Genomic DNA, 57,671 nt, shown 5'->3' with positions numbered 1-57,671 from the left:
CAGCGCAGATCAGCGAGCTGATGCACCTGTCCGACAAACTTGCCGGCCTCAATGCCGCGCGTTTCGGTTGCTGGAACCCGGCGTTCACCCCAGAAAACGCCAAGCAGGCGCTGCTGGCCTTCAAAGGTGACGTATACACAGGGCTCGACGCCCAAAGCCTGAGCGAAGACGACTTCAGCTATGCCCAGGACCACCTGCGCATGCTCTCCGGGCTGTACGGCCTGCTGCGCCCGTTGGACCTGATGCAACCCTATCGCCTGGAAATGGGCACCAAGCTGGCCAACGCCCGCGGCAAGGACCTGTATGCCTTCTGGGGCACGCGCATCAGCGAATGGTTGAACCAGGCCCTGGCCGAACAAGGCGACGACCTGTTGCTCAACCTGGCCAGCAACGAGTACTTCAGCGCGGTCAAGCGCACGGCCCTCAAGGCGCGGATCATCAACACCGAGTTTCGCGACTTCAAGAACGGCCAGTACAAAATCATCAGCTTCTACGCCAAGAAAGCCCGAGGCATGATGAGCCGCTTCGTGATCCAGGAACGCATCAACGATCCACAGCTGCTCAAGCAGTTCGACGTGCAAGGCTACTACTACAGTGCCGAGCAATCGAAGCCGGATAACCTGGTGTTCCTGCGCGATCATCCGGGCGAGTAAAACCCGCTACAGGCATAGCAAGCTTTTGCACGCGCCCTCACAGCAATTGTGGGGGCGCACCCCCTCAGAAAAGCCATTAAATTGGCGCCGACAAATTGACGAGCATCCGCGATCGCCAATCCAGCTCATACCATTCGTAATTTTTTGACGTTTTGCGAAAATTATTTTTCAGTGCTGGCATAAAAACATCCCCACGCAACTTCATCCTTTATATATAGGGATGAAACTGCCGCGTGCCATCAATATGAAAGTACTGACACTTGAAGAATTATTTAAAAATCTTTCACCTCCGCTGAACCCCTCCCGGAACTTATACGTTCGCATACTGCTCATACCACCCGTAACGATTTTCCATCCTGTTGTGAGAAATGACCTACACCGCTGTTGGGGAAAACCCCAACAACTACCTTGAGTTTCAGTCAGGAGATCCGCGCCCGATAAATTCGTCCTAGTGGTTGATTTCAAAGGATTTATCCACTTGAAAGAGCAAGCACTGCAGTATCTGAACACAGAACTGCAATAAAGACGGCTGCATTAAAGGGCACGTCCACAACTATTGGCTATTGGCTACTAACTTCGAGTACAGGAACATTTTGTACTCCCTATTTATGTGCCTGCGATCGGTGAAGTGACATCTTTTTGCCACAACTCCGTTCGCCCGGAAAACTGTTGGTTAATCAACCCGGTCTGGCTCTGAAAGTTGAGCCGGCAAGATAAACACATGAGGTGATAGCGATGCGTATCAGCATCTTTGGTTTAGGTTATGTAGGTGCAGTCTGTGCTGGCTGCCTGTCCGCACGGGGTCATGAAGTGATTGGCGTGGATGTTTCCAAGACCAAGATCGACCTGATCAACCAGGGCAAATCGCCAATTGTCGAACCCGGGCTGGAAACACTCTTGCAACAAGGCATCGACAAGGGCCGCCTGCGCGGCACCACCGATTTTGCCGCGGCCATCCGCGACAGCGAACTGTCGATGATCTGCGTCGGTACGCCAAGCAAGAAAAACGGCGATCTGGGCCTGGAATACATCGAGTCAGTGTGCCGCGAAATCGGCTATGTGCTACGCGAAAAAGCCACCCGCCACACCATCGTGGTGCGCAGTACCGTACTGCCGGGCACGGTTAAAAACGTGGTAATCCCGATTCTCGAATATTGCTCCGGCAAAAAAGCCGGGGTCGATTTCGGTGTCGCGGTAAACCCTGAGTTCCTGCGTGAAAGTACCGCGATCAAAGACTACGACCAGCCGCCCATGACTGTAATCGGTGAACTGGACAAGGCCAGCGGCGACGTTCTGCAGTCGCTGTACGAAGAACTCGATGCGCCGATCATCCGCAAGGACATCGAAGTGGCCGAGATGATCAAGTACACCTGCAATGTCTGGCACGCCGCGAAGGTGACCTTCGCCAACGAGATTGGCAACATCGCCAAGGCCGTGGGTGTCGATGGTCGCGAAGTGATGGACGTGGTCTGCCAGGACAAGTCGCTGAACCTGTCGCAGTACTACATGCGCCCAGGTTTTGCCTTCGGTGGTTCGTGCCTGCCCAAGGACGTACGCGCCCTCACCTACCGGGCCAGCAGCCTGGACATCAAGGCGCCGCTGCTCAACTCGCTGATGACCAGCAACGACTCACAGGTGCAGAACGCCTTCGACATCATCGAAAGCCACGACAAGCGCAAAGTCGCCCTGCTCGGCCTGAGCTTCAAGGCCGGCACCGATGACCTGCGCGAAAGCCCGCTGGTGGAACTGGCCGAGCGCCTGATCGGCAAGGGCTACGAGTTGAACATCTACGACAGCAACGTCGAGTACGCCCGCGTTCACGGGGCGAACAAGGAGTACATCGAATCGAAGATTCCGCATGTTTCCTCGCTGCTCAATGCCGACTTCGACCAGGTCATCCAGCACGCCGACGTTATCGTGCTGGGCAACCGCGACGAGAAGTTCCGCGCCCTCGCCCAGCAAGCGCCTGAAGGCAAACAGGTCATCGATCTGGTTGGCTTCATGAGCAAGGCCACCTCCCCGGCCACTCGCACCGAAGGTATCTGCTGGTAAACCCGGCAGGCTGCGCAGGGCCTGCGGGCCCTGCACATCACCCTACTCATCTCTGGATACGGATGCAGAACATGCAAAGGCTCAAGCACGGCCTGCTACAGGTCGCCGGTTGGCTGTTCTACGTGAGCTTGCTCATGTTGATCGCCCTGGCCTTGCCCAAGTCCATTTTCGACCCCGACTCGAAGGACTTCATTTTCCTCGTCGGCGCCGTCGGTATCTGGCGTTACTCCATGGGTGCCATTCACTTCGTGCGCGGCATGCTGTTTCTCTATGTGGTCTACCCATTGCTGCGCCGCAAGGTACGCAAGCTGGGCAGCGCCGCCGATCCATCCCATGTCTACCTGATGGTAACCAGCTTTCGCATCGATGCCCTGACCACGGCCCAGGTCTACAGCTCGGTGATCCGCGAGGCCATCGCCTGCGGCTACCCGACCACTGTGGTCTGCTCGCTGGTGGAAATGTCCGACGAACTGCTGGTGAAAAGCCTCTGGGAAAAATTCAATCCGCCCGATCGCGTCACCCTCGATTTCGTGCGCATCGCCGGTACTGGCAAGCGCGACGGCCTGGCCTACGGCTTTCGCGCCATCTCTCGCCACCTGCCGGACGACAACGCGGTGGTTGCGGTGATCGATGGCGACACCGTGCTCGAAGAGGGTGTGGTACGCAAGACCGTGCCCTGGTTCAAGCTGTTCGGCAATGTTGGTGGCCTGACCACCAACGAATTCTGCGAGGTGCGTGGCGGTTACATCATGAGCGAATGGCACAAGCTGCGCTTCGCCCAACGCCATATCAACATGTGCTCGATGGCCCTGTCCAAACGCGTGCTGACCATGACCGGGCGTATGTCGGTGTTCCGCGCCGCCGTGGTCACCAACCCCGAGTTCATCGCCGACGTCGAGAACGACTCCTTGCAGCACTGGCGACTGGGCCGCTTCAAGTTTCTGACCGGTGACGACAAGTCCAGCTGGTTCAGCCTCATGCGCCTGGGCTACGACACGTTCTACGTGCCGGATGCAGCGATCAACACGGTCGAGCACCCACCGGAAAAAAGCTTCATCAAGGCCAGCCGCAAACTCATGTACCGCTGGTACGGCAACAATTTGCGCCAGAACTCGCGGGCCCTGGGCCTGGGCATTCGCCGCCTGGGGCTGTTCACCAGCGTGGTGCTGTTCGACCAGCGTGTATCGATGTGGACCAGCCTGCTCGGCCTGACCGTGGCGGTCATTGCCAGCCTCAAGTTTGGTCCGGCGTTCCTGCTGGTGTACCTGCTGTGGATCGGTATTACGCGCTTGATCCTGACCCTGATGCTGCTGTGCTCTGGCCATTCCATCGGCCCGGCCTACCCGCTGATTCTTTATTACAACCAGATCGTCGGCGCGATCATGAAGATCTACGTGTTCTTCCGCCTCGACAAGCAGTCCTGGACCCGCCAGCCCACTGCACTCAAACGCGACCTCGCCAGCTTTCAACAATGGTTCAACACCTGGTCCTCCCGGACCATGACCTTCTCGGCGGCCAGCATCTTCGTTGCTGTGCTGTTCATGGTCGTGTGAGCCGGAACCCGATTGGATTAAACAGGAACAAATTGCCATGAATACCGCCGTGAACGTCAATGTCGTGCATGAGTCCGAAGCCCAGCGCCAACACGCCCGGGTGCGCATCCCCGCCAAGTTGCGATACCTGGGGAGCAACCGCGAAACCCTGGAGGTGAAGGTCGATGACCTGTCCGCAGGGGGCCTGAGCTTCCATGCCAAACACCCGCTGAAAGTGGGTGAGGTACTGCGCGGCCGCTTGCAGTTCACCGTCGATAAACTCGGCCTGGCGATGGACATCGAGTTCCAGGTGCGCTCCTTTGATTCCTCCAGCGGCCGCACCGGTGTGCAGTTCCAGAACCTGGAACCGCGCGATATCGCCACCTTGCGCCACATCATCACCTCGCACCTGTCGGGCGAGCTGATCACCATGGGCGACGTGCTCAGCACCCTGCAGCGCGACAACTTCACCAAGGCGCGCAAACACAAAGACACCAGCGGCGGCATGAGCGCCTTTGGTCGCCTGCGGGCCGTCACGTTCAGCCTCGGTGTGTTCGTGGTCGGGGTCGCCGCCTTCGGCTTTATCGCCAAGTCTGTGTATGGCCTGTATTTCGTCAGCCACGCCCAGGCCGGCGTGGTCAGCGTGCCGACCACCAACGTCACCATGCCTCGCGACGGCACCGTGCAAAGCCTGATCGAAAGTGGTGGCAATGCAGTCAAAGGCGCCCCGCTCGCCTCGTTCAGCACCAGCATGCTGGACATGCTCAAAGGCCACCTGGACGACCAGCAATTGGAGCCGAGCAAAGTCGAAGAGCTGTTCGGCAAGCAAATGAGCGGCACCCTTACCAGCCCTTGCGACTGTGTGGTCGCCCGCCAACTGGTGGATGACGGCCAGTACGCGAGCAAAGGCCAGGTGATTTTCCAACTGATCCCGCGCACGGCCAATCCAACCATCGAGGCGCGCTTCAGCTATCGCCAGTTCGACGACGTCAAGCCAGGCACCCGAGTCAACTTCCAGATTGCAGGCGACGATCAATGGCGCAGCGGCGAGATCGTCAGCAGCTCCAGCCTGAACAGCGAAGACTTGTCTTCGGACATTCGTGTGCAAATCAAGCCAGAAGGCGCACTGCCTAGCGAACTGGCCGGGCGTCCGGTTGCGGTCGACAGCGACAGCGGTCCATCGCTGGACTGGTTGATCGACAAAGCCGTGGCCCGTGGGCTCTAAGAGGATCCGCCCATGACTCTGACTCACTCCTACCCTTGTGCTGCGTTGGGCCTGGCACTGGCCATCAGCCTGGCCGGTTGTGCAGGGTTGCCCGACCAGCGCCTGGCCAACGAAGCACTCAAGCGCGGCGACACGGCCCTGGCGGAGCAGAACTACCGGCAACTGGCCGACCTCGGTTACAGCGAAGCCCAGGTTGGCCTGGCCGATATTCAGGTAGAAACCCGCGACCCGGCCAAGCTCAAGGAAGCCGAAGCAACCTACCGCGCTGCCGCCGACATTTCGCCCCGCGCCCAGGCGCGCCTGGGGCGGCTGCTGGCCGCCAAGCCAGACGCCTCTGCAGCCGAGCGCCAGGAAGCCGAAACCCTGCTAAAGAAGGCCTTCGCCAACGGTGAGGGCAATACCCTGATTCCGCTGGCGATGCTCTACCTGCAATATCCACAGAGCTTCCCGAGCACTAACGCCCAGCAACAGATCGATCAATGGCGCGCCGCCGGCTACCCGGAAGCGGGCCTCGCGCAGATCCTGCTGTACCGCACCCAGAACACCTACGACCAGCATTTGGATGAAGTTGAGCGGATCTGCAAAGCCGCGCTGACGGCAACCGATATCTGCTATGTCGAATTGGCCACCGTCTACCAGAAACGCGGTCAGGCCGATCAACAGGCTGCGCTGATTGAAAATGTAAAAAGCGCCTACCAGCGCGGCACGATTCCCGCCACGCGGGTCGACAGCGTGGCCCGTGTGCTGGCCGATCGCAGCCTGGGACAGACCGACGAGAAAACCGCCCAGGCGCTGCTCGAACACGTGGCACCGGTAAACCCTGCTTCCTGGGTCAGCCTGGCGCAGTTGCTCTACGACTTTCCCGAACTTGGCGACACTGACAAGTTGATGGAGTACATCGACAAGGGCCGTGCCGCCGAGCAGCCACGGGCAGAGCTTTTGCTTGGTCGCCTGTACTACGAAGGCAAGACCGTGCCGGCCGATGCACACAAAGCCGAAAGCCATTTGCTCAGTGCCGCCAATGCCGGTGAAATCAGCGCCCATTACTACCTGGGCCAACTATATCGCCGCGGCTACCTGGGCAATGTCGACCCACAGAAAGCGGTCGACCACCTGCTCACCGCCGCCCGCGGTGGCCAGCTCAGCGCCGACTACGCCCTGGCCCAGCTGTTCAGTGAAGGCCACGGCATCCGCAAGGACCTGGTCAACGCCTGGGTGTTCAGCCAGTTGGCGCAAGCCAATCCCAGCGAGCAGTCGCAAGCGTTGAGCGCCGAACTCGACCCGCAACTCTCCCCAACGCAAAAAGCCCAGGCCGAGCGCCTGTTGCAGCAAGAGCGCCAGTCCCGTGGCGCCATCGGCCCAGGCGCTGGCGCCTTGGCCCTGCACGCTGTGCAAGCACCTGAACAAGGCGAGGATTCCCTATGACACTCAATCCGTGGATGAAAGCCGGCCTGGGCCTTGGCTTCGCCGTGCTCTGGTCATGCCCGACCCTGGCCGCAATGACTGCCGAAAAGAACTTTGGCCTGGACGTGAAAATCACCGGCCAGTCCGAAGACGACCGTGACCTGGGCACCCGCTCCGGTGGTGACGTCAACGGTCTGGGCCTGGACCTGCGCCCTTGGGTCTACGGCGAACGTGGCAACTGGAGTGCCTTTGCCATGGGCCAGGCGGTAGCGGCCACCGACATTATCGAGACCGATACCCTGCGCCAGTCAGGCGATGAAGCCGAAACCGATACCGGCCGCGCCGATGGTCGCGAGGCAGACAAAAGCTACCTGGCAATGCGCGAGTTTTGGGTCGGCTACAGCGGCCTGACCGCCTACCCCGGCGAGCAACTGCGCTTCGGCCGCCAGCGCCTGCGCAACGACGACGGCATGTGGCGTGACACCAACATCGAAGCGCTGAACTGGACCTTCGACACCACCTTGTTGCGGGCCAACCTCGGCGTGGCCGAACGCTTCAGTGAGTACCGCACCGACCTCACCGAACTGGCCCCTGAAGACAAGGATCGCTTGCACGTCTACGGCGACATTGCCACGCAATGGACACCGGGACACTGGGTTGGCCTGCGTGCTCACCACACCCACGACGACGGCAACCTGAAGAGCCCGGGCGAAACGGTCGATGCGCTGGACAAGACGCGCACCGGCGACCTCACCTGGCTGGGCCTTGAAGCCAACAGCGACGCCTACAACTGGCGCAATCAGAATCGCGTCAACTACTGGGGCAGCGTGACCTGGTTGAGCGGTGATCGCGACAGCCTCAACACCACCACCGTCAACGGCGAGCAAGTGGCCAGCGGCAAGCAGAGTGGCGACGTCAACGCCTGGGCTACCGACCTCGGTATCCGCCTGCGCCTTGATCCCAACTGGCAAGTCGGTGCTGCCTATGCCCGCGGCAGCGGCGGCGGTGGCAGCGACGGTTCAAGCAATTACGAGCAAACCGGCCTGGAAAGCAACCGCTCCAACTTCACCGGCACCCGCTCGCGGGTACACCGCTTCGGCGAAGCGTTTCGCGGTGAACTGGGCAACCTCCAGGCGGCCACCTTGTTCACCTCTTGGCAGTTGCGCGACGACTACGACGCCAGCTTGATCTACCACAAGTTCTGGCGTGTGGACGGCAACCAGAACATCGGCAGCAGCGGTATCAACGCGGTTGTCGAAGACAACGGCATCAACCGTCCGCTGGTCCAGGGTGAGAAAGACCTTGGTCAAGAAATGGACGTAGTGGTCACCAAGTACTTCAAGCAGGGCTTGTTGCCAGCCGCCCTGAGCCAGTCCATCGACGAACCTTCGGCGCTGGTGCGCTTGCGTGCTGGTGTATTCAAGCCGGGCGACGCCTATGGCAAGGAAGCGGACTCCTACATGCACCGCGCCTTCGTCGACGTTATCTGGCGCTTCTGATGCCTGGAGTGCACTGATATGAGCCTTCAATCGAACACCTTCCAGTGCGTGCTGGCCGGCACCTTGCTGCTGGCCAGCAGCATCGCCCTGGCCAACAGCCAGGCACCGACCACGGTGGCCAAGGAACTGCAGCAGGCCAAAACCTACACCGTGAGCAGCGCGCCGATCGAGCCGTTGCAGATTCCCGCGCCGACCCTGCCCGACCTCTCCGGCTACACCGCCGAAGCCGTGCAGAAAAAGATCCAGCGCACCCACAAGGGCAAGGTCACGGTGCGGCGCATGCTGCAGGAAGACGCGCTCAAGGAGTTCATCGGTGGCGACAACAAGATGGCCGAATGGGTAGCGCGTCAACACGGCATCCCCCAGGTAATCTTTGTCGATGACGGTCATGTCGACTTCACCGAGCTGAGCAAGCACGTACCCAAGCAGTACCTGAGTGAAACCGCACCCGGCGTTTACCTGGCGCGCCTGCCCATCGTGGTCGGCGCCAAAGGTGTGCTGGAGATCGATGCCAAGGTCAAGGAACTTCGCCTGTCCCAGGAAGGCGGATCATTCCTGGTCAACGACGGCAAACTGTTCGTCACCGACAGCAAGGTCACCGGCTGGCGCGAGAAGGACAATGGCCCGGCCACGTTCCGCTCCGCCAACGAATTCCGCCCGTTCCTGTTGTCGTGGGGCGGCACCGAAACCTACATCGTCAACACCCAGATGGCCAGCTTCGGCTACGCCAAAAGTAAGTCCTACGGGGTGAGCATTTCCCAGTACACGCCGAACATGGCCAAGCAGATGGGCCGCGCCGAACCCACCGGCTGGATCATCGGCTCGGAATTCAGTGACATGTGGTACGGCTTCTACTGCTACGAAACCAGCGACTTTGTGGTCAAGGACAGCACCTACCGCGACAACATCGTCTATGGCATCGACCCCCACGACCGCTCGCACCGACTGATCATCGCTGGCAACACCGTGCATGGCACCAAGAAGAAGCACGGCATCATCGTTTCCCGTGAGGTCAACGACAGCTGGATCATCAACAACAAGAGCTATGACAACAAGCTTTCGGGCGTGGTGATCGACCGTAACAGCGTCAACAACCTGATCGCCTACAACGAGATCTACCGCAACCATACCGACGGCATCACCCTGTACGAGAGTGGCGACAATCTGATCTGGGGTAACAAGCTGATCAACAACCGCCGCCACGGTATTCGCGTACGCAACAGCGTGAACATCCGCCTGTATGAAAACGTGGCCATGGCCAACGGCCTGGTTGGCGTCTACGGGCACATCAAAGACCTCTCCGACACGGACCGCGACATTGACCTGGACCCCTTCGACACCAAGGTCTCGCTGATCGTCGTCGGTGGCGAACTGGCGGCCAACGGCAGCGGCCCACTGTCTATCGACTCGCCGTTGAGCGTGGAACTGTACCGGGTTTCGATGCTGGCCCCGAGCAAGGCCAGCGGTATCAGTTTTTCCGGTGTGCTGGGTGAACGCCAGGACGAGATCCTCGACCTGATGGTGCGTCAGCAGAAAGCCGTATTGATCGACCCGGTCGAACGCCAGACCGAAATGGCGGATTGAGGAAGCCACGACATGACCCCACATTTGATCAAACTGCTTGGACTCAGTGCTGCGCTCATGGCGATCAGCAATGGCGCCCATGCAGACACCGTAACGGCCCCCACCTTCAGCGCCGAGCCGTGCTGTCAGCTGTGCCCTGAAGCACACGATGCGAGCCGCTACACCACCCGCTACCAGCAGAACTTCACCACCCTGGTACAGGCTCAGGGCGACTGGTTGTTCCGTACTCGCGAAGATCTGCGCACCGAGTTCCAGACCACCCCTGCCGGCTACAAACGCCTGCAGCAAGTGCACGATGCGTTCAAGGCACGCGGTATTGAGCTGGTCGTGGTTTACCAGCCGACCCGCGGCCTGGTGAACCGCAACATGCTCAAGCCAGCGGAAAAAGCCGCGTTCAACTACGAGAAAGCCCTGGGCAATTACCAGGCGATGCTCGCCCGCTTCAGCAAGATGGGCTACAACGTGCCCGACTTGTCGCCGCTGACCAACGAGCAACTGGCCGCGGCCGACCAGGGCAAGGACTTCTACTTCCGTGGCGACCAGCACTGGACGCCGTATGGCGCCGAGCGCGCCGCCAGGATCGTGGCCCAGACCGTGCACAAGATGCCGGCCTTTGCCGATGTGCCAAAGCGCGAATTCGAGAGCCACAAGTCCGGGCGCATGGGCAAGACCGGAACCCTGCACAACGTGGCTGGGCAACTGTGCGGCACCAGCTACGCCGTGCAGTACATGGACCAGTTCAGCACCGAGCCCAAGGGGGAAAGTGGCGGCGACGACCTGTTCGGCGACTCCGGCAACCCGCAGATCACCTTGGTGGGTACCAGCCACAGTGGCAAGAACTACAACTTTTCCGGTTTCCTAGAACAATACATCGGCGCCGACGTACTCAACGTCGCCTTCCCTGGCGGTGGCCTGGAAGGCTCGATGATTCAGTACCTGGGCAGCGACGACTTCAAGAACAACCCACCGAAGATTCTTGTCTGGGAGTTCTCGCCACTGTATCGCCTGGACCAGGAAACCATCTGGCGGCAGATGCTCGCCCTGCTCGACAACGGTTGCGAAGGTAAGCCGGCGCTGATGCACGCCAATGCCACGCTCAAACCGGGCAACAACGAACTGATGGTCAACGGCAAGGGTGGCGTGATCAAGGATCTGGACAACGGCCGCCACCAGTTGGACATCAAGTTTGCAGACACCTCGGTCAAGGTCTTGCAGGCCAAGCTCTGGTACCTCAATGGCCGCCACGAAAACGTGAAAATCGAAAAGCCGGAGACGTCCGATACCGATGGCCGTTTTGCCTTCCAATTGCGCGAGGATGAAGACTGGGCCAGCCAGACCTTGCTTGCAGTGGAGGTCCAGGGCCCGGAAAACGGGACGCAGAAGGTTGAAGCCACACTCTGCAAACGGAGCCGCTCATGAACACACACGCCACACTCAGCCACTCCCACAAGGGCCGGCTCAAGATGCTTGCATTAGCACTGATGCTGGTCGGCCCAGCGGTGCAGGCCGCCGGCCTGGTACCGCCCCAGGGTTACTACGCGGGTATCGAAAAACTCAAGACCGGGCCCAGCGACTACAGGTGCGAAGCCATCCCCAAGCCTTACACCGAAAAGCTGCAGTTTCGCAGCAAGTACGAAGGCTCGGACAAGGCCCGGGCGACCTTGAACAAAGCTTCGGAAAAAGCCTTCCGCGACTCCACCGCGAGCATCACCACGCTTGAGCGCGGGGTCAGCAAGCAGGTGATGCAATACATGCGCGACGGCCGCCCGCAGCAACTCGATTGCACGCTGGACTGGCTGAGCACCTGGGCACGTGCCGACGCGCTGATGTCTACCGACTACAACCACACCGGCAAGTCCATGCGCAAATGGGCGCTGGGCAGCTTGAGTTCGTCCTGGTTGCAACTGAAGTTCTCCAACTCCCAGCCCCTGGCCGCCCACCAGCAGCAAGCCGAGCTGATCGAAAAGTGGTTCGCGCGCCTGGCCGATCAAGTGGTCAAGGACTGGAGCGACTTGCCGCTTGAGAAGATCAACAACCACTCCTACTGGGCCGCCTGGTCGGTCATGGCCACTGCCGTGGCAACCGATCGCCGCGACTTGTTCGACTGGTCGGTAAAAGAGTATCGGGTAGCGGCCAATCAGGTCGATGCCCAGGGCTTCTTGCCCAATGAACTGCACCGCAAACAACGCGCCCTGGCCTATCACAACTATGCCCTGCCGCCACTGGCGATGATCGCAAGTTTCGCCCAAGCCAACGGTGTCGATGTCCGCCCGGAAAACAACGGTGCCCTCAAGCGCCTGGGTGAGCGGGTGCTGTCCGGCGTGAAAGACCCGAGCCCGTTCAAGAGCAAGAGCGGTGAGAAACAGGACATGGGTGACCTGAAAATCGACAGCAAATACGCCTGGCTCGAACCCTGGTGCAGCCTTTACAGCTGCAACGCCGACGCGCTGAAGAAAAAACACGACATGCAACCGTTCAAGAGTTTCCGCCTCGGCGGTGACCTGACCCGGATCTACGAAAAGAAATAACGCATTACCTGTAGGCGCGGGCTTATCCCGTTAAGCACATAAGAGTCTTGCAGCGCATCGCGAGGCAAGCCCGCTCCCACAGGGTTGGTTGACTTGGTTTCCCCGGTGATTTTTCACGGGGGGTTTGGGGGGCTGCTGCCCCGATTGTGGATAACGACAAGGAGAGATCGGGATGGTGTTCTCGTCCAACGTGTTTCTGTTCCTGTTCCTGCCGATCTTTCTCGGCTTGTATTACTTGAGCGGGCAACGCTATCGCAACGCACTGCTGCTGCTGGCCAGCTACCTGTTCTACGCCTGGTGGAGGGTGGACTTCCTCGCGCTGTTTGCCGCGGTTACCTTGTGGAACTACTGGATCGGCCTGAAAGTAGGTGCTGCCGGTGTGCGCACCAAACCGGCCCAACGCTGGCTGCTGCTCGGGGTCATCGTTGACCTGTGCATCCTGGGCTACTTCAAGTACGCCAACTTTGGCGTCGACAGCATCAACGAGATCATGACCTCGTTCGGGCTTGAGCCGTTCATCCTCACGCATGTCCTGCTGCCGATCGGTATCTCCTTCTACATTTTCGAGTCGATCAGCTACATCATCGACGTGTACCGCGGCGACACCCCGGCAACGCGCAACCTGATCGACTTTGCCGCCTTCGTGGCAATTTTCCCGCACCTGATCGCAGGTCCAGTGTTGCGCTTTCGCGACTTGGCCGACCAGTTCAACCACCGCACCCACACCCTCGACAAGTTCTCCGAAGGCTGTACGCGCTTCATGCAGGGCTTTATCAAGAAGGTCTTCATTGCCGACACCCTGGCGGTGGTCGCCGACCATTGCTTTGCCCTGCAGAACCCGACCACAGGCGATGCCTGGCTCGGAGCCCTGGCCTACACCGCACAGCTGTACTTCGACTTTTCCGGCTACAGCGACATGGCCATCGGCTTGGGCCTGATGATGGGGTTCCGTTTCATGGAGAACTTCAAGCAGCCTTACATCAGCCAGTCGATCACCGAGTTCTGGCGGCGCTGGCACATCAGCCTGTCGACTTGGCTGCGCGACTATCTGTACATCACCCTGGGCGGTAATCGCGGCGGCACCTTCGCCACCTATCGCAACCTGTTCCTGACCATGCTGTTGGGTGGCCTGTGGCACGGCGCTAACTTCACCTACATCATCTGGGGTGCCTGGCACGGCATGTGGCTGGCTATCGAGCGAGCCCTGGGCCTGGACACCAACCCGCCGCGATTCAACCCAATCAAATGGGCATTCACCTTCCTCCTGGTGGTGGTCGGCTGGGTGATCTTCCGTGCTGAAAACCTCAACGTGGCCGGGCGTATGTACGGCGCCATGTTCAGCTTCGGTGACTGGCAGTTGTCTGAACTCAACCGCGCCAACCTCACCAGCCTGCAAGTGGCAACCCTGCTGCTGGCCTACGCCACCCTGGCGTTCTTTGGCCTGCGCGACTTCTACCGCAACGCTAAGCCAACGCCCAAGGCCAGCCCGGTGGCAGTCCATGCCGACGGCAGCCTGAGCCTGGATTGGGGGCTGTACGCCACCCGCGCCCTGGTGCTGCTGCTGTTCGTCGCCTCGATCCTCAAACTCTCGGCACAAAGCTACTCGCCGTTTCTCTACTTCCAGTTCTGAGTGAGCCGACCATGACCCGATCATTACGCAAACTCTACTCCGTGTTGTTTCTCGTCCTGCTTTTGGGCCTTGGGGTGTGGTCACTGGGCGGCCTGAGCAGCTTCCAGCGCACGGCACAAATGAGCGTGCTCGACGGCAAGCTGGCCAAGGCCGCCGAAACCCATTACGACGCGCAGTTCCCGCTCAAGCGCATCGGCACCAACCTCTGGGCAGCGCTGGACTTCAAACTGTTCAACGAAGGCCGCCCCGGTGTGGTGCTGGGTCGAGACAACTGGCTGTTCAGCGACGAAGAGTTCAAGCCGGTCGCCAACAGCGACCAGTTCGAACAGGAAAACCTGGCGCTGATTCGCGGCGTGCGCGACACCCTGCAACAGCATGGCGTGCAGTTGGTGCTTGCCATCGTGCCGGCCAAGGCGCGCCTGTACAGCGAGTACATCGGCGAACAGACTCCGGCCAGTCTGCACAACGACCTGTACAACGAGTTCCACGCCCAGGCCCGTCAGGCGGGCGTGTTCGCCCCCGATCTACTGGCTGCACTGCAAAGCGCGAAAAGCCGGGGCCAGGTGTTTTTGCGCACCGACACCCACTGGACGCCGATGGGTGCCGAAGTTGTCGCCCAGCACCTGGCAGAAGCTGTCAGCCGTCAGAACCTGCTCAATGGCGAGCCGCAGCATTACGTTACCGAGCAGCGCCAGAGCGCGCCGTACAAAGGTGACCTGACCAACTTCCTGCCGCTCGACCCACTGTTCAGCAACCTGCTGCCACCACCGGACACCCTGCAAGCGCGCAGCACCCGCCCGGCCGAAGGCGCAAGCGCGAGCAACGATGCGCTGTTCGCCGACAACGAAATCCCCGTGGCGCTGGTCGGCACCAGCTACAGCGCCAACCCCAACTGGAACTTCCTCGGCGCCCTGCAACAAGCGCTGCGCAGTGACGTGGTCAATTACGCCGAAGACGGCCATGGCCCGCTGCTGCCAATGCTCAAGTACCTGCAGGGCGGTGCCTTCAAGGACAGCGCCCCACAGGTGCTGATCTGGGAGTTCCCGGAACGCTATCTGCCAATGAAGAACGACCTCAGCGACTTCGATCCACAGTGGATCGCCCAGCTGAAGAAAACCCGTAATGCCAATCAAGACCTGGCCCTGTCGTCCAATCGGACGGAACACTGAGAGGTAACGCACATGACCACCAAGCACCGTATTGCCAAAGCCTTTGCCCTGACCGCCGGTATGAGCCTGCTTTCACTGCAGGCCTGGGCCGGCGCCGATGCCGCCCTCTATGGCCCGAGCGCGCCGAAAGGTTCGACCTTCGTGCGCATCTACAACGCCGACAACCAAGCGGTCAGCGCCAGCGTCGGCAACACCCAGATCAACGATGTGGGCGCGCAGGCCAGTAGCGACTTCAGCTTCATGCCGCAAGGCGACTACAGCGCCAAGCTCGGTAGCCAGAGCCTGCCGGTCAAGCTCGCCTCCGATCATTACTACACCCTGGTCAACAACGCCTCGGGCAAGCCGCAACTGGTCGAGGAACCGCCGTTCAAGAACAAACAGAAATCCCTGGTACGGGTACAGAACCTCACTGACCAGGCCCTGACCCTGAAAACCGCCGACGGCAAGACCGAAGTGGTCAAGCCGGTGGCCGCCAAGGCCCGTGGCGAGCGCGAGATCAACCCGGTCAAGGTCAGCCTGGCCCTGTATGAAGGCGACAAAAAAGTCAGCGATCTGAAGCCGGTGGCCTTGGAGCGCGGCGAAGCAGCGGTGCTTTACGTCACCGGATCCGGCAGCAATCTGTCGCCTGTCTGGGTCAAGCGCCCGGTATCGACCCGTTAATCAACTGCCTATTTCAATCTTCGGAGAACACTCATGATTCCAGTCATTCTGTCCGGTGGTAGCGGTTCGCGTCTGTGGCCACTGTCGCGCAAGCAATTCCCTAAGCAGTTCCTGGCCCTGACCGGCGAACACACCTTGTTCCAACAAACCATCGAACGCCTGGTGTTCGAAGGCATGGACGCCCCGATGGTGGTCTGCAACAAAGACCACACTTTTATCGTCCAGGAGCAACTGAGCAGCCTGAAACTGCAAACCCAGGCCATCCTGCTTGAGCCCTTCGGGCGTAACACTGCGCCAGCGGTTGCCCTGGCAGCCATGAAACTGATCAACGAAGGCCGTGACGAGCTGATGCTTGTGCTGCCTGCCGACCATGTGATCGACGACCAGAAAGCCCTGCAACGTGCCCTGGCCCTGGCTACCGTCGCCGCAGAGCGTGGCGAAATGGTGCTGTTCGGCGTGCCGGCAACCAAGCCGGAAACCGGTTACGGCTACATCCGTTCCAGCCAGGACGCACTGCTGCCGGAAGGCGTCAGCCGGGTTGCCCAGTTCGTCGAGAAACCTGACGAAAAACGTGCCAAGGAGTTCGTCCAGGCCGGTGGCTACTTCTGGAACAGCGGCATGTTCCTGTTCCGCGCCAGCCGCTTCCTTGAAGAGCTGAAAAAGCACGACCCGGACATCTACGACACCTGCTTGTTGACGCTGGAGCGCAGCCAGGAAAATGACGACACCTTGAACATCGATGACGCCACGTTCGCCTGCTGCCCGGACAACTCCATCGACTATGCCGTGATGGAAAAGACCCAGCGCGCCTGCGTGGTACCGCTCAGTGCCGGCTGGAGCGATGTCGGATGCTGGTCGTCGCTGTGGGATGTGCACGAGAAAGACACCAATGGCAACGTCACCAAAGGTGATGTGGTGGTCCAGGACAGCCACAACTGCATGATCCATGGCAACGGCAAACTGGTTTCGGTGATCGGCCTTGAGAACATCGTGGTGGTCGAGACCAAGGACGCCATGATGATTGCCCACAAGGACAAGGTTCAGGGCGTAAAACAGCTGGTCAACACCCTCAACGAGCAGGGCCGCAGCGAAACCCAGAACCACTGCGAAGTGTATCGCCCGTGGGGCTCCTACGACTCGGTGGACATGGGCGGACGCTTCCAGGTCAAACACATCACGGTCAAGCCCGGGGCCTGCCTGTCGCTGCAAATGCATCACCACCGTGCCGAACACTGGATCGTGGTGTCCGGTACGGCCGAGGTGACCTGTGATGAAAACGTGTTCCTGCTGACCGAAAACCAGTCGACCTACATCCCGATCGCCTCGGTCCATCGCCTGCGCAACCCGGGCAAGATCCCGCTGGAAATCATCGAAGTCCAATCGGGCAGCTACCTGGGCGAAGACGACATCGAGCGCTTCGAAGACATCTACGGTCGCTCGACACCCATCGAGCGGGGCATCTCGATCAAGACCATCGCCCAGTAAAATCATGCCCGGCTCCCACAATTCTCTGTAGGAGCCGGGCATGCCGGCGATGCTTTTGAGGGCGAGCATTTTTGCGGTTAGGATAAAGGCACATCCGCATTCAAGGCTGTGTCCATGCTTATCGGCGCCCTGCTCGTCCTCACCTGGCTGGTTCTGCTGCTGCGCTATCCCGCCAAAGCCCTGCCCATTTCCGTGGCGGCCATTTTCGGCCTCGGCCTGGTGGCGCTGTGGGTGGTCTGGCAGGACAACCGTGAAACCCGCCAACTGGCCCGGCTCGAGCTGCGCCTGAGCTATGCGCCACAAACCTGCCCCGCCGACCGCCCCCTGCGCGTCGAAATGAAAAACGCTAACGAAGTGCCCCTGCAAACCTTGCGCTGGCGCGTCGCGGCCTACGCCCCCGGCGATAGTGTCAACCTCAGCGAAAACACGTACAGCGCACCGCGTTACCGTGGCCCAGGCGCGTTGCAGCCCGGTGCCCAATGGAGTGACTGCCTGCCGCTGCCTGCGTTGCGCGCCGGTTACCGCCCGCAGTCCCTGGAGTTCAGGGCCGAACAACTGCGCGGCAGCTTTTCCAACTAGCGTTCCCGTCTGCCGGCGAGCTGGGTATGATCGAGCTCTCTTCTTCTGCGCTGCGAAGGATCGTCCATGCCCATCGTGCTTATCACCGGTTGCTCCAGCGGCATTGGCCGTGCCCTGGCCGAGCGTTTCAGAGATGCCGGTTATGAAGTCTGGGCAACGGCACGTAAAGCCGACGATGTATCACGCCTGGACATTGCCGGTTTTACCGGACGCCAGCTGGACGTCAACGATGCCCAGGCGCTGCAAGGCTTGAGCGAGGAAATCCAGGCGCTGCATGGCGGCCTCGATATTCTTATCAATAACGCCGGTTACGGCGCCATGGGGCCGTTGCTCGATGGCGGCGTCGAAGCCCTGCAGCGCCAGTTCGAAACCAATGTGTTTGCCCTGGTTGGCGTCACCCGTGCGCTGTTCCCGGCGCTGCGGCGCAATAAAGGCCTGGTGGTGAATATCGGCAGTGTTTCCGGGGTTCTGGTTACTCCCTTCGCGGGTGCCTACTGCGCGTCGAAAGCTGCGGTGCATGCGCTGAGCGATGCCCTGCGCCTGGAGCTGGCGCCCATGGGCATCCGGGTCATGGAAGTGCAGCCAGGCGCCATTGCCACACAGTTTGCCGACAACGCCCAGACTCAGGCCGAGCAGGTGCTGGCAGCCGACTCGCCTTGGTGGCCGCTGCGCGAACAGATCCACGCCCGCGCCCGCGCCTCGCAGGACCGTCCAACATCAGCAGCAGTCTTCGCCCAGGGCCTGTTGGCGGCAGTGGAAAAACAACCCACCCCGTCCCTGGTCCGCCTGGGTAACGGCAGCCATGCCCTGCCACTGCTGGCCCGCTGGCTGCCGCGTTCGCTGCTGGACAAAGTGCTAAAGAAGCGCTTTGGCCTCAATCGTCCGCTGTAACGGCGGCCGTCATCGCCGGGTCGAATGCCTGCCAACCACCGCCCAAGGCCTTGTACAAACCCACCAGGGCCTGTGACACTGCGGCCGAGCTCTCGATCCACTGCTCCTCGCTGGCCAGCAAGGCGCCCTGAACACTGAGCACATTGAGAAAATCCACCGCGCCTTCGACGTATTGCTGCTGCGCCGTCTGCAAGGCAATGCGGTTCTGGCGCACGGCTTCGGCCAACAGGTCGCGGCGCAACTGGCTGGCGTTGTACAGCCGCAGGACATCGTCGATCTCATGCCAGGCGCGCAACACCACTTGCTGATACTGCAACGCGGCTTCCTGCTGCTGGGCCTCGCGCAACTTGAGCACACCTGTCAGGCGCCCACCTTCAAATATCGGCAGGCTCAACTGCGGCCCGATGCCGAATCGGCGCGAATCCCAGCCACCGAAGTCGGACAACTGCATCGACTGAAAGCCGACATTGCCCGACAAGCGAATGCTCGGATAGAAATCAGCCTTGGCCACACCGATACTGGCGGTGGCGGCATGCAATTGAGCTTCGGCCTGGAGGATATCCGGGCGGCGCTGCGCCAGCTCCGAGGGCACGCCAATCGCAAAAGTTTGCTGCGGCGCCGGCATCGCGGCCGGCGTCAGCAATTGGGCCTGCAAGCTGCGCGGTGGCTCGGCAAGCAACAGGCTCAGGGCATTGATCAGTTGCGCCTGACGCTCTTCCAGTGTTGGCAGGCGCGCCTCGATAGACGCCACCTGAGCACTGGCCTGGGCGACGTCCAGCGTGGTGGCGACACCATCACGCAAGCGCATTTGCGACAGGCGCAGGCTATGGCGCGAAACCTCAAGGTTTTCCCGGGTGACCGTCAGGTTGCTCTGCACCGCACGCAATTGAATGTAGTTGCCGGCGGTCTCGGCCAGCAATGACAGCAACACGCCGCGACGGTCATTCTCGGCGACTTCCACCACCGCATCGGCAGCTTCGACCTGACGACGTACCCGCCCCCACAGATCCAGCTCCCAACTGGCGGTCAGGTCACCCTGCCAGAGATTGAACGCCGACTTTCCGCCTTTGCCCGAGGGGTCGCTCAGACCTTGGGCGCTGTTGCGGGCCCGGTTGTAACCGGCGTCCAGGTCCACTGCTGGGGTTTGCTCGGAAGCAATGCTGGTACGCAGCGCACGGCTTTGCAGCAATCGCGCGCTGGCGATCTGTAGGTCGAGGTTGCCTTGCGTGGCGCGCTCGATCAGGGCGCTGAGTTTGGCGTCGTGAAAACTCTCCCACCAACGTTGCTCCAGCGGTTCGGCCTGGGCCTGGCTCGGCGCTGGCGTCTCCTGCAGCGCAGGCCAATGGGCCGGGGCCTTGCTCGAAGGTGGGTTAAAATCGGGGCCTAAGGTACAACCGGCGAGCAGGCTCAGCAGCAAAGGGCACAAGGCGAACGCAGGTTTCATCGGGCGCTGACCTCTTCACCGCCGACGAGCTGGGCGCCGGTATCAATTTTCGCCACCACCGACATGCCAACGCGCAGGCGCTGCAGCAAAGGTTGGTCGGCATCAAAAACAATCTTCACCGGAATCCGCTGCACCACCTTGGTGAAATTACCGGTGGCGTTGTCCGGCTTGACCGCCGCAAAGGTCACACCCGTGGCCGGCGCGATACTCTCGACATGCCCCTTGAGGTATTCGTCGGCAAAGGTATCGACCAGGATCTGCACCGGTTGCCCAGGCTGCACATGGGTCAGTTGGGTTTCCTGAAAGTTGCCGACCACATAAGCATGCTCCAAGGGCACCACCGACAACAGCCGAGCCCCCGGATTGACATAGGCACCGACGCGCACGGCACGCTCGCCAACCATGCCCTCTATGGGGGCGACGATGCGGGTATAGGAAAGATCCAACTGTGCTCGCTCAAGGCTTGCCTGGGCATGCTTGAGCCCACCCTCGGCGCTGTCGACCTGCGCGCTAAGGATATCCACTTGTTTGCGTGTCGCGGCCAACGCTGCTTGCGAATTGGCCAGGCGGGCACGCGCCTGATCCACTCGACTGCGCGCCTGCTGGGCGTTCTGTACGGTGCCGGCGCCCTGCTCGGCCAGACGGCTGTGACGGGTCAGCTCATGATTGGCAAACGCCAGTTCAGCCTGGTCGGCGCTTACCGCCGCCTGTGCCTGGGCGATCAGGGATGCCTGGCGCTCAAGGGTCGCCCGGGCATTGTGCAGTTGGGCGGTGGACACCAACAGTTGCGCCTGGGCCGCCGCCAGTGCGGCCTGATAATCACGGTCGTCGATCAGCGCCAGCACCTGGCCGGCCTTGACCTGCTGGTTGTCTTCAACCAGCACTTGTTTGATAAAACCCGCCACTTTCGGCGCAACCACGGTGTAATCGGCAGATACATAGGCGTCGTTGGTGCTCTGCTCGGTATCGCGGCCCAACAGCATCGGGCCGACGACACCTGCCAGCCCTGCAACCACCAACGCGGCAACAATCAAGGCGGTTTTTCGATGCGTCGTTATCGTCGTCATATCTTTCTCTCAGAACAGGCGCCTAGGCCACCGCACGCGGTGGGTAGATTCGTGTAGGCACAAAAGGAATCAGCAGGATCAGCGCCGCAGCCAGCACCGCCATGCACAGGTAAAGATCAGCCGAGGTCAGCACCAGCGCCTGTTCGTGAATGCGCTTGGCCAACCCCGGCATCTGGCTGTCGACCAACGGCGAATTGCCCAGATTGTCGACCAGCGTGTTGGAATGAAAATGTCGGCGAACCGTGGTCAATGCCTCGAGCACACCCGTGGCGACCACCGAAGCCAGGCCCTTGATGGTGTTGAACCAGGCCGAGGCAAACGGGCCGTCCTGCGGGGTCATGCCACCGGTGGCAAGCATCAGCAAGGGCAATACAGCCATCGGTTGGCCAAAGATGTGCAGCATCTGCAGCAGGTAGAAATTGTCGCGAATCCACTCACTGGTGAGCTGGCTGCCCAACGCGCTGGACAGTGCCAGCATGCCCAGGCCGGTGGCCAGAACCCAGCGACAGTCCACGGCGCGGATGTTGCACAACGCCGCGGTCAATGGCAGCGCCAGCAGTTGCGGCAAGGCCACCAACAGCATCAACGGAGCGGTCTGTGCCGGACGATAACCCTGGATCTGAGCGAGGTAGCTCGATGGGATGAGAATCGCTGCGGTCAGCACGATCAGCACACCAAACAAGGTGACCAGCGCATGGGTGAGATTACGGGTCTTGAGCATCTGCAACTTGAAGAACGGCAACGGCTCGGACCATTCGTTGAGCATGAACAACACCAGCAACACCAGGCCGCCACCCAATAACCAGCAAATCAACGGCGAGCTGAACCAGCCCATGCGATCGCCCAGGGTGAGGCCGATCACCAGCGAGCAGATCGCCGGTAAACCGAGTAACACACCGCGCCAGTCGAACTGCTTGAAGCGCTCCAGGCGCAGCGGGTCCTGCGGCAAGCCCCAGGCGACACAAGCCATGGCCAGCAAGGATGGCAGGATGATCTGCCAGAACGCCCACTGCCAACCGACATACTCGGTCCACAACCCTGCCAGCGGCGTGCCCAGGTTCGGCCCAAAGGTGGCGGTCAGGGCATACCCGGCAAGGCCATAAACCTTGATGCCGGGAGGCAAGAAGCGCAGCGCGACACTCATCAGCATCGGCGGCAAGGCGCCCGACGCAAGCCCCTGCAGGGTGCGCAACAGCATCAGGCTGGACAGATTCGGCGCATAGGGTTGCAACAGCCCAAGCAGCGCAAAGGCACCGATCGCACAGAGGGTGAAGCGCCGCAGGGAAAACGTCGCGGCCATCCACGGCGAAAAGGCCATGGCCGAAACCGACGCCGCGGCATACACCGCGATCAACCAGGCCCCCTCATCGGCACCGATGAACATACCGCCACGAATATCGGCAAGCGACGTTTTGGTCACCATTTCGTTGAGGCCGGCACACAACACGGCCAGCAACACGCCAAGCAATCCGACCACGATGCGCAGGCCGAATGCGCTCGGCGCTGCGGCTCCAGCCACAGGTGGAGGCGCGACAGCAGAGGGCAACGCAGTCAACGAACTCATTACAGACATCTCCGGGGGGAACAGCTACCGGCAGAAGTCTATGAAGCGGCAATGATGACGAAAACTGACATATTGGCAGTTTACGAGTGCAGCAAACGCAATCCGTCGATCACGGGCGCTCGCTGCAGCACGCTTTGAGGGTTTGGCGCAGCCAGCGGTGGGCCGGGTCATTGTCAAAGCGTGGGTGCCAGGCCTGCATTACCGTAACCCGTTCCATCGGCAACGGAATGCGGAACGAGCGCAGCGGCAAGCCCAGCTTGGTCACGCTGGTGAGGATGTTGGCCGGCATCGGCAGCAACAAATCGGACTCCGGCAGGGAAAACATTGCCGAGTGAAAACTTGGCGTGATCAGCGCGACATGGCGCTGCACCTTGTAATTGGCCAGTTCCAGATCAATCGGTCCGTTGGCACGCCCCCGGCGGGACACGCTGATTTGCGGATAGGCGGCAAAGCGCTCTGGGGTGATTTCAGCGTCGAAGATCGGATGTTCCTCGCGCGCCAGGCCGACGTAGATGGTGTTGAACAGGCTCTGCACCTTGATCTCCGGCCCCAGGTCAACGGTGGAACTGACGATCAGGTCGGTGCGCCCATCACGCAGTACCGCATCGTCGTCGCCGCCGCTTTCCGGCACAAAACGCAGCACGGTACGCGGCGCCTGCTCGTGCATGGTACGCAGCAATTGCGCACCGTACAGGGCAATGAACAGGTCATTGGTGCGAATACTGAACACCCGATCCAGGGTGGCCAGCTCAACTTCCTCACGGCTGCGAAATACCAGCCCGGCCTGCTCGACCAGCGCCCGTACCTGATCGTGCAGTGCCAGCGCACGCGGCGTCGGCACCAGCCCGCGCCCGGCGCGCACCAGAATCGGGTCACCAATTGCCTCGCGGATACGTCCCAGGGTTCGACTCATGGCCGCAGGACTCAGGTTCATGCGCCGTGCAGCGCCCACCACACTGCCCTCATCGAGCAACGCGTCGAGGGCGACCAACAGGTTCATATCCGGGATCTGCATTGCCAGGTATCCAAGGGCTGGGGAGGCCTCATGTTACCAGTTCGACAGCCACCTTCGAGTTGCGCTGCACACAACTACACAGTGCACACCAGGCCATTTATCCGCCCTCGCCTTTGGCCAACAATGACCGGCTCGCAACTCGCCCCGTGGAGCCCTGCATGCTCAGCCCCGTCCTGATTGCCATTGATGGTTCCAGCGCCTGCCAAGGGCTGCTGGAACTGGCCCGGCAATACTGCCAGCCCAACCGCCACCGCCTGCATGTACTGCTGGCCATCGACGCAGCCTTCGCGCTCAGCGATGGCCCTGGGGCTATCAGCTTGTACGAGCAACAGGAGTTTCCAGCCGCCACCGAAGAACAGCGCCACGCGGTTGGCGCAGTCCAACGGGCACTGAAAAGCTTGCGCGGCTTTGGCTTCGAAAGTGAAGGCAAGCTGGCCCAGGTCGACCCCGTGGCGGCGATCGTCAGCGAAGCCCAGCGGCTCGATTGTGCGTTGATCCTTATGGGCCATCGCCATATGAATCGACTGGGGCGCTTGCTGGACCCGTCGATCAGCAACAAGGTCATTGACCAAGTGAACTGCCCGGTGCTGGTGGACTCGCGCTAAGCCTGAAGCCCCGCCCCTACAGGCTATTAGCAGGACTGTTTCAGCCTTGGTCCTGCTGCGCCTTGACCACCACGGTGCAGGTGGTCCCCGCCGCCAGCAGGAAGCCTTCCGGCACTTCATCGATGTGAATCCGCACCGGCACTCGCTGGGCCAGGCGCACCCAGTTGAAGGTCGGGTTGACGTCGGCGATCAGCTCGCGGCTTTCCGGGTTATCGCGGTCGTAGATGCCGCGGGAAATACTCTCCACATGCCCCTTGAGCACTTCACCGCTCATCATTTGCAGCTCAGCCTGGTCGCCCACCTTCACATGGGGCAGTTTGGTCTCTTCGAAGAAGCCGTAGACCCAGAACGAATCCTTGTCGACCACCGCCATTTTCGGCTCACCGGTCCGCGCGTAGTCACCGCGATGCACATTGAGGTTGGTGACGTAGCCATCGACTGTAGCGAGGATCGTGGTGCGTTTAAGATCCAGCTCGGCCGCTGCCAGTTGCGCCTGGGCGTGTTGATAATCGGCCAGCGCCGAGTTGGCAATGTTGCTGGCGTCGTCGCGGTTCTCGCGGGAAATCACCAGGTTGTCCATGTCGGCACGCCGATGTGCGTTGACCTTGCGCATCTCCCACGTGGCCTTGCGGGACGCGACCAGGGCCTGGGCCTGCTTGACCGCCACTTGGTAGTGCTCAGGGTCAATCTGCAGCAGCACGTCGCCCTTCTTCACCAACTGGTTGTCGCGCACCGGTACATCAACCACATAGCCCGGCACATCGGCGGCCACGTTGATGATGTCGGCGCGCACCCGTCCGTCACGGGTCCAGGGCGTGTTCATGTAATGCACCCACAGCTGGCGGCCGATAGCCACGGCAGCAGCCAGCACGAGCAAGGTGGCGATCAGGCTGAAAAACTTTTTCATCAACAGGGGTCTCAACGGTAGAGAGTCAGGGCCATGGAACCGAACAGGCAGATAAACAGGCACAGGCGCAGCAGTGCCGGATGCCAGAAAAAGCGATAGCCGTCATAGCTGGCGATAAACCGATCCAGGCCCCAGGCAAGCCCGGCGGCAAACACAAACATCAGGGTCATGGTCGGCATGTAGACGCCATGGAAGGCGATTTCACGGGGCATGGTGCAGTCCTTGGGCCGGAGCCATTGCGGCCAGCGGCGACTGGGGGTCGAGCAGCGAAGTACGGATGAAATGCAGGTAGCTCTGCACCCGACGCAAAGCTGAGGTGTCAAAGTGCCGGGCAAAGGGTTCGTCGGTGGCCTGCACGCGGCTGATAGCGTGGTCGACGGCGATCAGCGCACGCTCGTGATTGCTCGCATTCGGTTGCAGGAACAACCGCGCCAGGGCACGTCCCATCACGCGAATTGCCAGGCGCCAGGACTGCGACTCGGCGTAGCAAGGATGCACCGGCAAAATAGCCTGTTCCTTGCGCAGCTCGATGATCGCGTGGCCGACTTCCAGCACCAGGAACATCCAGCCCAACAACTTGCTTTGCACCTGCGGCTTGCCCACCGCCAGGCCATAGGCCTGGTGCAGCAGGTCGCGGGTGCGGCTTTCGAAGGCCGAGCCCAGGCCACGCAGGCGGCCGCTAATGGCAAACAACACCTGGCTGCGCAGATCGAGCTCCAGCCGGCTCCATAGCCAACGGCTGTTCGGCGGCAGGATGATCGCCCCGGCAGCGGCACACACCAACATGCCGATGACCATGGCGATGTAGTCATTGATAAAGTCGTACGGGTTGTACACGGTCAGGTTGTTCGGCACTGAGCCGGTGGCAAAGAAGATCAGCAAGCCCAGGCCGACACCGGCATAGGCCGGGCGCGAGGCGAGGAAAGCCCCGAGCACGAACACCGGTGCCAGCACCAGGCACAGCAATGCAAAGCCATCGATCCAGGGAAACACAAAGAAGGTTTCGAAAAAGCCGATAAAGGCGCCGATCAAGGTTCCGCAAGCCATCTGGAACGACATGCGCTTGGGGTTCGGTGAAGCGGCCGACAAGCCCACCGTGGCGGCAGCAATCAAGGTCATGATCGCGCCGCTGGGCCAAGCCGTCAGAATCCAGAAGCTGCCCAGCACCAACAAAATAAAGGCTGCACGCAGGCCCGCTGCCAGCGACACCATCCAGTCAGTCTGCGCCACATACGGCTCGTCCCACTGCTCGCGCGCATGGTTGTGCTCGGCCAACGAGGCATGCGTCAGGGCATAGCTGTGCAGGTCGTCGACAAAGCGGTAGAGCAGTTCGTAGGCGGTGTGGAAGTCGAGCAGATCGGACTCGCTCGGCCCTGTCTCGACATAGGCGGCGCGCATGCTGCGCACCCGCTCCGGCAAGCCTTCCTTGTAGGCCGCCAGTTGCTCGGCAAGGCGCGCAGCATCGGCGTTGGTCAGCGCCCGTCCGGCATAGACATCGAGCAGCTCGGTCAACGCCTGCAGGCCCGGTTCAATAGCCGTGGTGATCTGCAGCGGCCCGCGCAGACGCAGGCGTTCGAGCAACTGGTGCAGTGCGTTGAAACGCGTGGTGATGGCCATGAACTCACTGTTCATGCGCCCCAACCGACCGTTGCGTCGGCGCATGTGCGGGTCTTCGAAGGCGGTGACATTGCGCAGGCTTTCCAGGCCCACCGCCTCGGCGATAAAGCGCACGTTGCTGCTTTCGAAACGATCGCGCTGACTGTCACCGCGCAAACCTTCGACGACAAAGCTGGCGAACACACCAAAGCGCTGGTACAGGGCGTTGCGCATTGCCGCACTGGCCGACTGCGGCAGGATCGCGGCGCTGACCAGTGTCGACACCAGAATCCCCAGGGAAATTTCCAGCACCCGCCAAACCGCGGCCATGAACGCGCCGTCGGGGTGTTGCAGCGCCGGCAGGCCGACCATTGCCGCGGTATAGCCCGCCAGCACGAAGCCGTAGGCACGGAAGGTTCGATAACGCATGGCGCCCGCCGAGCACAAGCCCACCCACACCGCCAGGCTTGGTAGGAACAGTTCGGTGTTCTGCGGAAACAGCGCGATCAAGGCGACCATCATCGAGGAGCCGGCCAGGGTCCCGAGCAGGCGCCAGAAGCTCTTGGCAAACACATGCCCGCTCTGCGGCTGCATAACGATGAACACAGTGATCATCGCGGTGCGCGGCTGCGGCAGCTCCAGGCGCATGGCCAGCCACAAAGTGAGGAAGGCAGCGCTCAGGACCTTGAAAATATAGACCCAGGTCACCCCGTCAGTGCGCGCCCATTCAAAGAAGCCACGGCGCCATTCAAGGGAGCCCAGCCAGCGAAACGGCAGTGTCAGAGCGCTCATTCGGCACGGTCCGGCTTGTCGAAGAGCGCCAGGGTCGCCGGGGTTTTCGGCGCCTGTTGTTTATCTTCGCTCGGCACATCGTTGCCGGCGCCCAGACCACCGCCGAGGGCCGTGACCAATTCAGCGTGGGCGGTCAAGCGAGCGGCCTGGACCTGCTGTTGGATCTGCTGCTGGCGAAACAGCAAGGTTTGCGCATTGAGCACATTGAGGTAATCGGTGAGGCCCCGTTGAAAGGCAATCATGGCGATGTCGTAGGTTTTCTGCGCAGAAGCCACCGACTCGGCAGCAAAGTGCTGCTGTTCTTTCATCGACTCGCGACGAATCAACTGATCGGAAATGCCCTTGAGGGCCTCGACCACGGTCTGGTTGTAACGCGCCACGGCCATGTCATAGCCGGCCGATGCCACACCCAACTGCGAGCGCAGGCGACCACCGTCGAACACTGGCAGGCTGATGGCCGGGCCAACGTTGTAGTTGAACTTGCGCCCAGTGAGAAACTCCAGCGCACCACCGCCTGTGGCCATGAAACCCAAGCCGCCGACCAGATCGACATTGGGGAAGAAGCCGGCATGGGCGACATCGATACCGCGCGCCTGGGCCGCGACCTGCCAGCGGCTGGCGACCACATCCGGACGCTGGCCGACCAACTCGGCGGGCATGGCCGAAGGCAGTTTCAACGCCGCCCCCAGGGCCAGTTGCGGACGCTGCAATTGCGCGCCCTCCCCTGGACCTTTACCGGCCAGAGCGGCCAACTGGTTACGCGCCAGGGCGATTTCTTCATGCAGGGCATCGAGCTGACGATGGGTTTCCGGCAGGGGCGTCTGCGCCTGACTGACTTCGAAGTGCGTGCCAATGCCACCGGCCAGGCGCCGTTGCGCCAGGGCTAGAATCTGCTCCTGCTGCTCAAGTTCAGCTTTGACGATGTCGTACTGGGCAAAATGCAGGGACAGTTGGATGTACACCTTGACGATGTTGTTCTGCAGTTCCAACTGCGCCTGGCGCAACTGCGCGGCACTCATGTGGGCCATGTCCACGGCCTGTTCACTGGCATTACGCTCGCGCCCCCACAGGTCCAGGGCGTAACTGAAGCCCAGCGCAGCATTGTTGTCCCAGGTGTTGGCACCGGACAGCGCCCCCGGCCCATAGAACTGGTCTTCGGGCCAATTGTGGCGCTTGAGCGTCGACTCGCCGTTCACTTGCAGTTTCTCGGCAGACTCGACCACGCCGGCCATGGCCTTGGCCTCGCGCACCCGCGCCGCAGCCATGGCCATGCTTGGGCTGTCGTTTACCGCCAGGGCTATCCAGCGGTCCAGCTGTGGATCGCCATAGGCGCGCCACCACTGCTGGTCCGGCCAGTGGGCATCACGGGCGGCCTCGCGGATCGCCTCGTCGGTGGTGAGGGTATTGGCTTGCAGCGTCTTGCTTTGCGGGGCAATGCCCCAAGTTCCGATACAGCCGCTCAAGGTCAAGCTAAGGGCACAGACACTGAGCGCATTCAGCGCTCTGATGATGCGACGCGGCACAGCTGCGAATTCCCGACGTAGAAGGTGGATGACGCTTGGAGACGCAATTCTAGGGGGCGGTTGTGCTGGCGATAAGCGTGTATTACTGCGAATCTTTGTTACGAAAACAGTGATAATCCGGCTTTAGTCTGAAGACCGGCGTGGTTACTTCATGTCACAATTTGTCGTCTACTTTGAGAGCGACCCATGGACACCCTGCAAAATATGCGTGCTTTTAGCTGTGTAGCCCAAGTCGGTAGTTTTACCGCCGCGGCTGTACAACTGGATACAACCACCGCCAACGTCTCACGGGCGGTTTCCAATCTTGAAGCCCATCTGCAAACCCGCCTGCTCAACCGCACCACCCGCCGCATCGCCCTGACCGAAGCTGGCAAGCGCTACCTGATGCGCTGCGAACAGATCCTTACCTATGTCGAGGAAGCCGAAGCCGAGGCCAGCGATGCCCATGCGCGTCCGGCTGGGCAATTGAAAGTGCATTCGATGACCGGCGTCGGCCAGCATTTTGTCATCGATGCCATTGCCCGCTACCGCGAAACCCACCCCGACGTCACCTTCGACCTGACCATGGCCAACCGCGTGCCGGACTTACTCGACGAAGGCTATGACGTCTCCATCGTGCTGGCCAGCGAGCTGCCGGACTCGGGCTTTGTGTCCCAGCGCCTGGGCATCACCTACAGCATCGTCTGCGCATCGCCCGAGTACGTGAAACGCCACGGCGTGGCGCATAAGCCCAGCGACCTGCTCAATCATGCCTGCCTGCGCATGGTGAGCCCGGTGATCCCCCTGGAGAAGTGGCTGTTCGACGGTCCGGAAGGCCAGGAAGTGGTCAACATTACCCAGGCACCGTTTCAGGTGAACTCTGCCGACGCGATGAAAGCCGCAATCCGCAGTGGCATGGGGGTTGGTGTGTTGCCGATCTACTCAGCCATAGACGGGCTGCGTGACGGATCGCTAGTACGGGTAATGCCCGACTACCGCCTGCAGGAATTGAACCTGTACGCGATCTACCCATCGCGCCAATACCTGGATGCGAAGATCAAGACCTGGGTCGAGTACCTGCGCAACTCGCTGCCGGAAATTCTCGCTGCCCACGATGCCGATCTCAAGACTCACGAGTTGCTGATCGCCAACTGAAATCTTGCTGCACAGAGGCGGTGGGGAATGATAGCGTGCTACCCATTCTCCACCGCCAGCAGAGATTTCGCCGATGAAAAAGACCGTCCTTGCCTTCAGCCGCATTACCCCGGCGATGGTCGAACGCCTGCAGCAAGACTTCAACGTAATCGTCCCCAATCCCAAGCTCGGCGACATCAGCGCCCAATTCAACGAAGCCTTGCCCCAGGCCCACGGCCTGATCGGCGTGGGGCGCAAACTCGGTGAAGCGCAACTGGCCAATGCCAGCAAACTGGAAGTGGTGTCGAGTGTGTCGGTGGGCTACGACAACTACGACCTGAACTACTTCAATGAGCGCGGCCTTGCCCTGACCAACACCCCCGACGTACTCACCGAAAGCACGGCAGACCTGGGTTTTGCTTTGCTCATGGGCTGCGCCCGTCGTGTTGCCGAACTGGACGCCTGGACCAAGGCCGGACACTGGCAGGCCACGGTTGGGCCGGCGCAGTTCGGTAGCGATGTACACGGTAAAACGTTGGGGATCGTTGGTCTGGGCAACATTGGTGCGGCCATTGCCCGGCGCGGACGTTTTGGCTTCAATATGCCGATCATCTACAGCGGCAACTCGCGCAAGGCGGCATTGGAGCAGGAACTCGGCGCCCAATTTCGCAGCCTTGACGAGCTATTGGCTGAAGCCGATTTTGTTTGCCTGGTGGTGCCGCTCGGCGCCCAGACCAAGCACCTGATCAGCAGCCGTGAATTGCAGCTGATGAAATCCAGTGCGTTTTTGATCAACGTGTCCCGTGGGCCGGTGGTGGATGAAGCGGCGCTGGTCGAAGCCCTGCGCGACGGCACCATTCGCGGCGCCGGACTGGACGTGTACGAGAAAGAACCGCTGACTGAATCAGCGCTGTTCCAACTGCCCAACGCCCTGACCCTGCCGCACGTCGGCTCCGCCACCGCTGAAACCCGTGAAGCCATGGCCAACCGCGCCATCGACAACCTGCGCAGCGCCCTACTGGGCGAACGTCCACGTGACCTGGTCAATCCGCAGGTGTGGAAATCATCCCCCAGCAACCCTTAAGCGCTAGGCACGGGCAATGCTTTACCTCAAGACAACCGCAGCAGCGGTTGTCTTGGGCTTGGGTTTTCTGAACACCAGCACGTTGCCCAGCATCACCAACACCAGACCAAACAGGGCCGGGGCCGTCCACTGGTACCCCTCATAGAACGCCGAGACATTCAGCGCTACCAGCGGAAACAGCACCGTGCAGTAGGCCGCCCGCTCCGGTCCCATGCGCCCGACCAGGGTCAGGTAGGCGGTAAAGCCGATAACCGACCCCGGAATCACCAGGTACATCAACGAGCCGATGTAGCGTGTAGTCCACTCCATCTCGAATGGAATACCCTTGACCAGACAATACACAGCCAGCATCCCGGCGCCATAGAGCATGCCCCAGGCGTTGGTGGTCATCGGCCGCAAGCCGGCTTTCTGTTGCAGGCTCGAGAGCATGTTGCCCGCCGAGAAACACAAGGTCCCCAGCAGCGCCAAGCCCAGACCGATCAGGGTTTCACGACTGGCGGCATGCCCCGACAGCTCCGGCCAGAACAATAGCCCCAGCCCAGCCAAGCCCAAGGCGCCGCCACCGAGCACGTTGGTGGCGATCTTCTGGCCGAAGAACACCCGCGCATTGAGCGCATTCCACAAGGTCGCGGTAGAGAACACCACGGCGATCAAGCCGCTGGGAATCCACTGGCTGGCCGTCAAAAAACACATGAAATTAACGCAGAACAGGCAAAACCCCTGGGCCAGGCAAATGCTGTGGCCGCGCCAGTTCATCGGTTGCAAACGACGGCTGAGCAGCAAAATGGCAAACAGAATCAGCCCCGCCAGGGCAAACCGATAGACAATCGATACCGGAATCGCGACAACACCCAGTTGTAGTTTCAGGGCGATCCAGGTGGTGCCCCAGATCAGTACGGTCAACAAGTACAACGACAGGTTCATGACAGCGCTCCTCGCATCCAGGCCTTCAGTCTCAGGCCACACCCCGGAGGCGCGCTTGCAGATTCTTGCGCTTTTACCGCGCACGCTGCTGTCAGTCATTGCACAGCAGCGTAGGATAATGCCCAGAGGTATCGATCATGAACGCGCTGGACCAGCTGCAAGTATTCAAAGCCATGCACGAATCACCCCACTCCTGCCTGGAACACAGCGCGGACCTCGGTGATGGCCTGGCTGCAGCCCTATGGAACAACCGCCACGACGCCCGCGACTACGAAGCCCCCAGCCACCACACACTGTCCTGCTATATCGCCGACGGCACCGGCACCTTCCGCCGCGATCAGCCCAGCCACAAAGGCGCACCCGACAAGCTCTGCATCATGCCAGCAGGCTCGGCTTCACACTGGGTGGTGAATGGCTCGATTCGCCTGGCGCACCTGTATATCAGCCAGGAGCAATTCGCCCTCGGCTGCATCAGCCTGCTCGACCGCGAACCCCGCGAACTGCAATTGCAGGAAGCAACGTTTCTTGACGATCCCGAGCAAGCCCAGCGCTTTCGCCAATTGATCGCAATGAACTGGGACGAGCCCGGCGAGCGCCTGCTCACCAGCACCCTGGCCCACGAAATTCTCGATCATGCCGTGCTCAGCCAGGTTGGCCAGCGCCACGGCTTGCGCCTTAAAGGCGGATTGGCCGCCTATCAACGGCGACAAGTAAGCGACTACATCGAAGGCCACCTGGACCAGCCCTTAAGCCTTGGGGAGCTGGCGTCGCGCTGCAATTTGTCCGAATACCACTTTGCGCGGATGTTCCGTGAGAGCTTTGGCCTTCCCCCCCACCAATACCTGCTGGCCCGACGCCTGGCCATGGCCCGGCACCTGCTGCGCTTTGGCGACCTGGCCTTGAGTGAAGTCGCCCTGCAATGCGGTTTTGCCAGCGCCAGCCATTTCAGCAATCGCTTTCGCCAAGCCTTGGGTGCAACACCCGGGGCGTACAGGGCGGCATTCAGGCGCTAGGTTTTTTCTTGAAAGTACAGGCGTAAACCCAGTCGATTTACGCAACTTATAGCGCCCGCAACTTACAACCGCCTGCAACTTGCGAGCTGCAATGTACCTAGTAAAAGTAATAGGTTTTTGTCTGTTATTCGTGGTTTTCGTAACCGTTCAGCGCAAAAAGCCCGTGCCTGGCAATTAATTTGAACCGTTGGTGAACGATTGCGCTCAAGTTTATTGAAGCCAAGCCCTTACCGATTAAGAGCAGTGCGCTTCACCTATGAATTTGACTTTTATCAGGAGATTCACATGGGCTTGTTAAGCAAGATTATGGAAAAACTGGGTATCGGCCGCGATGACAATACCCACACCAATGCCGCTGCACCTGACGTGCAAACGCCCGCAGGCACCCCGTCGACGCCGGTCCCTCCTTCAACTCCAACCTCCACTCCCGCCCCCACAACCACCCAGGGATCAGCGCAATCCACCCACCAGTCTGTCGATGTGGGCGCCAAGCTCGACGCCCTGGCCGCGCAGCACTCGGAAACACTGAACTGGAGAACGTCGATTGTCGATCTGCTCAAGCTGCTCAATATCGACAGCAGCCTGGACAATCGCAAGGAACTGGCCAAAGAGCTCAACTACAGCGGTTCTACCGATGACTCGGCCAGCATGAATGTGTGGCTGCACAAAGCCGTGATGACCAAGCTTGCAGAGAATGGCGGCCAACTTCCTGCCGATCTACATCACTAAAAATCGATGCATTCAAGCGCTGCACAGTTAGACGAAAAGGAGTTTCATCATGATCAGAGACGACAATAACAGCACCGCTGTATACCCCGAGACGCACTTGACCGCTGCTCCGTTGCTTAAACGCATTTCATGGAGTGCGATTCTCGCAGGCGTTGCTTTAGCGATGGTAGCGTCGCTGATTCTGAATCTACTGGGCACCGCCATCGGCTCTGCCTCCATCGACCCCTTGCAGGAGGCCAACCCCCTGGACGGCCTGGGCAAGGGGACTGCCATCTGGGTGGTGGTCAGTGGCATCGTTTCAGTGTTCGTCGGCGCCTGGATTGCCGGGCGCCTGGCGCAACGTGAAGGGGCATTGCACGGGCTGCTCGTGTGGGCGACCACATCATTGGTGTCCCTCTATCTTGTATCCAGTGCTGTAAGCGGGATCGTCAGCAGCGGCCTTAACCTTGCCGGCAGTGGGCTCTCGGCTGCGGGTAGCACCCTTGCCCAGGCCGCGCCGCATATCGGCAACACCGTGCAGGATCAACTGCGCCAACAAGGCATCAACTTTGATTTAAGCGATATCCAGAACGAACTCGAAACCGCCATGCGTCAAACAGGAAAACCTGAACTCAATCCGGAGAACGTAAAAAGAGAAGCACAAGCCACGGAGCAGGATGCGCAACAGACCGCAAAAAACAGCGCGCAAAACCCACAGGCGGCCGATGAGCAACTCAGCGGATTGCTTGACCGCATCAAGGCCAAAGGTGAAAAGGCATGGGATGCCGCTGACCGCGAAGCCATGGTTAACCTGATCAAGGCGCGCACTGGGAAAACCGATGCCGAAGCCAACCAGATGGTCGACCAGGCCCAACAGGCCTATCAACAGGCCTACGCCAAGTATCAAGAGCTCAAGGCAGAAGCTGAGCAAAAGGCTCGCGAAGCTGCAGAAGTTGCCGCCAAGCGTGTTTCCCAAGGCAGCTGGTTGTTGTTGATCACCCTGATCGTTTCTGGCCTGGTAGCTGCGGGTGCCGGCATGATGGGGCGTCGCACCCAACCTGAAACCAAGGTCGTCGCTGCAGTGTAGGCAGGACGCACGACAAAAAATGCCCCGACTCCGGGGCATTTTTTTGCATTGGCGGGATAGACGCCGACGAAAATCGACCGGGCACCTAGTGAGGAAATATGAGCAGTACCGGCCCAAGCACCAGGCTCAACCCCACCAGCCCCAGCAACAAGCGTGGCTGGTAGGGCAATAGAAATACCCACAGGGTCACCCCTGCCATCAACACTGCGAACAACTCCACCAGCCCCATGGCCCAGCCACTGCCCTGCACCGCCAGGTACAGCGCCAGCAGTTGCAGCAACCAGCCAGCGATGCGCAAGGCGCGCAAGCGCGCCGCGCTGGGTGCGCTGGCAAGCAAGTCCTTGTAGTGTTTTTCCATGGCCAGGCACAGGCAGGCAAAACCGGCAAAGCCAAACAGAGTAACGGCCAGCATCAGCTCACCTCGCTTTCAATCAGGTTGGCGCTGGGTGCTTTTGCAGCTTTGGGCGCACGTTTGGCCGCAACCACTGGCGGGCGCCACATTTTGGCTGCCAACCAAGCCAGGAACAGGCCACTGCCCAAGGCCGTCAGGTCGAAACCTGCCATGGCCCAGTCACCCACCGAAACGGAGTGGATCAAGCCCTGGCCTGTGGTGAGCTGATTGAGCAGCGGCAAGCCGGCCCACAGCAACGCCGCCAATCCCAACTGTTCGGCCCAGGCTTTGCGGCCCGGACGCAGCGCCGCATGCAGCACCGACAACGCCCAGAGCAGGAAGAAGCTGTTCACTTCCCAATCGGCCCGGCCTTGCATACCCACCGGGAGCAAACGGTTGGCCCAGAAGAACGCCGCAACGCCCAGCAGCAAACCGCTCATGCTGGCAATGTTCAGCACTTCCACCAAACGCAGCTCGAATGGTTGCGTGCCGCTCTTGGCATGTTTGAGCTGACGCTTGCCCAGCCACAGAACCAGGCCCGTACCAATTACCGCCGTGCCCGCCAGGCCGAAGAAGAAGTACAACCAGCGCATCCATGGGCCGGCAAACATACCCATGTGCAGACCGTACATACCAGCGGAGATCACCACTGGCGTGGACTCCGCTTTGCTGCCGGACTGCTGCGTGCCGTTGACGCCATCAAAGATCCAGCTCTGGCCACGCTGGTAGGCAATACGGTCGCCCCCATGGCGGGAGAAGCGTACGCGGGCATTCTGATCACCCGCGTTCTGCACTTCGATCCAGCCCAGACGCGCGTCCGGTTGTTGTTCGCGAAACTTCTCGTAGAGCGCTGGCAGCGGCATCAATGGCGCCGCGACACCGGCCACCTTGACCTGCTCGGGGGCCCCGAACAGGTCATTGAAAAAGCCCCGGGTGTTGTCGCCATAGCTGGCGATGATGCTCGCCGGCATGACCAGCGACATGAAAATCACCAGGCTGCTGTAGCTGATCATCAAGTGAAATGGCAGCACCAATACGCCAATGGCATTGTGGCCATCAAGCCAGGAACGCTGGCCCTTGCCTGGGCGGAAAGTGAAGAACTCCTTGAAGATCTTCTTGTGCGTAATGATGCCGGTCACCAGGCCCAGTAGCATGATGAAGGCGGCAAAGGTCGACAGCCAGCGGCCCCACGGATGAGGCATTTCCAGCTGGAAATGGAATCGGTAGAAGAAGTCGCCACCGCGCGTTTCGCGGGCCTGCACCTCGGTGCCCGTGACCGGGTCCAGGGTTTTGTCGATGAAGCCGCGCCGCCCGGCACCTTCTGCACGCCAACCGACACTCAGCCCCGGCTCGCGCGCTTCAGGCAAGCGGATGAACCAACTGCCCGCATCGGGTGCATGCTTTTGCAGGTAATTCTGCGCCACAGCCAGGTTTGCCAGCGGGTCCAGAGGACGCGCCTGCACTTCGGGCTGGGCCCAGTGATTGATCTCTTCCTTGAAGTAGGACATGGTCCCGGTCAGGAAAATCGCAAACAGCAACCAGCCGAAGATCAGGCCTGTCCAGGTGTGCAACCAGGCCATGGCCTGGCGAAAGCCCTCTTTCATGAGTTTTTCATCCAGTAGGCCAATCCGTTGACCGCGCCCAGCACCAGGCTTGGCACCAACACCCCCCACCAGGCATGCCAGGCCGTACGGCAGGCAAAGCACCAGAGAAAGGCCACCAGGTAAAACAGGAACGACAGCATCATGCCGCTGATCACTGCCTCAGCCTTGGGCATTGGTGCCAGCAAGGTGATACAGACGCTGGCCATGGCTGCCAGCAGATATCCGCCAAACACGGCAGCCAGGCAGCGTGAGGTCACAGCCAGGCGATAATTCAAGGGCAGCCCGGCGGCTTTGCTTTTCATGGCATCCATCCATTGTGAAGAACCACTAATAATAATGATTTATATTCTCACAAGCAAAGCCACTGGCAGCTTGATCAGAACGACAGGTCGACGCCAACGGTGTAGCGACGGCCGTCCAGCACGGTCTGATACTCCTGGTAGTCCACTTCCTTGTTGAACACGTTGTACACACCGGCCAGCAATTTCACGTTCTTGCTCACCCGATACGTGCCACCGAGGTCGACAAAGGTGTAGGAAGGCGTGCCATCAGACATGGTGGTACGACCCAGGTAGTCAGAGGTTTTGCCGCGATAGTTCATACGCGCCCACGTGCCCAACTGGTCGGTGGCTTGCCAGTCCAAGGTGGCGTTGAACATGTGCCGAGGCATCTGGTTCAGCGCTTTGCCTTTCTGCGGACCACTCTTTTGCTCGGAGGCGGTAAAGGTGTAGTTGGTAGCAAGTTTGACGCTCTGAGTGATGTCCCAGTCCAGCGTTGCTTCTACGCCTTGCATCTGCGCTTCGTCGACGTTCACCCGATCACTGATGAACTTGTACGAAGTACCGCCGATCTGGCACTGGCCCGAAGCATTGCCGGTGCTGTCGGTGCAGCGACGGGTCTCGGTGATCTTGTCTTTGAAGTCGGTGTTGAACACGGTCAGGCCGGTGGAGAAGCCTTCGAGGTTGTCCCAGATGAAACCGATTTCCTGGCTCAGACTTTTCTCCGGCTTGAGGCTGGAATTGCCGACGATGATTGCCGGATCACCACCGCCACCGGTGATCTGACCCCAATCATCCACTGCCGCGCGAATGTCTGGCGAACGATAACCACTGGACACCCCCCCTTTGACAGTCCAGTTCTCGGTCAAGTGATACACCCCGTACAACCGTGGCGACCAATGCGTACCGTAGTTTTCGTCACGGTCCATGCGAATGCCGCCAGTCAGGGCAAAGGCTTCGGTCAAGCGCCACTCATCTTCAGCGAACAACGCCCACGACCAGCGCGTCAGCTGGTTGACGTCGGAGGCTGCGGCCAACTGGTTGCCTTCGTCACTGAGGTCTTCGTACTTGTACTGGCCACCGAAGGTGGTGATGTGCGAGTCGCTGAAATACGACATCTGCGTATTGAGCACGGTGTTTTCCAGCTCCATGCGCCGGCCCGGGTTCTCGACTTTCTCGCGCTGCAGGTAGCTGTCGGTGGTGATGCTTTCCCAGCGCCCGGAATGGCTGATGGCGAAGTTAGTGCGCTCATAATCGCTGAAACTATCAGTGGAGCGCGCCGACCGCCCTTGGTGGGCATAGCGATCCTGTTCGGATTTGCCCGCCTCGAAGGTAATGTCGTTGTGCTCATCAGGGGTGAACGAAAGCTTGGCGGTGCCGCTGTCGGTGCTCTGCTCGTTGAAGCCGTTGACGATGTGGTCTTCGTCGCGACGCGAACGCTGCCCGTAAAGCTGCAGGCCCACGAGGTTCTCGATCAACGGCCCGGAAACGAAAGCGCTGGTGCTGTTGTAGTCGCCCGAATCGGAGCGGTCCTGGAAGGTCGCTTCGGTGCGCACGCCGCCATACCAGGTCGGCGTCACTTTACGGGTGATGATGTTGATCACCCCGCCCATGGCGTCGGAGCCATACAGCGACGACATTGGCCCACGCACCACTTCGATACGCTCGATGGCTTCAAGCGGAGGCATCCAGCCTTGTTCGATACCGGCACCGTCGCTGTTGGGACGGGTTGCCCGCGAGTCCTGGCGCTTGCCATCAACCAGCATCAGCGTGTACTTGGAGGCCATGCCTCGAATACTGATATCACTGGAACTGGCCCCACCGGTAACCACGACACCCGGCACATCCTTCAGCGCGTCGGTGACGTCACGGTACGATTTGTTCTCGATCTGCTCGCGGGTAATCACCGAAATCGATGCCGGCGCATCCTTGATTTGCTGGGAGAACCCAGACGCGGTAACCACGACGTTTTCCAGTTCCAGGGCTTTCTGGTTGGCGGCGCTGGCCTGGGCGGTGTAAATCGAGCAGAGGGTAAGAGCAAGGCAGGATCGAGTGAAAAGCGGGGACACGTGGAGCTCTCCCTGAGATATGTAAAGGTTTGGTAAAGCGTCTTAGGGGGCGAATGCTATTTATTCTCAAATGAGAGTAAAGATTATTTACGTTTTTTACACTTTCACGATGCCTTTGCGCCGCCAGTCAACGATGGATTGCCGAGAAGACCCGGAAAACACTACAATGAGAACAATTCTTATTATGTTGCGCATTCTGGCGCCGGAGAGTTCACGGTGCCCAGCGCCTCTTCCACTTCGCTCGAAGGCCTCTATCACGCCCATCACAACTGGTTGACCGGTTGGTTGCGGCGCCGTCTGGGTTGTCCGGACAACGCCGCGGACCTGGCCCAGGACACCTTCATGCGTTTGTTGCAGGGCCGGGAGACACCGGTGCTCAATGAGCCACGGGCGTTCCTTACCACCGTGGCCAAGCGGGTGTTGTGCAACCACTACCGACGTCAGGAGCTGGAACGCGCCTACTACCAGGCACTGGCGCAGTTACCGGAAGCACTGGCGCCCTCGGAAGAACACCGGGCGATCATTTTCGAAACCCTGCTCGAGCTGGACCGTCTGCTCGATGGCCTGCCTACGCTGGTCAAGCGTGCGTTCCTGCTCGCTCAGGTCGACGGCCTTGGCTACGGTGAAATTGCCGCGCAATTGAACATCTCGCTGGCCACGGTAAAGCGCTATCTGAACAAGGCAGCCATGCGCTGTTACTTCGCCCTGTGAACAGCGCGCATCAGGAATTTTCGCCGCAGGTCGCCGAGCAGGCGGTGCACTGGTTGATCGAGCTACAGGGCGGCGCACTCGACCCGCGCCAGCAGCAGGCCATGCAGCAATGGCTGCAAGCCCATGAAGAGCATCGTCGCGCCTGGGAGCACATCCAGCGGGTCAACCAGCGCCTGCGTGGGTTGTCGTCGCCGCTGGCCCATGCGGCATTGCAGGCACCGCGCTCGGCCAGTCGCCGACGAGCGCTCAAGACCCTGCTGATTCTGGGCGTGGGGGGGGCTGTCGGCTTGACCGTGCAACAGCACAATCCCCTGCCCACCCTGCTTGCCGACTACCGCAGCCCAGTGGGCGAACGTCGTCGTCAGCGATTGGAAGATGGCAGCCAACTGCACCTGAACACGCGCAGCGCCGTTGATGTGCGCTTCGATGCACAACAGCGCCTGGTGCGCCTGCTCGAAGGTGAAATACAGCTCACCGTTGCCGCAGATGTTCGCCCATTGAATTTGCTCACCGACTTCGGCCTGCTGCGGCTCGCCGAAGGTCGCTACAACCTGCGCCAGTTCCCGCACTACAGCCAGCTCAGCGTTCACCAGGGCAGCGCCAGCCTTGCCGGCGATGTGCTCGCAGCCGGTCGTCAGGCGCGTTTCAACGGCCCGCAGTGGCAAGCCCTGCAACTGCTCGACAGCAATGCCGGGGCCTGGGTCGACGGCATGCTGCTGGCGGCGCACATGCGCCTTGGCGATTTTATCGATGAGCTTGGTCGCTACCGACGCGGCCAACTCAACTGCGCGCCCGAGGTTACCGAACTGCTGATTTCCGGCAGCTATCCATTGGCTGACAGCGAGCGAATTCTCGACCTGTTGGAGATCGCCCTGCCGGTGCGCGTACGGCGTTTTACCCGCTACTGGGTGACGGTCGAAGCCCGGGTCTGATTTTTTTCACATTACCTGAGCCGTTTTTTCATCTCGCGTGACAGAGAAGGCAGAACCCTTTGCTTTGACCTTCTCAAGGACCCCTTGCATGCCCCTTCGCCCGAGTCCACTTGCCTACGCTCTTCGTGCCCTGTTGTTCGGTGCAGGCCTTAGCATTATTGCTATCCCTGCCCTGGCTGAGCAGCCCCCAGCTCGCAGCTACCACATCGCGCCGATGTCGCTGGAGAACGCCCTGAACCAGTTTGGTCGAGAAAGCGGTGTGCTCATCTCGTTCGGCTCGCAGGTCACCAGTGGTGTGCAGAGCCCAGGCCTTGAAGGCCAGTACAGCCCCCAACAGGCCCTCGACATCCTCCTGCAAGGCAGTGGCTTGCAAGCCCGTGCCGAAGGTGACAATGCCTTCAGCCTGCAACCACAAGCAGCGCTTGGTACGCCGGTGGAGCTGGGTGTTTCCACCGTCGTCGGCGACTGGCTGGGCGCAGCCCAACAAGACAACGTGTTCGAACATCCCGGCGCCCGTGATGTGATCCGCCGCGAAGAGTTCGAGCGCCAGGGCGCGATCACTGCCCGTGAAGTGCTCAACCGTATTCCTGGCGTCAACGCCCCTGAAAACAACGGCACCGGCAGCCATGACATGGCGTTGAATTTCGGTATTCGTGGCCTCAACCCGCGCCTGGCGTCACGCTCAACGGTGCTGATGGATGGCATTCCGGTACCCTTCGCGCCCTATGGCCAACCGCAGTTGTCGTTCGCCCCGATCAGCATGGGCAACATGGACGCAGTGGATGTGGTACGCGGTGGCGGCGCCGTGCGCTACGGCCCGCAGAACGTTGGCGGTATCGTCAACTTCGTGACCCGGGCGATCCCGGACGCACCTAGTGTCAAGGCCGGTTTCCAGACCCAGACCAGCCCCTCGTCCAGCCATGACGGTTTCAAAACCAGCGCCAACCTGCTTGCGGGCGGCACCAATGACAATGGCCTCGGTGGCGCCCTGCTCTACTCCGGCACCCGTGGTGGCGATTGGCGCGAACACAGCGACACGCAGATCGACGACCTGATTCTCAAGGGCAAATTACAGCTCGACGAGGCCAACAGCCTGCACGCCATGGCCCAGTACTACGAAGGTGAAGCACAGATGCCCGGCGGCCTGAGCGTCGCCGACTACGATGCCGACCCGTACCAGTCGACGCGCCTTCAGGACAAGTTCTGGGGGCGTCGCAGCATGTTCAACTTCGGCTACGACTACAAGGAAGATGCCCGGCAATTCAGCGTCAACAGCTTCTTCACCAAGACCTTGCGCAGCGGTTACCTGAACCAGGGCAGCTTCGTTTCGCTGTCGCCACGCGAGTACTGGGTGCGCGGTATCGAAACCCGCTTCTCGCAAGGTTTTGCCCTCGGCGAGAGCTGGCATGAAGTGGGCGTCGGCTATCGCTACATAAACGAAGCCGGACACGAGCTGCGTTACCGCGAGCCGGTGGCCGCCAACCAACTGCCGACCACTGCCAGCCGCAACGACCGCGACACCCGCGGCAGTACCGAAGCCCACGCAATTTTCCTCGATGACCGCATCGACATCGGCAAGTGGACCATCACCCCAGGCATTCGCTACGAGATGATCGACTCCGAGCAGTCGAACAAACTCAACGGCCAGCGCTACCAGGGTGACTACAACACTGCGCTGCCGGCGCTGAACGTGATGTATCACCTCACCGACAGTTGGAACCTCTACGCCAATACCGAAGGCTCCTTCGGTAGCGTGCAGTACAGCCAGATGCCCAACCGCGTCAGCAGCGGCGAAGTCAAACCGGAAAAAGCCCGTACCTGGGAACTGGGTACGCGCTACGACGATGGCTTGCTGCAAGCGGAAATCGGCGCCTTCCTGATCAACTTCGACAACCAGTACGAAAGCAACCAGACCAACGATTCGGTGATTGCCCGAGGCGAGACGCGTCATCAAGGTATCGAGACCAGCGTGAAGTACGCGCTGGAAGGTTTGAACCCCGCGCTGGCCGGTTTCGACGTGTATGCAACATATGCCTTTGTCGACGCTAAAATCCGCGAAGATGGCGCTAACAAAGGCAATCGCGTGCCCTTCTCCTCTCGGCACAAAGGCACCCTCGGGGTGGGCTACACTGAAGGCCAATGGAAGTTGAACCTGGACAGCACCTACCAGAGCGACCAGTTCGCCGACAACGCCAACACCGCGACTGAAAGCGCCGACGGCAGCAATGGACGCATCCCTGGCTACATGCTGTTCAGCAGCCGCGCGGCGTATGATTTTGGCCCGCAATTGTCGAATCTGAATGTGGCTGTTGGGGTGAAGAATATCTTCAATCACCAGTACTACACGCGCTCGTTCGATGACAACAACAAGGGCAAGTATGTCGGTGAACCCCGTACGGTATACCTGCAGACATCAGTCGCGTTTTGACCCAGCGCATGCAAAAGCCCGGCCGGCGCCGGGTTTTTGCAACAAGAAATTTATCTTTCAAAAGGACTTGAAAAGTTGCGTCAAGTGCCTGACCTTGTAGTCAAGAGGCGATGGTTTCCACAGGCCGAAAAGGCCCCATCGATTCTCTTGCGAGCTAGCTGAATAAGGGATTGAACTATGCAAATCCAAGTCAACAGCGACAACCATATTCAAGGCAACATTCGACTGGAAGAGTGGGTCCGCAGCACAATCGAAAGCACGCTCGAACACTTTGAGGAAGATATCACCCGGGTCGAGGTTCACCTGCGAGACGAGAATGGCGACAAGCCAGGTCCGCACGACAAACGCTGCCAGATGGAGGCACGCCCAAAAGGCCATCAACCGATTTCCGTAAGCCACAAGTCTGCATCGCTCGACCAGGCTGTCGAGGGAGCAGCACTGAAGCTCAACCATGCCCTGGAGCATTTCTACGGCAAGCTGCGCAGCAAACGCGCCGTCACTCAACAAACCGCCGACGAGGCCCAGAATGACGGCTTGCTACAGGAAGAATTCCTGGAAAACGAGCGAGCTCGCAGCATCAACTGAATGACATAACGCAGACGGTAAAAAGGCGAGCCCAGTGGGCTCGCCTTTTTTATGGGCATTGCTCCGAGATCGACGGCATCCCTTTCAGTGCCCCATCGTAGCAAAGCCGCCGCGTTACTTACCCTCTTCGATTTCCTTGCCACTGGCATCGATAGCCTTGGTCGACGGGTACTGGTAAGAGGCATAACGCACCACCAGAATCGCGAATGCCAACAGCAGAATCCCACCACACACATACAGCAAGCCAACATCCGGCGCCTTGTGGTGCGAGACATCGCCGATCAACAGGCGGGTCAGCGCCGTGATCGCCACATACAGCAGGAAGCGAATCGGCATGTGGTTGGTCTTGAAATAGATCCCCACCATCGCGCCAAGCTCGAGGTAGATGAACAACAGAAGAATGTCATCGACACTGATGCCACCCTTGCTGAGCATATCGATGAAGGTCGCGACGGCTGCATAAGCGGTGATCGCACCAATACCGAACAGGGCCAGGTAGTGAAACGCTTCGACGCAGAGATTGCCCAGCGAGTCGGCCGAGCCATGCAGGCCCTTGCGCAGTTTGTCTGCCCATTTGATGTTCACGATTGCGGTTTCCTTGATACGGCTGGGAGGATGATGCGCCACGCGCATGACGCTTTTTCTGCATGCAGTAAAAAGGCCAGGCAGCCTGTTTGAGAAGGCGACCAAACGTCGCAAGGCACAGCCATTGCTGGCTGTGCCTTGCGATTGCAACCGTAGGTGTGGAAAACCGGGTTATTCGAGCGCCGAGGCCGGGCCGAAAAACTCGTAGCGGCTCTGCGCCTCAGGTACGCCCAGGCCCTTGAGGTGACCCTTGACGGTAGCCATGAAGCCTTTCGGGCCGAGGAAGTAGGCGTCTACGTCTCGCTCCTTAGGCAGCCATGCGTTCAACTGTTCGGCAGTCAGCAGGCCGACCGCATCGGCAGGCTCGCTGACGCCATCGTCTTCGGCGTAGCAGTAGAAGCGCTTGACCTGTGGATGACGCGCCGCCAGGCCGTCAACCCAGTCACGGAACGCATGCACCGCACCGTTGCGGGCGCAATGGATGAAGTGCACCAGACGGCCGCTTTCCAGCGCGGCTTCAAGCATCGGCAGCGTCGGGGTAATGCCCACGCCACCGCTGATCAGCACCAAAGGTTTGTCGCTGGCGCTCAAGGTGAACTCGCCCGATGGCGGGAACAGTTTGATGCTGTCGCCCACTGCCATTTGCTCGTGCAGGTAATTGGAGACCTTACCACCGGCTTCGCGCTTGACGCTGATACGGTATTGGCCGGCATCGCTCAAGGCCGACAGCGAATAGTTGCGACGCTGCTCGGTGCCATCGATGATCAGTTGCAGGCCGATGTATTGACCCGGGTCGGCTTTAAGAATCGCGCCGCCATCGACGGGAGCGAAGTAGAAAGAAACGATTTCGCTGCTTTCGTCGACACGCTGCACCAATTTGAAGTCCCGCGCACCGCGCCAGCCGCCAGGGGCTGCTTCTTTCTGCGCATAAACATCGGCTTCGGCGCCGATGAGGATGTCGGCCAGTTGCTGGTAGGCCGCGCCCCAGGCTGCGATAACCTCAGGGGTGGCGATTTCCTTGCCAAGCACTTCTTCGATGGCGCGCAGCAGGCAGCTACCAACGATCGGGTAATGTTCCGGAAGAATCTGCAAGGCCACATGCTTGTTGATGATCTGGCCGACCAAGCCACCGAGCTGTTCGAGTTGGTCGATGTGACGGGCGTACATCAGTACACCATTGGCCAATGCACGTGGCTGGTCACCGCTGGCCTGGTGCGCCTGGTTGAACAGTGGGCGCACTTGTGGGTATTCGCTGAGCATCAATTTGTAGAAGTGAGTCGTCAGTGCTTCGCCACCGCTTTCGAGCAGGGGAACAGTGGCTTTGACGATCGCACGATCCTGGGCATTAAGCATTAAGTGACTCCTGAGCCTATGGCTTCTGATGAATGCTTTAGCTAATTCAGTTTCCGTGCCAACTTTTAAATACTTTAAAATCAACAGCTTAAAAAATATAGAGTCATAAAGACTACAACTGATATATAGTCATTAGGACCAACAGGAGTCTTTATGACCGCAAAATCCCTGCTCACCGCCTTGCTGCCGCTGGTCAGCGATCTGTCCCGCGACTTGCCCGAGCGCGAACGCTACCGACGCCTGCTCGAAGCCATGCGCAGCTTGTTGCCGTGCGATGCTGCCGCGCTTCTGCGCCTGGATGGTGATTGGCTGGTGCCATTGGCAGTCGATGGTTTGAGCACGGACACGCTGGGGCGACGCTTCAAGGTCAACGAACACCCGCGCTTCGAGATCATCCTGAGCAACAACGCCCCTACCCGCTTTGCCAGCGATAGCGAGCTGCCCGACCCTTACGACGGATTGGTCGAAGGCCTGCACCAGCACCTGGAAGTGCACGACTGCATGGGTTGCCCGCTGTTTGTCGATGAACAACCCTGGGGCCTGATCACCCTCGACGCACTTGACCCGGAGCAATTCCAGCAAGTCGAACTGGACGCCCTGCAAGCCTTTGCCAGCCTGGCCGAGGCCACAGTCAATGTTGCCGAACGTATCGCACGCCTGGCGCTGCGCGCCGAGGATGAGCACGAACGCGCCGAGGTGTATCGCCAGGCCAGCGGCCAGCAATACAAGGAACTGATCGGCCAGAGCAAGCTGCACAAGCGTCTGCTGGAAGAGATCCACTTGGTCGGTAGCAGCGACCTGACCGTACTGATTACCGGTGAGACCGGGGTCGGCAAGGAACTGGTGGCGCAGGCTATCCATCAGGCCTCGGGCCGCGCCAACAAACCGATGATCAGCCTCAATTGCGCGGCGTTGCCCGACACTCTGGTAGAGAGCGAACTGTTCGGTCATGTGCGCGGTGCCTTCACCGGTGCAGTCGGCGAACGACGTGGCAAGTTCGAACTGGCCAACGGCGGTACGCTGTTTCTCGATGAAGTCGGCGAGCTGTCGCTGACGGTTCAGGCCAAGCTTCTGCGTGTGCTGCAGAGCGGGCAGCTGCAGCGCCTGGGTTCAGACCAGGAGCACCGCGTCGACGTGCGCCTGATCGCTGCCACCAATCGCGACCTGGCCGATGAAGTGCGGGCCGGCCGTTATCGTGCCGACTTCTATCACCGCCTCAGCGTTTATCCGTTGCAGGTCCCGCCTTTGCGCGAACGCGGGCGTGATGTACTGCTGCTCAGTGGCTACTTTCTCGAACACAATCGTTCGCGCATGGGCCTGGGCAGTTTGCGCCTGAGCGCCGAAGCCCAGGCAGCCCTGCTGGCTTATGACTGGCCAGGAAATGTGCGCGAGCTCGAACACCTGATCGGACGCTCGGCGCTCAAGGCCCTGGGCCAGCACCGTCAGCGCCCGAAAATACTTACCCTCAATGCCACCGACCTGGACCTCAAGCCCGTTGACGCGCCGCCCAGCCAGGAACAGGCGCCGCTCACCGCGACGGCCGACTTGCCGGTGGGTGACCTGCGCCAGGCCCTCGACGTTTATCAGCGCCAGCTGATTCAGGCGTGTCTTGAACGCCATCAGGGCAATTGGGCCAGCGCCGCGCGCGAACTGGGCCTGGACCGGGCCAATCTCGGTCGCCTGGCCAAGCGCCTGGGTCTACGCTGATTCACGCAAGCCATTAAAGCCTGGGGCTGTCGGGTCGATAACCCGGCATATCCCCCGTTCAACCTGACCTGAAGGTACCCATGGCCACGCAAAATGCCCGCGCGGACTCGTTGTCGCTGCTGCTGTTCACCCTGCGCAGCGGCAAGCTGATGGCTATCAACCTGCTCAAGGTCAGTGAAATCATTCCTTGCCCAGCGCTGACCAAGCTGCCCGAGTCGCACCCCAACGTCAAAGGTGTCGCCACCCTGCGCGGCAACTCGCTGTCGGTGATCGACTTGTCCCGGGCGATTGGCGAGCGGCCTCTGGAAGATCCCCAGGGCGGCTGCCTGATCGTTACCGATATCAGTCGCTCCAAGCAGGGCCTGCATGTGCAGGCGGTGAGCAAGATCGTTCATTGCCTGACCACCGACATCAAGCCGCCGCCTTACGGTTCGGGTAGCAAGTCGTTCATCACCGGCGTGACCCGGGTCGACAATACCCTGGTCCAGGTACTGGATATCGAGAAGGTCATTCACGGTATTTCCCCGCCCCCCCGCGAGGTCGCGGGCAGCGAATTGAGCGCCGATGATGCCGCGGTACTGGCCGCCACCAACATTCTGGTTGTCGACGACAGCCTGGTGGCCTTGCAGCAATCGGTGCACACCTTGCGCGGCCTTGGTATCGAGTGCCACACCGCGCGCAGCGCCAAGGATGCGATCAACACCCTGCTCGAGCTGCAAGGCACCGAGCAGGAAATCAACGTGGTGGTCTCGGACATCGAGATGTCCGAAATGGACGGCTACGCCTTCACCCGCACCTTGCGCGAAACCCCAGACTTCAAGCACCTGTACGTGCTGCTGCACACCTCGCTGGACAGCGCGATGAACAGCGAAAAAGCCCGACTCGCCGGGGCCAACGCAGTGCTGACCAAATTCTCTTCACCGGAGCTGACCGACTGCCTGATCGTTGCGGCGCGGGCAGTAGCCTTCGAAGAGCACTGAGATCAATGACAGCGCCGCCAGAACTCGGCAGCCAGGCGGCGCAAGTCTTCGGCAATCGACGCCACATCGCTGGCACTGAGATGGCTTTGCTGGCCAACCTGCACGGTTGATTCGCTGGCCTGGCGAATGGTGATGATGTTGCGGTTGATGCTCTCGCTGACCTGGCTTTGCTGCTCCACTGCCGCTGCAATCTGCAGGCTCATCTCACTGATCTGATTGACCCGCAGGCTGATGCCGTCCAACGCGGTGGCGGCGCGCCGGGCCTGATCGACACTGTGCCCAGCGTGCTCGCTGCTTTGCTGCATCACCTGTACGGCATCGCGCGCGCCGTTCTGCAGCACGCTGATCATGCGCTGAATCTCATGGGTCGATTGCGCCGTGCGCTGCGCCAGGCCGCGTACCTCATCGGCGACCACTGCAAAGCCGCGGCCCTGATCACCCGCCCGGGCAGCCTCGATGGCAGCGTTGAGCGCCAGCAGGTTGGTTTGCTCGGCAATGCCCCGGATCACCTCCACCACCCCCGTAATCTCACTACTGTGGCTCTGCAGGTTGTGGATAACTTCGGTAGCGGCGTCCAGCGAGTTGGCCAATTCCTGAATCGCACTGCGATTGAGGTCGACCAACTGATGCCCTGCACGGGTTTCATCTTCGGCCTGATCGGCCGCCTGCGAGGCTTGCTGGGCGTTGTTGGCGACCTCGGCCACGCTGGCCGCCATTTGATTGATCGCGGTGGCGATTTGATCGGCTTCGCCCTGCTGCTCCAGGCTGGTGCTGTGACTGCTTTGCAGCGACTGCGCCAATGAACCACTGTGCCCGGCCAGGCGTCGCGAGGTATCGCTGATTCGCCCGACCACCGCGCCGAGCTGGCCCTTGAGCATGCGCAGGGCAAAATCGATCTGGCCAATGCCGTCGCGGCGGCCGGTGTACAACTGCTGGCTCAACGGATTGTCGGCAATCGCCTTGGCCTCGGCACACAAACGCTGGAAAGGCTTGAGCACCGCCAGGATTACCAGCGCACTCAGGCCGCTGGCCAACAACACTTGCACTGCCCCTTGCCAGGGCAGCACCGGCAACAACAGGTGGCTGAGCACCGAGGCGAGTACCAGCCCCAAGGTTACGCCCGCCCACAATTGCCAGCCAAGGCCGAGCACCGGTATGCGTTGCCACCAGGCCTTTCGACCGTTGCGCAAATCGCTGTAGCAGCGCTCGGCAGCTTCAACCTGTTCAGCGCTTGGCTTGGTTCGAATCGACTGGTACTCCACTGTTTTCCCTTCGCTGGCGATGGGCGAAACAAAGGCACTGACCCAGTAGTGATCGCCATTTTTACAGCGATTCTTCACCAAGCCCATCCATGACTGACCGCTCTTGAGGGTCTGCCACATCTGTTCGAATGCCTGGGGTGGCATATCGGGGTGACGCACCACATGGTGAGGGCTACCCAGCAGTTCTTCACGGCTGAATCCGCTGATCTTGACGAAGTCGTCATTGGCGTAGGTGATTACGCTTGAAAGCTCAGTGGTAGAAAGGATATTGGCGTCACCGGGATAATCCACATTGCGACCGGTCACAGGCATATTGCTCTTCATCGGAGGCACTCGTTGTTTTTCGGGAGAATCGGCAGGGCGTACGACTTTAGTGACAAACCGGCCGATTTCCTTGATCCAGCTCACGTATTTGGCAATTTGCCATCACCGGCTTTCAGCCAGCTGTCAGCGCTGTCAGTTAGCGGTCACGCTGCTGACCTGATCGAGCCGCTATAAATTAGGCATTGCCCTGGAATTTCACCTATGCGTATTCAGCCTCGCTCTGTTGTGATCTGCGTCGGCCTGTTGGTTCTGGCTGGCATCGGCTTTTGGTTGTTGGCTCGCTCGGGTGAGGAAAAAGTCGCTCACAACCCTGCTGTTCCGGTGCGCGTCGTTGCCGTCAAACAGCAAGACGTGCCACGTTTTGCCAGCGGTATCGGCTCGGTGCTGTCGCTGCACAGCGTGGTGATTCGGCCTCAGGTCGAAGGCGTGTTGACCCGCCTGCTGGTCAAGGAAGGCCAATGGGTCAAGCAAGGTGACTTGCTGGCCACCATCGACGACCGCGCTATTCGCGCCACCCTCGAACAAGCCAAGGCACAATTGGGCCAAAGCCAGGCACAACTGCAGGTTGCCGGTGTCGACCTCAAGCGCTACAAGCTGCTCAGCACCGACAACGGCGTATCGCGCCAAACCCTCGATCAGCAGCAGGCGCTGTTCAATCAACTGCAAGCCACGGTGCTCGGCAATCAGGCCGCAATTGCTGCTGCCCAAGTGCAGTTGTCTTACACCCAGATTCTTTCGCCGGTGACCGGCAGGGTGGGTATTCGCAACGTCGATGAAGGCAATTTTTTGCGCGTGGCCGATACCCAGGGGCTGTTCAGCGTCACCCAGATCGACCCGATCGGGGTGGAGTTTTCCTTGCCACAAAACATGCTGCCGACCTTACAGGGACTGCTCAAGGCGCAACCTGCAGCGGTGGTTCAGGCTTATCTGGAGGGCGATGGTGACAACAGCGGCACCTTGCTTGCCGCGGGCCACCTGACCCTGATCGACAACCAGGTAGCCGCCAACAGCGGAACCATTCGGGTCAAGGCTGAGTTCGCCAACCCCGACGCCCGCCTCTGGCCGGGACAACTGGTCACCCTGAAGCTGCAGACCGCGCTGGAGCAGAACGCATTGGTGGTGCCGCCGCAGGTAGTGCAACGCGGTATCGATGGCCACTACGTCTACAAACTGGTCGGCGACAAGGTCGAAAGCGTGCCGGTCACCGTTGTGTATCAGGACAGCACCCTGAACATCATTGCCGGGGTCGGCAAGGGCGACAAGCTGGTCTCCGATGGTCAATCGCGGCTACGGCCCGGGGCCACCGTAGAAGTGGCGGACCAAACCGCTGCGCCAGAAGAAGTGGCTAAACGTCGGGAGCAGCCATGAAAGCCCGCGGCTCGATTTCGGCCTGGTGCATCGACCGCCCGATTGCGACCCTGCTGCTGACGTTCGCCCTGGTACTGCTCGGCGTTATCGCCTTCCCGCGCCTGCCGATTGCGCCATTGCCCGAAGCCGACTTCCCGACCATTCAGGTCACCGCCCAACTGCCCGGCGCCAGCCCGGAAACCATGGCCTCATCGGTGGCCACGCCCCTGGAAGTACAGTTCAGCGCCATCCCCGGCATGACCCAGATGACCTCCAGCAGCGCCCTGGGATCGACCAACCTGATCCTGCAGTTCAGCCTGGAAAAAAGCATCGACACCGCCGCCCAGGAAGTTCAGGCGGCCATCAACACCGCCACCGCCCGTCTGCCCCAGGACATGCCCAGCCCGCCCACCTGGCGCAAGGTCAACCCTGCCGACAGCCCGGTGCTGATCCTCACGGTCAGCTCGTCGCAAATGCCCGCCAACGAACTGAGCGACTACGCCGAAACCCTTTTGGCCCGGCAACTGAGCCAGATCAACGGCGTCGGCCTGATCAACATCACCGGGCAACTGCGCCCCGCTATTCGCGTGCAGGCCCAGCCGGAAAAACTTGCCGCGTTAGGGCTGACCCTGGCCGACCTGCGCCTGGCTATCCAGCAGACCAGCCTGAACCTGGCCAAAGGTGCGCTGTATGGCGACAGCAGCGTTTCCACCCTGGCGACCAACGATCAGCTGTTTCATCCCGAAGAGTACGCACAACTTATCGTCTCTTACCGTGATGGCGCCCCGGTACACCTGAAGGATGTCGCCAAGGTTATCAACGGCGCCGAGAACGCCTACGTCAAGGCCTGGTCCGGCGAGCAGCAGGGCCTGAACCTGGTGGTGTTTCGCCAGCCTGGCGCCAACATCGTCGAGACCGTCGACGGCATCATGGAGGCCTTGCCACGGCTTGAACAGATGCTGCCGGCAGCGGTCGAGGTCTCGGTGCTCAACGATCGCACGCAGACCATTCGCGCGTCCCTGCATGAAGTGGAAGTAACCTTGCTGATTGCCGTGGCGCTGGTGATCGGGGTGATGGCGCTGTTTCTGCGTCAATGGTCGGCGACCTTGATTGTATCCAGCGTGCTCGCCGTATCGCTGATCGCAAGCTTTGCCCTGATGTACCTGTTCGGTTTCAGCCTCAACAACTTGACCTTGGTTGCCATTGTCATCGCCGTGGGCTTCGTGGTCGATGACGCCATCGTCGTGGTGGAGAATATCCACCGTCATCTGGAAGCCGGCGACAGCAAGCGCGAAGCAGCAATCAAGGGTTCCGGCGAAATCGGCTTTACCGTGGTCTCGATCAGTTTTTCCCTGGTGGCCGCGTTTATTCCGTTGCTGTTCATGGGCGGCGTTGTGGGCCGCTTGTTCAAGGAGTTCGCCCTCACCGCAACCTCGACCATCCTCATTTCGGTGGTGGTCTCGCTGACCCTGGCGCCGACCCTCTGCGCCCTGTTCATGGAGCGCCCCGAACACAAGGAGCAGCACAGAATTACGTTCGGTGAGCGCCTGCTGGCGTGGTACGAGCGCGTGCTGGTCAAGGCCCTGGCGCACCAACGCTTGATGATGGCGATTTTCGCCGTGACCCTGGCCCTGGCCGTAGTCGGTTACGTCGCCATCCCCAAGGGCTTTTTCCCGGTTCAGGACACCGGGTTCATTCTCGGCACCTCCGAGGGCGCAGCCGATATCTCGTATCCCGACATGATCAAAAAGCACCAGGCGCTGGCCAAGGTCATCGAGGCCGACCCGGCAGTACGCGCGTTTTCTCACGCTGTCGGGGTAACCGGCAGCAACCAGACCATCGCCAACGGCCGTTTCTGGATCGCCCTCAAGGACCGAGGCGACCGCGATGTGTCGGCCAGTGAGTTCATCGATCGCTTGCGCCCGAAACTGGCCAAGGTGCCGGGCGTGGTCCTGTACCTGCGCGCCGGCCAGGACATCAACCTGAGTTCCGGACCCACCCGCAGCCAGTATCAGTACGTGCTCAAGAGCAACGACGGCGCGGCGTTGAACGAATGGACGCAGCGCCTTACCGAGCGCCTGAAGGCCAACCCGGCGTTTCGTGACCTGTCCAACGACTTGCAACTGGGTGCCAGCGTTACCCGCATCGATATCGACCGGCGCGCCGCAGCCCGTTTCGGCCTGACCACCACCGACATCGACCAGGCGCTGTATGACGCTTTCGGCCAGCGTCAGATCAGCGAATTCCAGACCGAGACCAACCAGTACAAGGTCATCCTCGAACTCGACGCCCGTCAGCGCGGCAAGGCTGAAAGCCTCAACTATTTCTACCTGCGCTCGCCACTGACCAATGAAATGGTGCCGCTGTCGGTGCTGGCCAACGTCGCGCCGCCGAGCACCGGGCCATTGTCGATCAGCCACGATGGCCTGTTCCCGGCCGCCAACCTGTCATTCAACCTGGCGCCCGGAGTAGCCCTGGGCGATGCCGTGCAGATCCTTGAGCGCACCCAGCGGGAACTGGGCATGCCCGATTCGATCATCGGCAACTTCCAGGGCGCGGCCCAGGCCTTCCAGAGTTCGCTGTCGAGCCAGCCCTGGCTGATCCTCGCGGCGCTGGTGGCGGTGTACATCATTCTCGGCGTGCTCTACGAGAGTTTCGTGCACCCATTGACGATTATCTCCACCCTGCCCTCGGCTGGCCTTGGCGCACTGGCGCTGCTGTGGCTGTCGGGGCAGGACTTCAGCATCATGGGCCTGATCGGCATTGTGCTGTTGATCGGTATCGTCAAGAAAAACGGCATCCTGCTCATCGACTTTGCCCTCGACGCCCAGCGCACCTTGGGGCTAAGCCCGGAAGAGGCGATCCACCAGGCCTGCCTGACGCGCTTTCGACCGATCATGATGACCACCCTCGCCGCCCTGCTCGGTGCCGTGCCCTTGATGTTCGGCATGGGTGCCGGCGCCGAACTGCGCCAGCCCCTGGGGATTGCCGTGGTCGGCGGCTTGCTGGTCAGCCAGGCGCTGACACTGTTCACCACGCCAATCATATACTTGGCCCTGGAGCGTCTGTTCCATCGGCGCAAGGCGCCGCAAAGCATGGCGCAGCCAAATGCCAGTTGAGAACCGATCATGCGTGTGCTGATTATTGAAGACGAAGAAAAAACCGCCGACTACCTGCACCGTGGCTTGAGCGAACAGGGCTTTACCGTGGACCTGGCCCGCGAGGGTATCGATGGCCTGCACATGGCTCTGGAAGGCGACTACGCCGTGATCGTGCTCGACGTCATGCTGCCCGGCCTGGACGGCTACGGGGTACTGCGCGCCCTGCGCGCGCGCAAGCAAACCCCGGTGATCATGCTCACCGCCCGCGAGCGCGTCGAAGACCGCATTCATGGCCTGCGCGAAGGCGCTGACGATTACCTCGGCAAGCCGTTTTCGTTCCTTGAACTGGTGGCCCGCCTGCAAGCCTTGACCCGTCGTAGCACCAGCCAGGAGCCGGTGCAGATTCAGGTCGCAGACCTGTGGGTCGATTTGCTCAGCCGCAAGGCCAGCCGTGCCGGGCAACGCCTGGACCTGACCGCCAAGGAGTTTTCCCTGCTCAGCGTACTGGCCCGGCGGCATGGCGAAATTCTCTCCAAGACAGCCATCGCCGAGTTGGTCTGGGACATCAATTTCGACAGTGATGCCAACGTCGTCGAAGTAGCGATCAAGCGCCTGCGCGCCAAGCTCGACGGGCCATTTGAAACCAAACTGCTGCACACCATCCGAGGCATGGGCTATGTTCTGGAAAACCGTGCCGACTAACTCCATCGCCCTGCGCTTGAGTGCCTTGTTCACCCTGGTGGCGCTCGGCGTGTTCCTGTTGATTGGTAGCGCCCTGTACAAGCAGGTCGACCGCAGCCTGGACTTGCTGCCAGCGGCGGAGCTGGAGGCGCGCCTGAGTGTGCTGGAGTCGTCGCTGACGCGTTACGACACCACCGAACACTGGGCCAAGATCACCAATAAACTCAATCTGCTCAGTGAGGAAGACCGGCGGATCCGCTTCTGGGTAGTGAGCGGCCACAGCACGTTTGAATACGGCCACCCCGACGACAACATCCGCGCCTTCGCCCTCGGGCCGCTGGGCATGCGCGACCTGCGCCTGGCCAACAACCCTTACCCGTACAAAGTGCTGGTCAGCGAGCTGCCGGCCATGGGCGCACGACCACCGATGCGCTTTTTAATCGCCATCGATACCGAAGCCTTCTGGCAGACCCAGCACACCTTACTGGTGGCCATCGTCAGCCTGTCGGTGTTCGGCGTGCTGCTGGCCTCAGTGCTTGGCTACTGGGTCGCGAGGGTGGGGCTGAAACCGCTGCGCACGCTGTCTGCCGAAGCGCAGAAACTTGCGCCACCGCGCCTCAGCGGACGCTTGCAGTTGTCGGACCTGCCACCGGAGGTGGCGCAATTTGCCAGCGCCTTCAACTCCACCCTGGAGCGGGTGGACCAATCCTATACCCGCCTTGAAGCGTTCAATGCCGACGTTGCCCATGAACTGCGTTCACCGTTGACCAACCTGATCGGCCAGACCCAGGTGGCCCTGACCCGTGGACGCAGCGCCGAGCATTACTTTGAAGTGCTGCAGTCCAACCTGGAAGAGCTTGAACGCCTGCGTACCATCATCAACGACATGCTGTTCCTGGCCAGCGCCGACCAGGGCAGCAAGGCCACCGCCCTGACCTGTACCTCGCTGGCCGAAGAAGTGGCCGCGACCCTGGACTACCTCGACTACATCCTTGAAGACGCGCAAGTGCGGGTCGAGGTCAGTGGCGATGCCCAGGCGCACATCGAAAAGGCCCAACTACGCCGGGCGCTTATCAATCTGTTGAACAACGCCGTGCAGCACACCGCCGCCCGTCAGCTTATCCAGGTGCACATCGAGCAGCAGGACGGGCAGATCAGCATCGCCGTGAGCAACCCGGGCCCGGCGATTGACCAGGAGCACCTGCCGATGCTGTTCGAGCGCTTCTACCGGGTGGATGCTGCACGGACCAGTGGTGCTGGGAACCATGGCCTGGGCCTGGCCATCGTCAAGGCCATTGCCCTGATGCATGGCGGTAGCGTGTTTGTACGCAGCCAGGCCGGCGCCAATACCTTCGGGATTGTGCTGCCAGCTTGATTCAACGCGTCGGGGACGACTGTGTCGTTCTTCGACGCCTTGACTGTTGCTTTTAACGCAACAGTACTTCTCGAAAAAGTCACTGTTTCTTGCCTGTGTTTCCGACTAATTTAGTCGGACCTACTTAACACTTGCACCGCAAGAAGGCTGTTTCAAAATGTCCAACAGTATGGGTGTTGCCAGCGTATTCGTCCTGTCTTCCCTGTTATTGTCCCCTCTGGCCATGGCCGAGGAATCCCAGGCGTTTGTCGCTCGCAATGCACAACTTGCCGCCGTCCACGAGCAGGCTCGCGAAGCCTTCGCCGCCGAGCGTGACCAGTCGTCACAGCCAGCAGAACAGACCGCTTCCAAGGTTTCTTCGAGTGACGCAGCAGAGAGCTGATAGACCCCTCGTTTGTCTCTTTGACTCCCTTGGTAACCGCACAGGTGACTTGAGCGCCTGTGCGGTTGTCTTTCAAAGCCGCTAATGATCAGCGGCTTTTTTTTCGCGTGTCGAAAAGTGCCAGTCCGCGGGTGCGTTTGTTCATAACAAGATCACGATTCGCACAATAAAAAATTGCCTTACCGTCACCTCAAGGAGTCCACCCGGTGAACACTGCTTTACGCTTCACACCCCTCTTCGTTG

At 60.5% G+C, this 57,671-nt stretch carries 49 protein-coding genes and 1 pseudogene (2 of these 50 running past the window's edge); 33 read left to right on the top strand and 17 right to left on the bottom strand.

The window, feature by feature from the left end:
• The 15 genes from yaaA to H8F21_RS22580 form a co-directional block, all read left to right on the top strand.
• Window positions 1–653, top strand: partial view of a peroxide stress protein YaaA gene (gene yaaA / locus H8F21_RS22650; protein WP_203479478.1) — the 3' portion only. 127 nt of this gene lie to the left of the window's left edge; 653 of the gene's 780 nt are visible here — the last part of the coding sequence; the start codon falls outside the window, past its left edge; it ends in the stop codon at window positions 651–653.
• A 735-nt stretch (window positions 654–1,388) separates the two neighbouring features.
• On the top strand, window positions 1,389–2,705 hold the full coding sequence (locus H8F21_RS22645) for a nucleotide sugar dehydrogenase (protein ID WP_203585383.1): 1,317 nt from the start codon (window positions 1,389–1,391) through the stop codon (window positions 2,703–2,705).
• A gap of 62 nt (window positions 2,706–2,767) precedes the next feature.
• Complete coding sequence (alg8, locus tag H8F21_RS22640) at window positions 2,768–4,258, top strand: mannuronan synthase (RefSeq protein ID WP_408004482.1); 1,491 nt, start codon at window positions 2,768–2,770, stop codon at window positions 4,256–4,258.
• 37 nt (window positions 4,259–4,295) lie between these two features.
• Complete coding sequence (locus H8F21_RS22635; protein WP_203479475.1) at window positions 4,296–5,462, top strand: alginate biosynthesis protein Alg44; 1,167 nt, start codon at window positions 4,296–4,298, stop codon at window positions 5,460–5,462.
• A 12-nt stretch (window positions 5,463–5,474) separates the two neighbouring features.
• Window positions 5,475–6,887: an alginate biosynthesis TPR repeat lipoprotein AlgK gene (gene algK / locus H8F21_RS22630; RefSeq protein WP_203585382.1), complete on the top strand. Its 1,413-nt coding sequence runs from the start codon at window positions 5,475–5,477 to the stop codon at window positions 6,885–6,887.
• Window positions 6,884–8,365, top strand: coding sequence for an alginate export family protein (locus tag H8F21_RS22625; RefSeq protein WP_136474637.1), 1,482 nt, complete (start codon window positions 6,884–6,886; stop codon window positions 8,363–8,365). Before algK ends, H8F21_RS22625 begins: the two co-directional genes overlap by 4 nt.
• An 18-nt stretch (window positions 8,366–8,383) precedes the next feature.
• Complete coding sequence (algG, locus tag H8F21_RS22620) at window positions 8,384–9,949, top strand: mannuronan 5-epimerase AlgG (protein ID WP_203585381.1); 1,566 nt, start codon at window positions 8,384–8,386, stop codon at window positions 9,947–9,949.
• Between the two features lie 12 nt (window positions 9,950–9,961).
• Window positions 9,962–11,368, top strand: coding sequence for an alginate O-acetyltransferase (locus H8F21_RS22615; RefSeq protein WP_203585380.1), 1,407 nt, complete (start codon window positions 9,962–9,964; stop codon window positions 11,366–11,368).
• Entirely contained in the window at window positions 11,365–12,477 is a 1,113-nt protein-coding gene (locus H8F21_RS22610) for a mannuronate-specific alginate lyase (RefSeq protein ID WP_268963092.1), read from the top strand. Before H8F21_RS22615 ends, H8F21_RS22610 begins: the two co-directional genes overlap by 4 nt.
• Before the next feature lie 172 nt (window positions 12,478–12,649).
• Window positions 12,650–14,107, top strand: a complete 1,458-nt coding sequence (locus H8F21_RS22605) for an MBOAT family O-acyltransferase (protein ID WP_203585379.1) — start codon at window positions 12,650–12,652, stop codon at window positions 14,105–14,107.
• Between the two features lie 11 nt (window positions 14,108–14,118).
• Window positions 14,119–15,276: an alginate O-acetyltransferase gene (locus H8F21_RS22600; protein ID WP_203585378.1), complete on the top strand. Its 1,158-nt coding sequence runs from the start codon at window positions 14,119–14,121 to the stop codon at window positions 15,274–15,276.
• 12 nt (window positions 15,277–15,288) lie between these two features.
• Entirely contained in the window at window positions 15,289–15,936 is a 648-nt protein-coding gene (locus H8F21_RS22595; protein WP_203479469.1) for an alginate O-acetyltransferase AlgF, read from the top strand.
• 33 nt (window positions 15,937–15,969) lie between these two features.
• Window positions 15,970–17,421: a mannose-1-phosphate guanylyltransferase/mannose-6-phosphate isomerase gene (locus tag H8F21_RS22590; protein ID WP_203479468.1), complete on the top strand. Its 1,452-nt coding sequence runs from the start codon at window positions 15,970–15,972 to the stop codon at window positions 17,419–17,421.
• A gap of 114 nt (window positions 17,422–17,535) precedes the next feature.
• Entirely contained in the window at window positions 17,536–18,000 is a 465-nt protein-coding gene (locus H8F21_RS22585; RefSeq protein WP_203479467.1) for a multidrug transporter, read from the top strand.
• Window positions 18,001–18,066: 66 nt separating this feature from the next.
• Entirely contained in the window at window positions 18,067–18,891 is an 825-nt protein-coding gene (locus H8F21_RS22580; RefSeq protein WP_203585377.1) for an SDR family oxidoreductase, read from the top strand.
• Here the strand turns inward: H8F21_RS22580 and H8F21_RS22575 are convergent.
• From H8F21_RS22575 to H8F21_RS22560, 4 genes are all read right to left on the bottom strand, one after another.
• The gene (locus H8F21_RS22575) at window positions 18,875–20,335 is read right to left on the bottom strand and encodes an efflux transporter outer membrane subunit (RefSeq protein ID WP_203585376.1); all 1,461 of its coding nucleotides are present in this window, start codon (window positions 20,333–20,335) and stop codon (window positions 18,875–18,877) included. The two genes, H8F21_RS22580 and H8F21_RS22575, sit on opposite strands and share 17 nt — an antisense overlap.
• Complete coding sequence (locus H8F21_RS22570; protein ID WP_203543651.1) at window positions 20,332–21,393, bottom strand: HlyD family secretion protein; 1,062 nt, start codon at window positions 21,391–21,393, stop codon at window positions 20,332–20,334. The genes H8F21_RS22575 and H8F21_RS22570 overlap by 4 nt, the downstream gene beginning before the upstream one ends.
• A gap of 31 nt (window positions 21,394–21,424) precedes the next feature.
• Window positions 21,425–22,966: an MFS transporter gene (locus H8F21_RS22565; RefSeq protein ID WP_203585375.1), complete on the bottom strand. Its 1,542-nt coding sequence runs from the start codon at window positions 22,964–22,966 to the stop codon at window positions 21,425–21,427.
• A 109-nt stretch (window positions 22,967–23,075) separates the two neighbouring features.
• Window positions 23,076–23,981: a LysR family transcriptional regulator gene (locus tag H8F21_RS22560; protein ID WP_203585374.1), complete on the bottom strand. Its 906-nt coding sequence runs from the start codon at window positions 23,979–23,981 to the stop codon at window positions 23,076–23,078.
• A 158-nt stretch (window positions 23,982–24,139) separates the two neighbouring features.
• Here H8F21_RS22560 and H8F21_RS22555 point away from each other — a divergent pair, with 158 nt between their 5' ends.
• Window positions 24,140–24,586: a universal stress protein gene (locus H8F21_RS22555; protein ID WP_203543590.1), complete on the top strand. Its 447-nt coding sequence runs from the start codon at window positions 24,140–24,142 to the stop codon at window positions 24,584–24,586.
• 40 nt (window positions 24,587–24,626) lie between these two features.
• On the opposite strand, the gene H8F21_RS22550 is transcribed toward H8F21_RS22555, so the two are convergent.
• From H8F21_RS22550 to H8F21_RS22535, 4 genes are read right to left on the bottom strand one after another with little or no spacing between them, the layout of a single operon-like run.
• Window positions 24,627–25,493, bottom strand: a complete 867-nt coding sequence (locus tag H8F21_RS22550; protein WP_203479461.1) for an efflux RND transporter periplasmic adaptor subunit — start codon at window positions 25,491–25,493, stop codon at window positions 24,627–24,629.
• Between the two features lie 11 nt (window positions 25,494–25,504).
• Window positions 25,505–25,705 (bottom strand): DUF1656 domain-containing protein, encoded by a 201-nt coding sequence (locus H8F21_RS22545; RefSeq protein WP_203479460.1) that lies wholly within the window; start codon window positions 25,703–25,705, stop codon window positions 25,505–25,507.
• Window positions 25,695–27,881 carry an FUSC family protein gene (locus H8F21_RS22540; RefSeq protein WP_203479459.1) on the bottom strand — a complete coding sequence of 729 codons (2,187 nt, stop codon included), beginning with the start codon at window positions 27,879–27,881 and terminating at the stop codon, window positions 25,695–25,697. The genes H8F21_RS22545 and H8F21_RS22540 overlap by 11 nt, the downstream gene beginning before the upstream one ends.
• Window positions 27,878–29,404: an efflux transporter outer membrane subunit gene (locus tag H8F21_RS22535; RefSeq protein WP_203585373.1), complete on the bottom strand. Its 1,527-nt coding sequence runs from the start codon at window positions 29,402–29,404 to the stop codon at window positions 27,878–27,880. Before H8F21_RS22535 ends, H8F21_RS22540 begins: the two co-directional genes overlap by 4 nt.
• A 186-nt stretch (window positions 29,405–29,590) precedes the next feature.
• Here H8F21_RS22535 and H8F21_RS22530 point away from each other — a divergent pair, with 186 nt between their 5' ends.
• Both H8F21_RS22530 and H8F21_RS22525 read left to right on the top strand, forming a co-directional pair.
• Complete coding sequence (locus H8F21_RS22530) at window positions 29,591–30,538, top strand: LysR family transcriptional regulator (RefSeq protein WP_203479457.1); 948 nt, start codon at window positions 29,591–29,593, stop codon at window positions 30,536–30,538.
• Window positions 30,539–30,611: 73 nt separating this feature from the next.
• Window positions 30,612–31,601 carry a 2-hydroxyacid dehydrogenase gene (locus H8F21_RS22525; RefSeq protein ID WP_203543595.1) on the top strand — a complete coding sequence of 330 codons (990 nt, stop codon included), beginning with the start codon at window positions 30,612–30,614 and terminating at the stop codon, window positions 31,599–31,601.
• A 21-nt stretch (window positions 31,602–31,622) separates the two neighbouring features.
• On the opposite strand, the gene H8F21_RS22520 is transcribed toward H8F21_RS22525, so the two are convergent.
• On the bottom strand, window positions 31,623–32,525 hold the full coding sequence (locus H8F21_RS22520) for a DMT family transporter (protein ID WP_203585372.1): 903 nt from the start codon (window positions 32,523–32,525) through the stop codon (window positions 31,623–31,625).
• Between the two features lie 137 nt (window positions 32,526–32,662).
• Here H8F21_RS22520 and H8F21_RS22515 point away from each other — a divergent pair, with 137 nt between their 5' ends.
• From H8F21_RS22515 to H8F21_RS22505, 3 genes are all read left to right on the top strand, one after another.
• Entirely contained in the window at window positions 32,663–33,538 is an 876-nt protein-coding gene (locus H8F21_RS22515) for an AraC family transcriptional regulator (protein ID WP_203479454.1), read from the top strand.
• 285 nt (window positions 33,539–33,823) lie between these two features.
• Entirely contained in the window at window positions 33,824–34,267 is a 444-nt protein-coding gene (locus H8F21_RS22510; protein WP_203479453.1) for a DUF3597 domain-containing protein, read from the top strand.
• 49 nt (window positions 34,268–34,316) lie between these two features.
• Entirely contained in the window at window positions 34,317–35,333 is a 1,017-nt protein-coding gene (locus H8F21_RS22505; protein WP_203479452.1) for a YrzE family protein, read from the top strand.
• Window positions 35,334–35,418: 85 nt separating this feature from the next.
• Here H8F21_RS22505 and H8F21_RS22500 read toward each other — a convergent pair whose 3' ends face one another.
• The 4 genes from H8F21_RS22500 to H8F21_RS22485 all read right to left on the bottom strand — a co-directional run bounded on the left by H8F21_RS22500 (window position 35,419) and on the right by H8F21_RS22485 (window position 39,675).
• Window positions 35,419–35,745, bottom strand: coding sequence for a DUF3325 domain-containing protein (locus H8F21_RS22500; protein WP_203479451.1), 327 nt, complete (start codon window positions 35,743–35,745; stop codon window positions 35,419–35,421).
• Window positions 35,745–37,328 (bottom strand): PepSY-associated TM helix domain-containing protein, encoded by a 1,584-nt coding sequence (locus tag H8F21_RS22495; protein ID WP_203585371.1) that lies wholly within the window; start codon window positions 37,326–37,328, stop codon window positions 35,745–35,747. The genes H8F21_RS22500 and H8F21_RS22495 overlap by 1 nt, the downstream gene beginning before the upstream one ends.
• A complete protein-coding gene (locus tag H8F21_RS22490) occupies window positions 37,325–37,630 on the bottom strand; it encodes a DUF3649 domain-containing protein (RefSeq protein ID WP_203543600.1) in 306 nt (101 codons plus the stop codon). The genes H8F21_RS22495 and H8F21_RS22490 overlap by 4 nt, the downstream gene beginning before the upstream one ends.
• A 74-nt stretch (window positions 37,631–37,704) precedes the next feature.
• Window positions 37,705–39,675 (bottom strand): ligand-gated channel protein, encoded by a 1,971-nt coding sequence (locus tag H8F21_RS22485; RefSeq protein ID WP_203543601.1) that lies wholly within the window; start codon window positions 39,673–39,675, stop codon window positions 37,705–37,707.
• 216 nt (window positions 39,676–39,891) lie between these two features.
• Between H8F21_RS22485 and H8F21_RS22480 the strand changes: the two genes are divergently transcribed.
• The 4 genes from H8F21_RS22480 to H8F21_RS22465 all read left to right on the top strand — a co-directional run bounded on the left by H8F21_RS22480 (window position 39,892) and on the right by H8F21_RS22465 (window position 44,331).
• Window positions 39,892–40,386, top strand: a complete 495-nt coding sequence (locus H8F21_RS22480) for a sigma-70 family RNA polymerase sigma factor (protein WP_203479447.1) — start codon at window positions 39,892–39,894, stop codon at window positions 40,384–40,386.
• Entirely contained in the window at window positions 40,383–41,318 is a 936-nt protein-coding gene (locus H8F21_RS22475) for a FecR domain-containing protein (protein ID WP_203585370.1), read from the top strand. The genes H8F21_RS22480 and H8F21_RS22475 overlap by 4 nt, the downstream gene beginning before the upstream one ends.
• A gap of 88 nt (window positions 41,319–41,406) precedes the next feature.
• Window positions 41,407–43,746 (top strand): TonB-dependent Fe(3+) dicitrate receptor FecA, encoded by a 2,340-nt coding sequence (gene fecA, locus H8F21_RS22470; protein WP_203585369.1) that lies wholly within the window; start codon window positions 41,407–41,409, stop codon window positions 43,744–43,746.
• Window positions 43,747–43,923: 177 nt separating this feature from the next.
• Window positions 43,924–44,331, top strand: a complete 408-nt coding sequence (locus H8F21_RS22465) for an HPF/RaiA family ribosome-associated protein (RefSeq protein ID WP_203585368.1) — start codon at window positions 43,924–43,926, stop codon at window positions 44,329–44,331.
• Window positions 44,332–44,445: 114 nt separating this feature from the next.
• On the opposite strand, the gene H8F21_RS22460 is transcribed toward H8F21_RS22465, so the two are convergent.
• Both H8F21_RS22460 and hmpA read right to left on the bottom strand, forming a co-directional pair.
• Window positions 44,446–44,916, bottom strand: coding sequence for a phosphate-starvation-inducible protein PsiE (locus tag H8F21_RS22460; protein ID WP_045183769.1), 471 nt, complete (start codon window positions 44,914–44,916; stop codon window positions 44,446–44,448).
• A 171-nt stretch (window positions 44,917–45,087) separates the two neighbouring features.
• On the bottom strand, window positions 45,088–46,269 hold the full coding sequence (hmpA, locus tag H8F21_RS22455; protein ID WP_203479443.1) for an NO-inducible flavohemoprotein: 1,182 nt from the start codon (window positions 46,267–46,269) through the stop codon (window positions 45,088–45,090).
• Window positions 46,270–46,422: 153 nt separating this feature from the next.
• Between hmpA and norR the strand changes: the two genes are divergently transcribed.
• Entirely contained in the window at window positions 46,423–47,976 is a 1,554-nt protein-coding gene (gene norR, locus H8F21_RS22450) for a nitric oxide reductase transcriptional regulator NorR (RefSeq protein ID WP_203585367.1), read from the top strand.
• 80 nt (window positions 47,977–48,056) lie between these two features.
• Window positions 48,057–48,956 carry a chemotaxis protein gene (locus tag H8F21_RS22445; RefSeq protein ID WP_203479441.1) on the top strand — a complete coding sequence of 300 codons (900 nt, stop codon included), beginning with the start codon at window positions 48,057–48,059 and terminating at the stop codon, window positions 48,954–48,956.
• Between the two features lie 2 nt (window positions 48,957–48,958).
• Here the strand turns inward: H8F21_RS22445 and H8F21_RS22440 are convergent, their stop codons facing one another.
• Both H8F21_RS22440 and H8F21_RS30130 read right to left on the bottom strand, forming a co-directional pair.
• The gene (locus tag H8F21_RS22440; protein ID WP_408004484.1) at window positions 48,959–50,047 is read right to left on the bottom strand and encodes a methyl-accepting chemotaxis protein; all 1,089 of its coding nucleotides are present in this window, start codon (window positions 50,045–50,047) and stop codon (window positions 48,959–48,961) included.
• Window positions 50,048–50,260: 213 nt separating this feature from the next.
• Window positions 50,261–50,530 (bottom strand): annotated as a pseudogene (locus H8F21_RS30130) (PAS domain-containing protein); the annotation flags it as partial.
• A 213-nt stretch (window positions 50,531–50,743) separates the two neighbouring features.
• On the opposite strand from H8F21_RS30130, the gene H8F21_RS22435 reads away from it, so the two are divergent.
• The 6 genes from H8F21_RS22435 to H8F21_RS22410 form a co-directional block, all read left to right on the top strand.
• Complete coding sequence (locus H8F21_RS22435) at window positions 50,744–51,910, top strand: efflux RND transporter periplasmic adaptor subunit (protein WP_203479439.1); 1,167 nt, start codon at window positions 50,744–50,746, stop codon at window positions 51,908–51,910.
• Window positions 51,907–55,008, top strand: coding sequence for a multidrug efflux RND transporter permease subunit (locus tag H8F21_RS22430; protein ID WP_203585365.1), 3,102 nt, complete (start codon window positions 51,907–51,909; stop codon window positions 55,006–55,008). The genes H8F21_RS22435 and H8F21_RS22430 overlap by 4 nt, the downstream gene beginning before the upstream one ends.
• A 9-nt stretch (window positions 55,009–55,017) precedes the next feature.
• Entirely contained in the window at window positions 55,018–55,692 is a 675-nt protein-coding gene (locus tag H8F21_RS22425; RefSeq protein WP_203479437.1) for a heavy metal response regulator transcription factor, read from the top strand.
• Window positions 55,667–57,046 carry a heavy metal sensor histidine kinase gene (locus H8F21_RS22420; protein ID WP_203543609.1) on the top strand — a complete coding sequence of 460 codons (1,380 nt, stop codon included), beginning with the start codon at window positions 55,667–55,669 and terminating at the stop codon, window positions 57,044–57,046. Before H8F21_RS22425 ends, H8F21_RS22420 begins: the two co-directional genes overlap by 26 nt.
• 157 nt (window positions 57,047–57,203) lie before the next feature.
• Window positions 57,204–57,428 carry a hypothetical protein gene (locus H8F21_RS22415; RefSeq protein WP_136474596.1) on the top strand — a complete coding sequence of 75 codons (225 nt, stop codon included), beginning with the start codon at window positions 57,204–57,206 and terminating at the stop codon, window positions 57,426–57,428.
• Between the two features lie 206 nt (window positions 57,429–57,634).
• Window positions 57,635–57,671: the start of an OprD family porin gene (locus H8F21_RS22410; RefSeq protein WP_203543610.1), read on the top strand. Its footprint extends 1,298 nt past the window's final position; the window shows 37 of its 1,335 coding nt (coding positions 1–37); its start codon is at window positions 57,635–57,637; its stop codon lies off the right edge, out of view.

The sequence above is a fragment of the Pseudomonas arcuscaelestis genome, from assembly GCF_016881005.1.
In the GTDB taxonomy this organism is placed as follows: domain Bacteria; phylum Pseudomonadota; class Gammaproteobacteria; order Pseudomonadales; family Pseudomonadaceae; genus Aquipseudomonas; species Aquipseudomonas arcuscaelestis.
Note: the sequence above shows the minus strand (reverse complement) of the source record. Positions and strands in the feature narration are given on the sequence as shown.

Excerpts from the sequence above, each read along its gene's own strand:
- H8F21_RS22560 (WP_203585374.1), bottom strand. The coding sequence starts at position 23,981 with ATGCAGATCCCGGATATGAACCTGTTGGTCGCCCTCGACGCGTTGCTC.
- H8F21_RS22420 (WP_203543609.1), top strand. The coding sequence starts at position 55,667 with ATGTTCTGGAAAACCGTGCCGACTAACTCCATCGCCCTGCGCTTGAGT.
- H8F21_RS22545 (WP_203479460.1), bottom strand. The coding sequence starts at position 25,705 with ATGCCCCGTGAAATCGCCTTCCATGGCGTCTACATGCCGACCATGACC.
- H8F21_RS22510 (WP_203479453.1), top strand. The coding sequence starts at position 33,824 with ATGGGCTTGTTAAGCAAGATTATGGAAAAACTGGGTATCGGCCGCGAT.
- H8F21_RS22490 (WP_203543600.1), bottom strand. The coding sequence starts at position 37,630 with ATGAAAAGCAAAGCCGCCGGGCTGCCCTTGAATTATCGCCTGGCTGTG.
- H8F21_RS22500 (WP_203479451.1), bottom strand. The coding sequence starts at position 35,745 with ATGCTGGCCGTTACTCTGTTTGGCTTTGCCGGTTTTGCCTGCCTGTGC.
- H8F21_RS22505 (WP_203479452.1), top strand. The coding sequence starts at position 34,317 with ATGATCAGAGACGACAATAACAGCACCGCTGTATACCCCGAGACGCAC.
- algK (WP_203585382.1), top strand. The coding sequence starts at position 5,475 with ATGACTCTGACTCACTCCTACCCTTGTGCTGCGTTGGGCCTGGCACTG.
- H8F21_RS22565 (WP_203585375.1), bottom strand. The coding sequence starts at position 22,966 with ATGAGTTCGTTGACTGCGTTGCCCTCTGCTGTCGCGCCTCCACCTGTG.
- H8F21_RS22550 (WP_203479461.1), bottom strand. The coding sequence starts at position 25,493 with ATGAAAAAGTTTTTCAGCCTGATCGCCACCTTGCTCGTGCTGGCTGCT.
- H8F21_RS22525 (WP_203543595.1), top strand. The coding sequence starts at position 30,612 with ATGAAAAAGACCGTCCTTGCCTTCAGCCGCATTACCCCGGCGATGGTC.
- algG (WP_203585381.1), top strand. The coding sequence starts at position 8,384 with ATGAGCCTTCAATCGAACACCTTCCAGTGCGTGCTGGCCGGCACCTTG.
- H8F21_RS22515 (WP_203479454.1), top strand. The coding sequence starts at position 32,663 with ATGAACGCGCTGGACCAGCTGCAAGTATTCAAAGCCATGCACGAATCA.
- fecA (WP_203585369.1), top strand. The coding sequence starts at position 41,407 with ATGCCCCTTCGCCCGAGTCCACTTGCCTACGCTCTTCGTGCCCTGTTG.
- H8F21_RS22530 (WP_203479457.1), top strand. The coding sequence starts at position 29,591 with ATGGACACCCTGCAAAATATGCGTGCTTTTAGCTGTGTAGCCCAAGTC.
- norR (WP_203585367.1), top strand. The coding sequence starts at position 46,423 with ATGACCGCAAAATCCCTGCTCACCGCCTTGCTGCCGCTGGTCAGCGAT.
- H8F21_RS22645 (WP_203585383.1), top strand. The coding sequence starts at position 1,389 with ATGCGTATCAGCATCTTTGGTTTAGGTTATGTAGGTGCAGTCTGTGCT.
- H8F21_RS22435 (WP_203479439.1), top strand. The coding sequence starts at position 50,744 with ATGCGTATTCAGCCTCGCTCTGTTGTGATCTGCGTCGGCCTGTTGGTT.
- H8F21_RS22430 (WP_203585365.1), top strand. The coding sequence starts at position 51,907 with ATGAAAGCCCGCGGCTCGATTTCGGCCTGGTGCATCGACCGCCCGATT.
- H8F21_RS22445 (WP_203479441.1), top strand. The coding sequence starts at position 48,057 with ATGGCCACGCAAAATGCCCGCGCGGACTCGTTGTCGCTGCTGCTGTTC.
- hmpA (WP_203479443.1), bottom strand. The coding sequence starts at position 46,269 with ATGCTTAATGCCCAGGATCGTGCGATCGTCAAAGCCACTGTTCCCCTG.
- H8F21_RS22625 (WP_136474637.1), top strand. The coding sequence starts at position 6,884 with ATGACACTCAATCCGTGGATGAAAGCCGGCCTGGGCCTTGGCTTCGCC.
- H8F21_RS22555 (WP_203543590.1), top strand. The coding sequence starts at position 24,140 with ATGCTCAGCCCCGTCCTGATTGCCATTGATGGTTCCAGCGCCTGCCAA.
- H8F21_RS22590 (WP_203479468.1), top strand. The coding sequence starts at position 15,970 with ATGATTCCAGTCATTCTGTCCGGTGGTAGCGGTTCGCGTCTGTGGCCA.
- H8F21_RS22540 (WP_203479459.1), bottom strand. The coding sequence starts at position 27,881 with ATGAGCGCTCTGACACTGCCGTTTCGCTGGCTGGGCTCCCTTGAATGG.
- H8F21_RS22580 (WP_203585377.1), top strand. The coding sequence starts at position 18,067 with ATGCCCATCGTGCTTATCACCGGTTGCTCCAGCGGCATTGGCCGTGCC.
- H8F21_RS22595 (WP_203479469.1), top strand. The coding sequence starts at position 15,289 with ATGACCACCAAGCACCGTATTGCCAAAGCCTTTGCCCTGACCGCCGGT.
- H8F21_RS22610 (WP_268963092.1), top strand. The coding sequence starts at position 11,365 with ATGAACACACACGCCACACTCAGCCACTCCCACAAGGGCCGGCTCAAG.
- H8F21_RS22425 (WP_203479437.1), top strand. The coding sequence starts at position 55,018 with ATGCGTGTGCTGATTATTGAAGACGAAGAAAAAACCGCCGACTACCTG.
- H8F21_RS22495 (WP_203585371.1), bottom strand. The coding sequence starts at position 37,328 with ATGAAAGAGGGCTTTCGCCAGGCCATGGCCTGGTTGCACACCTGGACA.
- H8F21_RS22615 (WP_203585380.1), top strand. The coding sequence starts at position 9,962 with ATGACCCCACATTTGATCAAACTGCTTGGACTCAGTGCTGCGCTCATG.
- H8F21_RS22635 (WP_203479475.1), top strand. The coding sequence starts at position 4,296 with ATGAATACCGCCGTGAACGTCAATGTCGTGCATGAGTCCGAAGCCCAG.
- H8F21_RS22575 (WP_203585376.1), bottom strand. The coding sequence starts at position 20,335 with ATGAAACCTGCGTTCGCCTTGTGCCCTTTGCTGCTGAGCCTGCTCGCC.
- H8F21_RS22605 (WP_203585379.1), top strand. The coding sequence starts at position 12,650 with ATGGTGTTCTCGTCCAACGTGTTTCTGTTCCTGTTCCTGCCGATCTTT.
- H8F21_RS22520 (WP_203585372.1), bottom strand. The coding sequence starts at position 32,525 with ATGAACCTGTCGTTGTACTTGTTGACCGTACTGATCTGGGGCACCACC.
- alg8 (WP_408004482.1), top strand. The coding sequence starts at position 2,768 with ATGCAGAACATGCAAAGGCTCAAGCACGGCCTGCTACAGGTCGCCGGT.
- H8F21_RS22585 (WP_203479467.1), top strand. The coding sequence starts at position 17,536 with ATGCTTATCGGCGCCCTGCTCGTCCTCACCTGGCTGGTTCTGCTGCTG.
- H8F21_RS22600 (WP_203585378.1), top strand. The coding sequence starts at position 14,119 with ATGACCCGATCATTACGCAAACTCTACTCCGTGTTGTTTCTCGTCCTG.
- H8F21_RS22415 (WP_136474596.1), top strand. The coding sequence starts at position 57,204 with ATGTCCAACAGTATGGGTGTTGCCAGCGTATTCGTCCTGTCTTCCCTG.
- H8F21_RS22465 (WP_203585368.1), top strand. The coding sequence starts at position 43,924 with ATGCAAATCCAAGTCAACAGCGACAACCATATTCAAGGCAACATTCGA.